Source organism: Fructobacillus sp. CRL 2054 (assembly GCF_028764065.1).
In the GTDB taxonomy this organism is placed as follows: domain Bacteria; phylum Bacillota; class Bacilli; order Lactobacillales; family Lactobacillaceae; genus Fructobacillus.
The window spans coordinates 57,672-101,455 of sequence record NZ_JACOFN010000005.1; the positions used below are offsets into that span (position 1 = coordinate 57,672).

The window sequence follows — 43,784 nt, forward strand, 5'->3', positions numbered from 1 at the left end:
GCTTGTGTAAATAAAATGGAAGTGATATGCTAGAAAAAATCGAATCACACCTTTAAAGTTGATCAGAGAATCACCAAGGTATGCGATTGCGGTTGTTTGCCCTCCCTGTAAAGGGACGAGTGCCACCTTCGGTGGAAACAAGTGAAGCTTTTTTAGCAAAACAAAAAAACTCGGTTCGGCGAAGAATCCAATACTATATCTGAAATGACAAAGCTCTGATCAATTGATCAGGGCTTTTTTTGTCGGGTATTTGGAGGAAATGATGAACCAGAATGTGCATAACTTAGTGGACTTGGAAGATTTATCCAAGGAAGAACTAAAGCAACTTTTAGATACCGCCATTGCTTATCAAGAGGGGGCGGCGGTTCCAAAGTTAAAGCGGGATGTTAAGGTAGCTAATCTTTTCTTTGAAAATTCAACACGAACGGTGACCTCCTTTCAGACGGCGGAGCACCGCTTGGGCTTGAGCCGATTTGATGTCAACATTAACGGCTCTTCGGTGAAGAAGGGCGAAAGCCTAGCCGACACGGTTAAAACGGTGCAGGCCATCGGCATGGACCTGACGGTCATCCGCCATAGCGAAACTGGTTGGTATAAGGCGCTGGAAGGTGATTCAAACATTCATCTGTCTTTGGTGAATGCGGGCGACGGCGCAGGCGTGCATCCCTCACAAACACTGTTGGATTTGATGACAATCCAAAAGGAGTTCGGCGACTTTTCCGGTTTGAAAATTGCCATTGTTGGTGACCTTTCCCACTCACGGGTGGCAAAGTCCGATGCCAAGATTTTTAAAGAGTTGGGGATGCAGGTCTACTTTGCTGGGCCAAAAGAATGGTGGAGTGAAGAGCTAGCAGAGTATGGCCAGTTCGAAGAAATCGACAATTTGCTTGATCAAGTTGACGTGCTGATGTGCTTGCGAGTCCAGCTAGAGCGACTAGAGGAAAGTGGTCGGGATAACTTCACGGCGGACGCTTACCACGAGGACTATGGACTGACAAAGGCCCGGGCGAAGCGGATGAAGGATACGGCCATTATCATGCATCCGGCTCCGGTGAACCGGGGTGTTGAAATTGACTCAGAATTGGTGGACGGTGCACAGTCGCGCATCTTTAATCAGATGGCAAACGGGGTCTACGCCCGAATGGCCATTCTGACGCGTGTATTACAAGAGCAAGGGTTGATGGAGGAAAAGTAATGGACAAAATCATTAAGAACGTAGTTATTGACGGTCAGAAGTCAGCCATTGTCATTTCCGATGGCAAGATTGCTGGTCTTGGTCGGGCTTTTGCAGCCAAGCCGGGTTCTGAAATTATCGATGGAAAGGGGATGACTGCCATCCCCGGCCTCGTCGACGTACACGTTCACTTCCGCGACCCTGGTTTAACCGAGAAGGAAACGATTCGAACGGGTTCTGAGGCAGCAGCGGCCGGCGGTTTCACAACGGTCTTGACTATGCCAAACGTATTGCCCGTCGTTGACCAGGTGGACACCTTGAAAAAGCAAATCGCTCTGAATAAAGAAAAGGGCCTGGTGAAAGTCGGACAGATTGCGGCCATTACGGACGAACTAACAACGAACCGGGTGACGGATATCGGGAACTTAAAGCAAGTCGGTGCCAAGGCTTTCTCAAACGATGGGCACGGTGTGCAAGAAGCTAAAACGATGTTGGAAGCGATGAAGGCCATGGCGAAAGCCGGCGGCATCATGACGGTTCACCTGGAAGACAACGGACTGGCTGATGGAGGAGTCGTTGACCCAGCGGCCAGCGAACGCCTTGGACTACCTGGCTTAACCGCACTGTCGGAAAACACGCAGCTAGCTCGAGACATCGAACTGGTTCGAGCAACGGGTTGCCGCTACCATGTGGCCCACGTTTCAAGTAAGCAGTCAGTGGAATTGATTCGCCAAGCCAAGAAAGAGGGCTTGCCCATCACGGCCGAAGTCAGTCCTCACCACTTGTTCTTAGATGAAAGCATGATTGAAGGTGACAATACGAATTTCAAGATGAACCCACCGTTGCGAACAAAGGAAGACCGTTACGCTTTGATTGCCGGTTTGCTTGACGGCACCATCGACATGATTGCTTCCGACCATGCACCGCATACGGAAAAAGATAAGGCCGGTTCGATTGCCGATTGCGCCTTCGGCATTGTCGGCTTGGAAACGACTTTGCCATTGGTTTACGAACACTTTGTGGCCTCGGGATTAGTCGATTTGAAGACGGCGGTTTCCTGGTTGAATAAGAAACCGATTGAAGGGTTTGAGTTGGACGAAGCCGGTCAGTTGCGAGCGGGGGATGCCGCTGACATCGTCTTGTTGGACGTTGACCAGGCATTTTGGATTAATCCGGCAAGCTTCCACTCCAAGGGTAAGAACACGCCCTTTGCAGGAGAAGAAGTACACGGATTAGTGATGAAAACCTTTGTGGACGGCCAACTGGTCTTTTCAAAAGAATAAGGAGAATGGGATGGAACGCTATTTAGTTTTAGAGAACGGTTCGATTTATCAGGGACAGGCCTTCGGGGCTGAAGGAGAGTTGTTGACGGAGGCGGTTTTCTCGACGGGGATGACCGGCTACCAGGAAACCATGACGGATCCATCTTATTACGGCCAGAGCATGGTCTTTACTTACCCATTGATTGGGAACTACGGCATTAACCTCGATGATAACGAAGCGGATGCACCAGCGGTGGATGCGATTATCGTGAAAGAGTTAGCGCGCCGACCCTCGAACTTTCGCTCAGTGATGTCAGTCGGTGACTACGCCAAGGAAAACGGCGTGGTTGGGATTCAGGGAGTCGACACCCGTAAGTTGGCAAAAGAAATTCGCCAGCAGGGTTCTATGAAAGCGGTTATCGTCAACTCCTTGGATCAAAGTCGCATCGATGCGCTCTTTGCTCAGGATTACGACCAATTGTTGCAAGAGAAGCGAGCACAACAGGTTGTAGCGTTACCACGGTTGAGCAAGGAAGAGGCGGAACTACATGTGGCCTTGATTGACTTTGGAATGAAGGATTCGATTTTAAAGGCGCTGGAAAAGCGGGGGATTGCGGTAACGGTCTTCCCGGCGAACAGCGACTTTGATACAGTAGCGGCCAGTCATCCGAACGGGGTGCTCTTGTCGAATGGACCGGGGAACCCAACGGATTGTGACTTCGCTTATCCGTTGATTCGCCAGTTGCAGGAACATTATCCATTGCTCGGTATCTGCCTGGGCCACCAGCTCTTCGCTTTGGCCAATGGTGCGGAAACCTACAAGATGAAGTTTGGCTACCGCGGCTTTAACCACGCGGTTTGGGATGTGAATCAGCAGGCCAAGCACTTTACCTCGCAGAACCATGGCTACGCGGTTGATGCCCAGTCGTTGGTCGATACGGACCTCGAGGTGACTCACGAGGAAATTAATTCCCGTTCGGTTGAGGGTGTGCGCCTGAAGAACCGGCCGGCCTTCTCCGTTCAGTTTCACCCGGATGCCTGCCCTGGCCCCCACGATTCAGAGTATATTTTCGACCAATTTGTCTCATTAATGACAACAAAGGAGCTCGTCAATGCCTAAACGAAATGATCTTCATAAAATTTTGGTAATCGGTTCTGGTCCAATTGTGATTGGACAGGCCGCGGAGTTTGATTATTCAGGTTCACAGGCCTGCTTAGCCCTGAAGGAAGAGGGCTATGAAGTGGTTTTGGTAAATTCTAACCCAGCCACCATCATGACCGATGAAGAGGTCGCGGACAAAGTTTACATGGAACCACTGACCAAGGAATTTTTAAAGAAGATTATTTTGGAGGAAGAACCCGATGCGATTCTACCAACTTTAGGTGGGCAGACCGGGCTGAACTTGGCCAAAGAACTGGCCGACTCTTCGCTCTTAAAGGAAAAAGGAATTGAGTTACTCGGAACCAAGTTAAAAGCCATTGAACAGGCCGAAGACCGACAGCTTTTTAAGGACCTCATGTACGAATTGGAAGAACCCGTTCCAGCATCGGCTATCGCAACAACGGTGGAAGAGGCTCAGGCTATCGCAGCAAAGATTGGTTTCCCATTAGTTGTTCGACCAGCCTATACGCTGGGTGGTTCCGGTGGGGGATTTGTCGACAACGAGGAAGAGTTACAGAGCATTGCAACCCATGGCTTGGATCTTTCTCCGGTGAACCAAGTGTTGATTGAACAGTCGATTGCCGGTTTTAAGGAAATCGAGTTCGAAGTGATGCGAGATTCTTCCGACAACGCCTTGATTGTTGCCAGCATGGAAAATGTGGATCCTGTCGGAATTCACACTGGGGACTCAATTGTTGTATCGCCAACCCAAACCCTAGCGGATCGAGAGTACCAGATGATGCGGGATGCGGCCTTGAAGATTATCCGTGCCCTAAAAATTGAGGGTGGCGTGAATATCCAAATGGCGCTGGACCCCAACTCCTTTAACTACTACATCATCGAAGTGAACCCCCGGGTTTCCCGGTCATCGGCTTTGGCTTCCAAGGCAACTGGGTATCCGATTGCCAAGATGGCGGCAAAGATTGCGACCGGTTTGACTTTGGATGAGATTAAAAATCCGATTACACAGACGACTTGGGCGGTTTTCGAACCAGCCTTGGATTACGTGGTAACTAAAATTCCGCGTTTCCCATTCGATAAATTTAAGGAAGCGAACCGAGACCTGGGTACTCAGATGAAGGCGACTGGAGAAGTCATGGCCATTGGTCGAACCTTTGAGGAATCCCTGCAAAAGGCCGTCCGTTCGCTGGAAGTTGACCAAAAGGATTTGACTGGGGAAGGCTATCATGACCGTTCGGTTGAAGAGATGTTAGCCGACTTGATGCCAGGAAAAGAAGACCGAATTTTTGTCCTAGCGGAGTTAATCCGACGGGGTGTCACGCTAGAAGAAATCCATGATATTACTAAAATCGATTTCTTCTATCTGGATAAGATTCAGCACATTGTTGAAATCGAGCAGGCCTTTCAAAAGAATCCAGCCGATGCCAAAGTCTTGAAGAAGGCGAAGGTGTACGGCTTCTCAGATGCAACGCTGGCAGCCTTATCCGGAACAAATGAAATGGCAGTCCGGTCCGAACGCTTGGCCGACGATATTCGTCCGGTTTATAAGATGGTGGATACAGCTGCCGGGGAGTTTGAGTCCAAGACGCCTTACTACTACGGAACCTATGAGGACGAAAACGAGTCAATCCGAACGAAGCGACCATCGGTTTTGGTTCTAGGATCAGGACCAATTCGAATCGGCCAGGGAGTCGAGTTCGACTACGCCACGGTGCACGCAGTGAAGGCTTTACAGGCCGCCGGCTACGAAGCGATTATCCAGAACTCTAATCCGGAAACGGTCTCAACCGACTTTGCCATCTCGGACAAGCTCTACTTTGAGCCATTGACGCTTGAAGACGTGTTAAACGTGGTGGACCTGGAACAACCTCTGGGTGTTTTGGTCCAGTTCGGTGGCCAAACCGCCATTAACTTGGCAGAAGGCTTGGTTAAGGCCGGGGTTCGATTGCTTGGTACCAATCTTGAAACCATTGATGAAGCCGAAGACCGGGACAAGTTTAATAAAGTTATGGACGAGTTAAATTTGATTCAGGCCGATGGGGCGTCGGCGACAACGGAAGAAGAGGCGGAAGAAACTGCCAAACAAATTGGTTATCCACTCTTAATTCGACCATCCTATGTGATCGGTGGGCGAGGGATGGAAGTCCTCGACAATTCGATGGAATTAAAACGTTATATGAAAGAGGCCGTGAAAGTCTCCCGGGACCATCCCGTTCTGCTTGATTCCTACCTGACAGGGCAAGAAGCAGAGCTGGACCTTATTTCGGATGGAAAAGACGTGGTGATCCCCGGCATCATGGAGCACGTCGAGCGGGCCGGCATTCACTCCGGTGATTCCATGTCGGTCTATCCACCACAGCGCCTCTCATTGGATGTTCAGGAGCAAATGATTCTAGCTGCTACAAAGTTGGCCCGTCGTTTGAAAGTCGTCGGTTTGATGAACGTACAGTTCGTCATTCACAACAAGAAGGCCTATGTGATTGAGGTGAACCCACGAGCTTCACGAACTGTGCCTTTCTTATCGAAGGTAACGAAGGTGCCGATGGCCCAGTTAGCAACTTTGGTTTCATTGGGGCACTCACTGAAGGACTTGGGCTATAGTTCTGGTTTGGCCGAGCAGTCCAAGCGGGTGCACGTCAAAGCACCAGTCTTCTCCTTCGAGAAGTTGCCAGACGTTAACCAAACGCTGGGCCCTGAAATGAAGTCGACAGGGGAGGCGATTGGTTCGGCCGCTACCTACCCAGAAGCCTTGAAGAAGGCCTTTCTATCAGCTAAGTTGCCTGACTTAGCGGTAGATGCCAAAGTCTACCTGAGCTTTTCTGCAAAGGAAGAGGACGAGGCGTTGCCACTAGTTGAGCAGTTGGTCGAATCCGGAAAACAGCTCTTGGCCTCTGGCCAGACGGCGGACTTCTTGGAAAAGTCGAACTTCACCATCCAGCGAATTGAGAGCGACCGGGAACTGGTGGAACATTTTGCTTCGGCGGATATTGACCTGGTGGTCGATACCATCGATTTGTTGGAAGAGGAAGCGCCACTGCAGGCCCGGATTCGTGAATTAGCGACGGATGACGGTCGACCAATCTTGACCGCCATTGATACCTTTGCCGCCTTCTGCCAGGCCATGGCAGTTGAAAGTGAGACTTTATCAGTACAAGCATTAGGAGATGAATAAAATGACAGAAAAGAATTTGAAAACTGAACTTGCCAACGTCGCCTTTGATAGTCCTTTGTTGAATGCCTCCGGTATTCACTGCCAAACGGCTGATGAGTTAGCGGACCTTGCCGCAACGGCCAACTTGGGCGGAATCGTGACCAAGTCAGCGACCCTTCTTCCTCGTCAGGGAAATGAGAATCCACGCTACTATGACTTGGCTTACGGTTCGATTAACTCAATGGGCTTACCAAACTTGGGCTATCCCTTCTACTTGGACTACGTGCAAAAGGAAGAGGCCAAGCCAACCATCCTTTCAGTAGCCGGTTTGTCAGCTGACGATGTGATTGAAGTACTCCGGGACGTCCAAAATTCCGATTACCAAGGACTAACGGAATTGAACCTCTCTTGCCCAAACGTGATTGGTAAGCCCCAAACAGCCTACGACTTTGTCGCCACTCGCAAGGTTTTGGAACGTGTCTTTGAATTCTTCACGAAGCCAATCGGTGTGAAGTTGCCACCTTACTTCGATTTGGTTCACTTTGATCAAATTGCGGCGGTTCTAAATGACTTTCCACTGACGCACGTTAACACGGTTAACTCGGTTGGAAATGGTTTAGTGGTCGATATCGAGAAGGAGCAGGTGGTGACCAAGGCCAAGGGTGGCTTTGGGGGCCTTGGCGGTGCCATGATTTTGCCAACGGCGCTTGCCAACGTTCGCGCTCTTCGTCAGCGCTTGAATGACAGTATTGCCATTATCGGAACCGGGGGTGTCACGACCGGTGCTGATGTCTTCGCTCACATTCTCTGTGGGGCCGATATGGTTTCAGTTGGAACGCAGGTGATTAAAGAAGGCTTGGAGGTCTATGACCGTTTGACCCAAGAATTGCAAGAGATTATGGATGAAAAGGGCTATACAAGTTTGGCGGACTTCCGTGGTAAGTTGCAGGAGCTATAAGGGGAGAAAAGATGAGCCAATCACTGATGGTGGCCTTTGATGTGCCAGATAAAAAAGCAGCCTTAAAACTGGCTGAAGAACTGGGTGGCGGCCAAGGTAAGACTGCCAAAGTCGGAATGGAACTCTACTATAAGGAAGGGGCTGCGGTTGTGCAGACTTTGCAGGAAGAGGGCTTTGCCATTTTCTTGGACTTGAAGCTCTTTGACATCCCCCACACCGTTGAAATGGCCATGCTGCAGTTAGCCCGACTCGGCGTTGACTTCGTGACTGTTCACGCCTTGGGTGGTAAAAAGATGTTGCAGGCGGCTAAGCGTGGGTTGGAAGATGGTGCTGCTGAAAGCGGTTTGCCCGCACCAAAGTTGCTTGCGGTAACGGAATTGACGTCCATTTCTGAAGCAATTTTGAGGGATGAGCAAAATTGCCGATTAGGGCTGACTAAACAGGTTGAACAGCTAGCCTTACTGGCCAAGGACGCTGGTTGTGACGGTGTGGTCTGCTCGGCTTTGGAGGTAGCGGATTTGCATCGAGTAGTCGGGGATGATTTCTTCTACTTGGTTCCTGGTATTCGGATGGCTGACGACCAGGCAGGCGACCAGGTACGTGTGGCAACGCCGTCTAAGGCAAGATCCTGGGGAGCTTCGGCCATCGTCGTTGGTCGGCCAATCAATCAGAGTCCGGACGCCAAGACAGCCTATCAGACATACTTAGCCGACTGGCAAGGTTTCGAGCAAGAAAAGTAAGAAGGGGAGCGGACGATGACTTTACAAACAGAAATTATAAAGCAGTTGATTGACGAGCAAATTGTGAAATTCAAGGAAGAGGGTCATTTTACCTTTGCTTCCGGTATTCACTCACCAATTTACACGGATTTGCGCCAGACAATTTCCTATCCGAAGACGCGTAAGGACATCACGAAAGCCTTAGTAGAATTGGTTAAGGCCTACTACCCTGAAACAACGGTGATTGCCGGGGTGGCAACGGCAGGGATTCCTCAAGCAGCCTTGGTAGCCGATGAGCTAAACATGCCAATGGTTTACGTTCGTTCCAAGCCCAAGGACCATGGTACGAAAAGTCAAATTGAAGGCGTGATTCGAGAAAAGGACCATGTTCTCTTGATTGATGATTTGATTTCAACGGGTGGTTCCGTTTTGAAGGCCGCCGAAGCGGTAAAGCGTGCTGGCTACCAGGTTAACGGTGTGCTCAGTATTTTCTCCTACGGCTTCCCGGATGCTAAGCAGAACTTTGAGGATGCTGGTCTGACTTTTCAACCAGTTATCACTTACTCAGATTTGTTAGCCCGTTATCAGGAACGGGTGGGGATGCCGGCTGATAAAGTTGCTTCCTACCAATCCTGGCATGAAGATCCATGGCATTGGGCCAAGTGAAATGTAGTAAACAAAGTACAAATTAATTGTATAGAAAAGGCTCTGCGTCGCTTGCAGAGCCTTTTTATTGAACATTTTTATGTTGACTTTTCTGTTATAATTTCGGCATAGAAACAAGTGAGATGGTGGCTATCCTTTCTACTGTAAAGGAGGTGATGTATATGGTTGTAAAAACCAATACTCAAATCCGAAGAAAGGAGATGCCTAGGTGCCGGTGACGGATGCCTTACAGCTGATGCTAGTTTTTGGAATTCTTATTCTGAATCTACTAGCACTCGTTGTTGAGCTTATTAAATTAAGCAATAAAAAATAACTATCTTTCGCTTTGGCGGCCTTAGATAGTTATTAATACACTACAGGGTAGTTACCGTTTGACGGGTTTCTAGGAGCAATCGAGTTGCTGCTCGGTTGCTCTTCTTTATGTCTTCATTATATTCTCACGATGATATTGCTGCAAGTATTTCAATCGTTCAGTTATGAATTGTTGTAATAGTTGATTTTACTTTGTAGTCTGATTCTGAATCTACTAGCACTCGTTGTTGAGCTTATTAAATTAGGCCAAAAAAAATAACTATCTTTCGCTTCGCCGCCTGAGATAGTTATTTATAACTAATAAAGGATAGCCGCCGTTTGACGGGTTTCTAGGAGCAATCGAGTTGCTGCTCGATTGCGCGCTTCTTTATGTCTATATTATATCTCCGTTGGAGGACATATTAATAGTTCAAGACATGAATGATTGTCATAATTCACTGAATTATAGATACAAATATGTGGTCCAGCTTAAATTTAAAAAAATCTTGACATCCCCCATGGCAATCAGTAATATATATTAGGGCTCACATTTAATGTGAATACGTTTAATAGCTCCCAAGCATTGGCTTGGGAGTTTTTCTATTTTATATATGCCTGGTTGACCGAAACCCATCGGAAAGACACCAGCAGTTTTGGCAAAGCTACAGGAGGCAGTATGGCTAAGAAACAAACCAAGTATATTTTCGTTACCGGTGGAGTTGTATCTTCACTTGGTAAGGGAATCGTGGCAGCATCATTGGGACGCTTGTTGAAGAACCGCGGACTCAAGTTGGCTATCCAAAAGTTGGATCCATATATCAACATCGATCCAGGTACCATGTCACCATACCAACACGGTGAAACATACGTGACGGGTGATGGTTTGGAAACTGATTTGGACATGGGACACTACGAGCGTTTCATTGATATCAACACGAACATGTACTCAAACGTGACGACTGGTCGAATCTACTCAGAAGTTTTGGCTAAGGAACGTCGTGGTGACTACAACGGTGCCACTGTTCAGGTTATTCCTCACATCACAAACGCCATCAAGGACAAGATTGTCAAGGCCGGTGAATCAAAGGATGCCGACGTTGTTATCGTCGAAGTTGGTGGAACTGTTGGTGATATCGAATCATTGCCATTTATCGAAGCTTTGCGTCAGATGAAGTCTGACTTTGGTAACGATAACGTCTTCTACATCCACACGTCATTGATTGTTTACTTGCGTGCGGCTGGTGAAGCCAAGACGAAGCCAACACAACACTCAGTGACACAGCTACGTTCAATGGGTATCCAACCTGATATGTTGGTTTTGCGTACTGAAAAGCCATTGACTGATTCATTGATTGAAAAGTTAGCAACCTTTACGGATGTTAACCCAGACGCCGTTGTGGAATCACGCGACGTTGAGACTTTGTACGAAATTCCTTTGAACTTGCAAGCACAACACATGGATGACGTTGTTTTGAACAAGTTGAAGTTGGATGCACCTGAAGCGGACATGACGGAATGGAAGCAAATGGTTGAAACCATCAAGCATCCTAAGAACACTGTCAAAGTCGCAGTGGTTGGAAAGTATACTGACCTTCCTGATGCTTACATCTCTGTTAACGAATCATTGAAGCACGGTGGTTACAGCGAACAAACGGATGTTCAAATCGACCACATCAAGTCTGAAACGGTAACGCCTGAAAACGTTGCTGAAAAGTTGAAGGACTACGATGGAATCATGGTTCCTGGTGGATTCGGTGCCCGTGGAACTGAAGGTAAGATTCAAGCTATCAAGTATGCTCGTGAAAACAACGTGCCATTCTTGGGTGTCTGCTTGGGTATGCAATTGGCTTCTGTTGAATTCGCCCGTGATGTATTGGGATATGCCGATGCCAACTCAATCGAGTTGAACCCAGAAACGATACACCCAATCATCTCACTGATGAACGAACAAAACGAAGTGACAAACCTTGGTGGAACACAGCGTTTGGGATTCTACCCAACGTCACTTTTGCCAGGAACGAAGACAGCCGCTGCTTACGGCAACGTTGCCGAAGTTGACGAACGTCACCGTCACCGTTATGAATTCAACACGGAATACCGTCAAGAATTCGAAGATGCTGGTATGATTTTCTCAGCCACATCACCTGACAACAAGTTGATGGAAGTTATCGAATACCCTAAGAACGACTTCTTCATCGCTGCTCAGTACCACCCAGAATTCATCTCACGTCCAAACAAGCCAGAAGGTTTGTACCACGCCTTTATCAAGGCTGCGATTGCTGAAAAGGCATCAAAGTAATCTGGGTAATTTAAATCAAAAAGTATCAAAAAAAGACCGCTGTCCAGGCGGTTTTTTTGATACGAAAAAGGATATAATGGACCTATGCTAGCTAATCCCTCAAAACATATTGAAGATAAACTATCCCTTTTACCAAGTGAGCCTGGTTCTTACCAAATGAAGGACTATACCGGCAAAATTATTTATGTCGGGAAGGCAAAAAATTTAAAGAACCGTGTTCGATCCTACTTTAAGCAGGATCACGACGGGAAGACGGCGGAACTGGTTGCCAACATTGTCGACTTTGACTTCATCGTGACCAACTCCGATAAAGAAGCCTTTTTGCTCGAAAACGAGCTGATTAAAAAGTATAAGCCTTACTACAATATTCGATTGAAGTACGGAACCGGTTATCCCTACATTAAGATTACCCAGGAACGTAATCCTCGACTGGCTTTGGTTTCCGAGGTGAAGAAGGATGGGGCCTTTTACTTTGGACCTTATCCAAACGTCTATGCGGCTCAGGAAACCTTACACTTCTTGGAAAAAAACTATCCGCTGCGCCGTTGTAAGGGCAGGCAGGGGCGCCCCTGTCTCTACTATTCGATGGGACAGTGTTTGGGTGCCTGCTTCAAGTCCGTGCCGATGGCTGAATACGATGCCCAAGTGGATCGAATCAAGCGTTTTTTGTCCGGCGATACCAAAGTCGTGAAGAAGCGTTTGGCAAAGGAGATGGAAGAGGCAGCCGAGAAGATGGAATTCGAACGGGCTGCCGACCTACGTGACCAGCTGAAGTACATCGATGAAACGGTCGAAAGTCAGCGTGTCCTTTCGAAGGATTCAACGCCACGAGACCTCTTTAACTATCACATGGATAAGGGTTGGATGACCGTTTCCGTCTTCTTCCTCCGTCAGGCCCGTTTGATTCGGCAGATGAAGCAGACTTTTGCCGTGGTGTCAGATGGTGTGGACGAGCTGACGACTTTTATTCAGCAATTCTATTTACAAAAGAACATTCAAAAGCCCAAAGAGGTCTTAGTACCCAAGGTGGTGGATGCCGATTTGATGTCACAAGCCTTGGATTTGCCAGTCCGCACACCGGTCCGTGGCGAAAAGAAGGACCTCTTGGACTTGGCTGAAAAGAACGCTCGCATCGCGTTAGAAGAAAAGTTCCGTTTGATGGAGCTAAACGAGCAGAAGACCACTCAGGCGATGAAGGAAGTGACCGATGCCCTCGGTATTTCGATGGGACACCGTATTGAAGCCTTCGATCACTCCCACACGCAGGGGGATGAAATCGTTTCGGCCATGGTCGTTTTTGAAGATGGACGTCCAAACAAGGATTTGTACCGAAAGTATAAGATTCACTCGACTAACCACGCTGATGAGTGGCTGGAAACGCAGGAAGTGATTCGTCGTCGATACTCCCGTTTGCTGAAAGAGCACGAGGATATGCCGGACTTAATCCTAATGGACGGTGGGATTGCCCAGTTGCATGCTGCTAAAGAAGTCTTGGAAGACGAGCTTGGCTTGGATATTCCGATTGCGGGGATGGTGAAGAACGACAAGCACAAGACGGCGGATTTAATTTCTGGTAAAACGGAAGAAATCGTGCCCCTTGATCACCACTCCCAGGGATTCTTCCTGGTGCAACGTGTTCAAGACGAAGTGCACCGCTTCGTTATCACATTTCACCGAAAGTCCCGCTCGAAAAAGTCCTTGGCTTCTCGTTTGGATGCCATTTCTGGTGTTGGACCAAAGACCCGTCAGAAGCTGTTGAGTAACTTTGGATCCCTGACTAAGATTGAAGAGGCTTCACCAGAAGAATTACAAGAATTGGGTCTGTCGAAGAAGACGGCTCAGTTGATTCACTGGACGCTGTCCCAATCGAAGGTCGAAAAGTAAATCATTCAAAAGTCAGTGGGTGAAAGCTTGCTGATTTTTTTATTTGAAAAAATGAAATCTCTCCCTTTTGTTCGGGGTAAAAAGTAAATTTGACAAAGATAAATAGGGTATAATTGGATTAATTTACCTGATGGTAAATGAAAAAACACGAGCGTTGCTTCCGACACGGCTCGTCTAAAAAAACAAGAGGAGGTGAACAGTGATGTTCACAAAAATTAACAAAGCACTGCATATGACCTTTTTTAAGGGAATGGTTGATTTATTTGACCTTCTCGGTGTCGCCATGGTGTTGGCGGTTGCCTGGTACATGCATTTTCTAACAACGCCATTGTCAGCTCTTCATTTCTTTCACGGTGCACAGGGCTATTGGATGACGACTTTTCCAGCAGTTGGAATTATCTCAACACTGTCGGCCGTTGCCTCCATTACGTCCACGCGTTTCATTGCCAAGCAATACAACCTTGGTAACTGGATTTCATGGATTAACGTAATTTTTGCCGGGCTACTTGATTTTGGTTTTGGTAACATGGGGGCTTGGTTAACCTACCCAATTTCGGTTGTAACGAATTACCTACCAACCCGTATGAAGGAATGGACCGAAAATAAAACGCCGAAGAAGGCCAAATGGTACGTGGTATTTCCTTTGATTATCGTGGCATTTGCGCTTTCATTTGGGTTGAATTACTTAGGTTATGAACTATGTCATTGGCCAGTTAATACGGTCTACTACCTGGCTTCCATCACCTTCGGCTTGGCGTTGACGGCTGATGTGTTGAACATTTTCAAGGTGCAAGATCAATGGTACTTCTGGAGTATCTATAATTTTGCTAACTTCGGCAAGGCCTTAACGCAAGGAAACTTTGCCAACGTTGGTAAGTACTCCTATTACATTGTGAATTCGCTCTGGGCAGTGGTTAGCTGGGCGAAGAAGCCAAAGCAGGAACTAGATACCGTCAAGGTAGATAGTAATAAATAAAGAATTGATAAAGTCAGTGGGCGGGAGCTTGCTGACTTTTTTAGTTGGATAAAATGCGTCGCATAGCTGATTTAATATTTAAAATTAGAATATCATTAGAAAAATATAGACTTTACTTGTGCTCCCCCGCTATAATGAAGTATCTTAAAAAGGGGAGACAAAAAATGAGCGATAGAGAGAAGACGCCCATTCTAATGGTTCACAACCTTCATAAAAAATATAAGGATACGCCGGTGTTGAAGGGCTTATCTTTCGATGTTTATCCAGGTGAGATTGTCTCTTTTATTGGTCCTAATGGTGCTGGTAAAACGACTTTATTAAAAATATTAGCTGGCTACTTGACGGCTGATGCTGGCCAGGTAATGGTAAGTGGACGGAATTTAACCAACCATCTGAGCGAACTAAACCAATTGGTTAGTGTTGTATTTGGTGGCAGTAACGGCTTTTACCGCAATGCCACGGTGGAAGAAAACCTTTTCTTTTTTGCCACGTTAATGGGAATCAAACGTCGTGAACGTGCCAATCGTGTGGCTAAAGTCTTGAAACAAGTTGGATTGAGTGAGAAGAAGAGACAGCGCGTTTCGAATTTATCGATGGGGCTCTTGCAACGTTTGCACATTGCACGTGGTTTATTGAAAGAAAGTCCAATTCTACTCTTAGACGAACCGACCAATGCTGTTGATGCAGCAACGGCACAACGGCTGCGGCAGTTAATTACTGAAATTGCAGGAGAAGGCCGTTCGATTATTTTAACTAGCCATATTTTGCACGAGGTGAGTGATTTAGCAGATGATATTCATTTGCTCTACGATGGTCAAATACGCTTTTTTGGTACGGTGGAGGAAATGGCCTCGGCCTCAGGCCTTCAACAAATTGATCGCCCGGCGACTTTGGAAGAATCTTACCTGGCTTTCATGAAGAAGTTGGGAGGCTAGGATGGATTTCTTTAGAATGTATGCTTTTCACTTAAAGCGTTATGGCAGTCAGTCTTATTTTGCTTGGCTTGTGTTGACTAGCACTGTCGGTCTACTGCTTTTAAGGTATTTAGTTGTCTATGCTAATGGCCAATCGTTAACGAGTCACGATGTTTTGATGGCAACGGTTTTAGGTCTGTGGAACAGTGCGATTACGGCAGCGGGCATTTTACATTTTCAACGCTCACAGGGGGTACTCGTTTATCTAGTCAATGCTGCTCAAAATACTTGGCAATCGCTGGCAGCTTTGGTATCGTCTTCAGCAACTTTTGGTTTGATTGCTTTTCCGATTGCAGAAATCACAGCCTTTTTGCTAAATGGTGGGAGTTGGCCAACGATAAGCGGGCATGAATTTCTAGCACTTATTCTCTTTTGGTTAGCGGCTTTACCAATGACCTATGTCTTAGCCGCCTTGTTTTTATTAACGCGTAACGCATTCGTCTATGAAAGCCTCTTTGCAACGCCAGTTTTGATCCTATCAGGCCTTTTCGGGGATGGCTTTTTAAAGGGAAAGGTCTTACAGGCATTATCCGAATTGGTTCCCATTCGTTTTCCAATTCAATTGTTATTTGATGGTAGCAACTGGGAAATGTCTCACTTTATCTACTGGGTATTGGTGATTTTTTGCTGGCTAGCAGTGGCCACAATTGCGGTCCGTAACATCCTTCAACGAGTTCGTGTGAGCGGTGAATTGGAGGTGCTGTAGATGGTGATTCGTACGTTAATCAAAAATCTCTCGATTTTTAGTAACTGGCAAACAATGCTTGTGACCTTCCTGTTGGAACCGGCGTTTACCGTCCTTTTTTATATCTTACTAACGGGACAACATATTAGCGGCCAAGCACTTTGGCCCTATCTGTCACTCATGATGGGAATTCAACTAATTGTAATCCTGGCACAGTTACTCGTTAAGGTTCGAGACAATGGTTTACTATCGGTAATGTTTGCTAACGCCCGTTGTTTGATCATTTACCTCGGATCAATTGCCCTGATTGCTTTTACTTTATCGGTTCTTCAAGGTTGTTTACTCTACATAACCTTTGCCTTGTTCAGTGGAAAAGTCACACTGACATTTCATGTTGTGATGTGGCTGTTCATTTCCGAGTGTTTTACATTACTCTTCGGTTTGTTAGTGACCCTGCCTTTCTTACAAAAGGAGAATCCGTATTTTGGTAGTAATCTTTTGGTCGCTGCTTTACCCATCCTTTCGGCAACCTTGGTACCCATCACATCCTATCCAGAATGGCTAGGTTCGATTAGTCGAATTCTGCCTTTTTGGCTGATGCAAAGTGCCTTAAGGAGAGAGAGCATAGGTGCTCAATGGTTGCGGGTATATGGATTACTAACTGTCTTATTACTCTTTCATTTTTTGAGAAAACGACTGAAAAGTGAATAGAGTGAACTTTATAAAATGTATACCGAATGGTGTACATTTTTTGTCGTTTTGAGACTTTTTATAGATGAAAAGAAAGGTATAATTAAATTTATATTGCACTTTTACCGCTATACAGTCCCGTTGTTCCATGATATACTTAAATGTCTGTTACACGATTGAATAAAAGGAGAGAGACCGGTTCATGGCATTTGTTGATCAAGCACAAGTTGAATTAAAAGCCGGCAAGGGTGGCGATGGAATCGTCTCCTTCCGACATGAAAAGTTCGTCGCCATGGGCGGTCCCTTTGGTGGGGACGGCGGCCATGGTGGTTCGATTATCCTAAAGGTAGACGAAGGTCTACGTACTTTGATGGATTTTCGTTATAACCGTCATTTTAAAGCCCAATCGGGTGGAAAAGGTGGAACCAAGGGGATGACAGGGGCTTCTGCGGAAGACCGTATCATTTCTGTTCCTCAAGGAACCATTGTCACGGACGCTGACACTGGTGAATTCTTGGGTGACATGGTCCACGAAGGGCAAACATTGGTTGTTGCTCGTGGTGGTCGTGGTGGCCGTGGAAACATCCACTTCGCCACACCTGCCAACCCAGCTCCTGAATTGTCTGAAAACGGAGAGCCTGGACAAGTTCGTCACATTAAGTTGGAACTCCGTGTTCTTGCGGATGTTGGATTGGTTGGCTTCCCATCAGCCGGTAAGTCAACTTTGCTTTCCGTTGTTTCAAACGCTAAGCCAAAGATTGCTGCTTACCACTTTACGACGATTAACCCAAACATTGGAATGGTTCGACTTTCAGACGACCGCGACTTTGTTATGGCCGATTTGCCAGGGTTGATTGAAGGTGCTTCTGAAGGTGTTGGACTTGGATTCCAATTCCTCCGTCACGTTGAACGTACCCGTGTTATCTTGCACCTTGTTGATATGTCAGGTATCGAAGGACAAGATCCATACACGCAATATCGTAAGATTTTAACTGAGTTGGAGCAGTACGATGCCACAATCTTAGAACGTCCACAAATCGTTGTGGGTACTAAGATGGACATGCCTGATTCAGAAGAAAACTACGAAAAGTTTGTTTCTGAAGTGAAGGCTGATTCTGGTTTGAAGTTTGAACCGGAAATTATGGCGATTTCAGCTGTTACTCATAAGGGTGTTGATGACTTGCTTCGCGCAACGGCCGACATGCTTGATAAGGCATCAGTTCCTGAATCATATAAGGTTGAGGAAGAAACGGACGCTGAAGCAAAGCTTTACAAGTTTGAAGAAGACCAGGCCGATGTATCTGTCGACTGGAATGATGAACTTGATTGCTGGATTATTTCTGGTCCTGAAGTTGAAAAGTTGGCCGCAATGACTAACTTGCAACGTGAAGCAACGATTATGCGATTTGCTCGTCAATTACGCCACATGGGTGTTGATGATAAGCTCCGCGAAGCGGGTGCTAAGGACGGCGATGACGTTCGTATCAATAACACAAACTTCATTTTTGAATATTCTGATTAAAAAAAGACCTGGGCGACCGGGTCTTTTTCATCAGGATGAGTAGCAATTTTTGCAAAGAAATTTTATGAGCCCAACTGCTATAATAAACATAGATATCTAGTCCGACTAGCGGAGAATTACATGATTTTACCTGAATTACAAGAAGAATTTGATAAGCATTTCCAAGAAAAGACAGCCATTCAAGAAGCGCTTTTTGACCGTTTAGCTGATGGTGAATCCGTTTTTGGTTTAGCGCCAACGGGTTCTGGAAAGACTTTGGCCTTTGCTTTGCCATTACTTTCCCGTCTTGATTTAACAAAGAAGGGCCACCAACTCTTAATCTTGGCTCCTTCTCAGGAACTGGGTGCGCAATTGGCACAGGTTATTCGTCCTTATGCGGCTTTGATTGGTGTCAAAGTCGCGGCCCTGATCGGTGGTGCCAACGGAAAGCGTCAGGCCGACAAGTTGAAGAAGGAGAAGCCAGCCGTTGTTGTTGGTACCTTGGGCCGTATTCAGACCATGATTGATGGGAAGGCCTTGAAGACGAACCACTTCACGATGTTGGTTGTCGATGAGGCGGATGCGACTTTGACAGACGAACACGCGGCGGAGCTGGAAAAGTTAGCTGATAACTTGCCCAACTTACAGCAGGTTTCCTTGTTCTCTGCTACTTCTGGGGTTGATTTGGCTTGGGTTGAACGACTCTTTGGTCAGTCAGTTAAGCCAGTTTCAGTTGGACAACGCTCACCTGAAACGATTGATCATACTTTCTTACACGTTGATGGCCGTGCCAACCATAAAGTTTTGATTGAGTTGGCTCGTCGTCACGTGCAAGCCTTGGTTTTCTTTAACTCCATTAACGCCTTGGTTGCCGCACAGGCTGCTTTGCGTCACGAACACGCCTCCGTGATGTCCGTTGGTAATAACGAGAAGTCCCATTTAAAGCGTGCCGATGCCTTGCAGGCCTTTAAGAAGGGGAAACTGGACTTGCTCTTGGCAACCGATGTTGCTGGCCGTGGTTTGGATATTACGGGCTTGCCATTGGTTGTGAACGCTCAAGTACCACGTAACCTGACGACCTATTTGCACCGTTCCGGTCGTACTGGCCGTGCCGGGCAACGTGGCCAGGTCTTGACACTTGGAAATGACCACGATATTCGAATGTTAAAGCAGTACTTGCCGGATGAATTGGAATTGAAGAAGTTTTCATGGGCATCGGTTGCCGATAAGAAGAAGCCATCAGCGCAGGTGGTTTCTGATGAGCCGGCTGCTGTATCCATCGCATCAACGAAGCGAACAAAGCCAACAGCAGTTAAGACTACTACCGATTCAAACTCTGTTAAGAAGCCCGGACAGGGGTATGCTGCTCGTAAGGCTGCTCAACGGAAGCAAGAAGACCCAAAGACTTTGAAAAAGGCGAAGCAGAAGCACCAAGCTCGTAAAAAGAAGAACAAGGGAAAGCCAAAGTGGGCTCAGAAACGAGATTAATTTGTTCTGATTGTTCATTTGGAGAGACTAATAATGAATAATAAATTACACGATCGTATTAAAAAAGATTATGAAGGCGGCCTCTATAGTCGTAACTATGACTATAAAACGGAATCAAACGTCTATGGTCAAAACACTCTAAAAGAGTTACGTGCCGACTATGCTTCTGGTGCACAGAAGTTTCGTGAAGATTTACGAAATGGACATGTTCGTCGCTGGCATACGTTCCCATTGCTGCGTTTAACGAACCGTTTGCTTGGCGGTCGTATGCAGGAAACCATTGATTTTATTCGTGGCTATAAGGATGAGGCTAAGAAGCCTCGTTAATAAAAAAGCAGCAACCGTTTGGTTGCTGCTTTTTATGTGTATTATTTTTGAGTTTGGCGCTTTGTTAAGAAGTAAAAGGGAACGGCTAGAATTAATGCACCTAATCCCCAAATGAGATTCTTCATTTCCACGTGGAATAACAACCAGAAGGAAGCGAGTAATGCCAAGATTGGAATGATTGGTCCAAATGGAATTCGAAAGACTTTATCAGATTGGGTCATCGTTTTACGAAAGACGAGTACGGCAATGATGGTTGGAATGAATTGGGCAAAACGTGAAACCGCAGAAATTTGTGCCAGTACCGCAAATGATCCGGAGTAAGCAATCAAGAGAGAAATCGACGATGAAACGAGAATGGCTGCAAAGGGAGCATTGCGTCGGTTACGCTTGGCTAAGATGGAAGGCATCATTTTGTTTTCGGCCAGTGCCAGTCCAGAACGTGGTGAAACAAAGGAGGAGGCGAGGCAGATACCACCAATTGAAACGATGGTACCAAAGGAAATAATGTTTGATCCAAAGTTTCCAGCGACGGCTTGGAAGGTGTCCTTTAGGGGAACTGTGGAGGTCGCTAGTTTATCACCAAGCACACCGATAGATGTCACCATGACCAGAATGTAAACAACGACCACAGTACCAAGAGAAATAAGTAGCGCTCGGGGTAGGTTCTTTTGAACGTCCTTCATATCGCCGGCTGTAATCACCACTCGTTCAAAGCCAGAAAAGATGTAGAAGAGGGTGATGGCTGCTGTGGCGAAGTTTGGAATTGTGGTGAGCTTTTCCACAAAGAAGGGATCAAAGTGGGTTGGCTTAATGAAGAATAGGCCGACAATAATGACTAAGAAGATGGGGACGAGCTTACCAACGGTGACCACGTTTGAAATGATGGTGGTCAAACGAACACCTGAGAGATTGAGACTGACCAGACAAAGGTAAAGAATGGTGATGATAATGTTTTTGCTGGTGCTATCTGCTAAAGCGGGGAAGATACCCCCAAGTGCTGTGGCAAAGGCTGTGTACATGGTGGCTTCGGCGATAATCCAGATGGCCCAAGTGACGAATCCGACCTCGTAACCAACAAAGCGGCCGAAGGCTTCAAGTGCATATACATAGGCACCACCAGTTTCTTTGAAGTAGGAGGCACATTCGGCAAAGCACATGGCGATGAAAAAGGCCAAGCAACCGTCAAATAATAGGACTAGGATACTGGCTGGGCCAAAGAGACGCATCCCCGTGGATGGTAGTAAAAAGATACCCGATCCAATAATGGCGTTAATTCCGAAGAGAATGAGGCTGATGAAGCCCATTTTTTGCGTGTTCTTGTTTAATTTAGGCATGGATTGACTGTCCGTTCGTTTTTTAAGGTGTTCACTGAATTAATATATTAGACTTTTCTAATGATACGAGTCGAAAGGCTTACTGTCAATTAAATTTTGGTAATATTTTTATTCTTTTTAAATATTTAAATAAAAAGTCCTGTAAGCGTTTTTACTTACAGGACGAAAATCTAAATTAAGCCTTGCGACTACTCTTTGTAAGGAAGTAGAAAGGTACGGCGATAACAAGTGCGCCAAGACCCCAAGTCAAGCTCTTCATGTCAACGTGCCAGAGAAGCCATCCTGAAACGGCCAGGGCCAAAACAGGAATCACTGGACCGAATGGTACGCGGAAGGAATGTTCAACATCCTTCTTCGTTTTACGGAAGACCAAAACGGCGATGATTGTTGGGATAAATTGGGCGAAACGTGAAACCGCAGAAATCTGTGCTAAAACAGAAAATGAACCGGAGAAAGCGATGATTAAGGAAATTGATGATGAAGCAATGATTGCAACGACCGGTGCATCGTGTTTGTTTTTCTTAGCCAAAATGGCAGGCATCATCTTACTTTCAGCTAAAGCAACACCAGAACGTGGTGTGATAAAGGAAGAGGCCACACAGATTCCACCAATGGAAAGTAGGGTACCGAAGGAAATGAGATTCGTGCCAAAGTTTCCAGCAATCACCTGAAAAGTATCCTTTAATGGGACTGTTGAGATAGCTAGTTTATCGCCTAATACACCGATGGAAACAACCATAACAAGGGCGTAAATGACAACGACGGTTCCAAGAGAAATTAGGAGCGCACGAGGCAGGTTTTTCTTAACATTTTCCATTTCGCCAGCTGTAATCACAATGGCTTCAAAACCAGTAAAAATATAGAAAAGAGTGATGGCAGCGGCAGCAAAGTGTGGCGTTGTTGTTAATTTTTCGACGAAGAATGGATCAAAGTGGGCCGGCTTAATGAAGAAGAGGCCACAAATAATAATTAGAAAAATCGGTACTAACTTTCCAACAGTTACAATGTTGGAAATCAACGTTGTGATACGAACTCCGGCAATGTTTAGGACGGCCAAACTGATAAAGAGAATGGTAATGACAGTGTTTTTAGCAACTGGCGTAGCTAAGGATGGGAAAGTCCCTGCCAAAGCCGTAGCGAATGCGACATACATTGTTGCTTCTGCAATGATACGAATGGCCCAGGTGACAAAGCCAACTTCGTATCCGACGAAGTTACCGAAGGCTTCTTTAGCATAGATATAAGCCCCACCCGTTTGCTTAAAGTAAGAAGCGCATTCAGCAAAACACATCGCAATTAGGAAGGCTAAGGCCCCGTCAAAAAGTAAGACGAGGATACTTGCTGGGCCAAATAGCTTCATACCAGATGAAGGGAGTAGGAAGATTCCAGATCCGATAATGGCGTTAATTCCAAAAAGGATGAGACTGAAGAAACCCATTTTTTGAGCAGTATTTGCTTTATTCTTCATTTATTTTCTCCTGGACAATCTCGAAGAAGTGGGCGAAAAGTTCCTTTTCTTCTGGCATTGATTCCCAGAGATTTTCGGGGTGCCATTGGACGGCGAAGACGCCTTCTTCTGGCTTCTCGATGGCTTCAGGAATGCCGTCCTTTGCCTTGGCAATGACTCGCAAACCTTTCCCAATCTTCTTTAATCCCTGGTGATGGCGGGAGTTGACTTTGGCTTCTTTACCAAAGACTGGACTGAGAAAAGAGTTTTCTTCAATTGCAACCGTGTGGACGGGTAAGAAGCCACGGGCAGCTTGGCTGTGTTGTAATGGTTCCTGCTCATACTGGCTAGCAAGATCTTGATAAACGTTTCCGCCGTAGTAGATATTAATTAACTGGGCACCGCGGCAAATTCCCAATACGGGCTTTCCAGCCTTACGCGCTTCATCGATGATGGCGTATTCGAAGTCGTCACGTGCTGGATAGGTTGTTCCAATCTTTGCGTGGGGTTCTTCTCCATAGAGCAAAGGGGAAACGTCGGGCCCACCAGGGATGATGACGGCATCAACCATCTCAACGTGATTCTTGGCCATTTCCTTTTTGGCAATTGGAAAGGCGACTGGCACGTGGTTAAAGGCCATGACGGCATCCACTAATGGCTTTGGGACAAAGCTGGCCAATTGTAAATTAATAATGTCTATTTCTAGTAGGTTAACGTCACAAGTAATACCGATTTTCATGGGGAATCCTCAACTTTTTTAATTAATTTCGATGGATAAGATGAATCATAAGTATTTTTAGTATAGAGCAAAGTTGATTAATTCTAAATATTTATTAGAAGAAAAAGCGGGATTTTGTTTAGATGCTTGTTGCAGTACAAAAAAATCGCTATTTGTCTTTTTCTAATATGAATTGCTTTTCCTTTCCTATGATAAAATGGAGAAGATGTAGTTACAGTGGTCAATCAAAAGTTTGAGGAGAGACACATGCCAGAGCTACCTGAAGTAGAAACGGTCCGTCGTGGACTGACAAATTTAGTGAAGGGGGCCATCATCCGTAAGGTTGAGGTTCCATATCCAAAGGTGGTTACATCGGATTTGACTGCATTCAAATCCGATTTAGTTGGGCGAACGATTGAAAAGATTGACCGGCGTGGAAAGTACTTACTCTTCCGTTTTTCAAATGACCTTACCATGGTTTCCCACCTTCGGATGGAAGGACAGTATTCGGTTGAACCTGAAGGTGACCCTTTGCGAAAGCATACCGAAGTGGTCTTTCATTTAGAGGATGAGCGGCAGCTCTTTTATAACGATACCCGCCGTTTTGGTCGCATGACGCTTGTTAAAACGGGGGATGAATTAGTCTCTGTTTCGGGCTTGAAGGACTTGGGCCCAGAGCCGACAGAAGAAGATTTAAAGCTTTCCTATATGAAAGAAATCTTCAACCGTAGCCATCGAATGGTGAAGACTTTCTTGTTAGACCAGTCTAATATTGCCGGCCTCGGAAATATTTACTGTGACGAAGTGCTTTGGATGTCAAAGATTCATCCAGAAACGACAACGGATAAACTATCGGATCGTAAGCTGTCCGAATTACGTAAAAACATTATTGCTGAAATTAACCGGGCAACTGCCCATCACGGAACAACCGTCCATTCTTTCTCCAACATTTTTGGTGAAACAGGACAGTTCCAAAATGAACTACAAGTATATGGCCGGGCAAAGTTACCATGTCTACGCTGTGGAACGACTTTGGAAAAAATTAAAGTTGGCCAGCGAGGGACCACTTTCTGCCCGAAGTGCCAGGTGAAAAAAGTATAGATTAAAGGTACTATGACAGAACTACCAGTGATTTCACGCCGTCGTGTTAAAATTACGGCTAAAAAACAATTGAATGAAAGCTTTAAAAAAGTCCTGAAGGGCACCTGGCCCTTGGTCATTCTACAGATTATTCAGACGCTGTTAATATTGGCTACCGCCTATTTGTTATACGCTGGTTATGTCATCACACCGTCAAGCAGCAAGGATGATCTCTATTTATCCCGAACTTTCTTTTCTGCCTTGGGGCTCTTACTGACATGGTCGGCCAAGTGGGCGATTATCGATGTTTTCCAAAAGCCAGAGGTAAAGCGGGGATGGTCATCAGCCCTTCAAGGTTTTGCACCAAAACGTTTTTTCCAAGCCTTTTTGCTAGCCTTTGTCGAAAAGATTTTACTATTTTTCTGGTCATTTATCTTTTTCCTGCCAGCAATTGTGAAGCGCTTTTCTTATTCTCAAACATACTACGCTTACAAGATGGATTTGCTTTTTGATCGTTCGCAAAAGTCTTTGACAGACTACATCACGATTTCACGTCGTGTGATGTCTGGGCGCAAAAGAGAACTATTTCTCTTGGAATTGTCCTTTATTGGCTGGCATTTATTAGGGTTCTTAACAGCAGGCTTAGCTTATATTTTTGTGACACCATACATCAACACTTGTCGAGTGGTATACTCAACACAAGTTTTTGCTCAAGCAATTGAAGGAGTTCAAAAATGAGAGTGATTGCGATTACGGGTGGAATTGCTTCCGGTAAATCCGCCGTGACGAATCAAATTCGTATGGCTGGTTATCCAGTAGTGGATGCTGATTTGGTATCTCGCCAGGTGGTTGAACCGGGCACACACACGCTTGAAGAAATTAAAGAGACTTTTGGCGAGGATATTATTAAAAACGGCGTTCTAGACCGAAAGCGATTGGGCCAAAAAGCCTTTGGTAGTCAAGCGCTATTAAAACGTTTAACAGAAATTACCGCGCCAGAAATTCGATCAGCGATTCAAGACCAGTTGTCCTTTTATAAGATAAAGGGAAAGTCACTGGTCTTTTGTGCTATTCCGCTTTTCTTTGAACAGCACTACGAAGATACCGGCTGGTTCGACCAGGTTGTCGTTATCGCGACGAATGAACGTACACAGCTGGACCGTTTGATGGCACGCGACCACTTAGATGAGTGGGAAGCACAGTCAAGGATTAAGTCCCAACTTCCTTTGAATGTTAAGGAAGATAAAGCGGATGTCGTTATTGAAAACAACGGAACGGCCGAAGAATTACAAGAAAAAGTGGCCGCCTATTTGAAAGAAGTAGAGGAGGGATAGATGGTTGATTCGGTAGAAAATTTCCAGGCTGCAAAGCCGCTTGTTATTGAACAGTCTTCAAGCATTCAGCCGGAAGATTTATCGGTTTTATTTAATCTATACCTACCTTTTTTGGGTCCAAAGGCCTATGCCCTTTATCAGTTTTTCTATGAAGAAAAAAAGGGAGTTGGTCAGGCACCGGCATCTTTTCAAAACCACTACTTGATTTTGGATTCACTGTCTTTGTCGGCTCCAGACTTTGTCCGTGCTCGAAAGGCCTTGGAAGGACTTGGTTTGCTAAAGTCCTATCAGGGACAGCAGATGGGCAAGGAGAAGATGCGTTATCTCTTGCAAAAGCCTTTGTCAGCGGCAGATTTCTTTAAGGAAGACTTGCTTTCGGGCTTGCTTTTTCACTATGTTGGTGAGGAGCGCTATTTGGCTTTAGCCAAGCGTTATCAGCAAACCGCCGGTCCAAGTTTGAACTCTGAACAGGATATCTCAGCATCTTTCCTATCGGTCTTTGATTTACCAGAGCGTTCACAAAAGCCGGGTGTTCAGGTGAATGACCAGGCCGCCAAAAATCCTCAGGCTGACTTTAGCCAGTTGACTTTTGACTTTGACGGAATGGCGGAATTGGTGCACGGGACAACGGTTGATAAAATTCAGAAGGCCCGCGAACTCATTTTGACTCAGCAGGTCCTTTACGGATTAAATGAGGTTGAGATGGCAACGGCTTTAACCCGTTCCATTAATTTGGATGACCACGAAGTAAATAAGGGAAGCTTCTTAGCTTACCTGGCACAGACCTGGGCATCGAAGAAACAAAATCAGCAGTTGGCTGACATTGAAAAGTCGCCTACGGTGGTATCCGAAACACAGTCGACAGCGCAGACTGTGAAGAGGACGGGAAATAAAAAACTCGATGTTCTTTACCGGGCGGCTAATGAACTATCACCAATTGATTTTATTGGACAAATTAAGCAGCAGAATTCTGGTTACGTGACGCAAAACGAGCGGCGAATGCTAAACGATTTGGTTACCAACCGTATCTTGCCGGTACCAGCCATTAACATGTTGACCTACTTGATTTTAGTGGACATGGATGAGGCGGATTTGAAGCGTAACCTGCTTGATACGATTGCTAATTCATGGGCGAAAGCCGGTGTTCGCACTGCAGAAGATGCGTTTGCGGCGATTAAGGCGCATAATAAAAAGAGCAAAGAGCGGACTAATCAACCGAAGAGTAACTGGAATCGGCAACCGGTCAAAAAAGAACCGGCCTTTACTTCAAATGAAGCGGCCAGTCAGCAACAGGTTGATTCAGACGCCGTCAAAGATGCGTTGAAGTTAATGAAGAACTATAAGACAAAGGATTAAGATTTATGCAGGATTTGGCAAGTGTTTTAAAAGAATTTTCGAAGCGCTACCCTGCGATCGGAAATGATAAGGCAGCCGCTGCCTTTGAGGTGGTCCAACAGGATCAAGATATTCGTGATTTCTGGTCGGAAAATCAGGCGAAACTGAAGCCTGATGCCTTGGTCGTTTCGATGACGGACTTGTTCGAATTTGTTCGTGAAAAGAAACGTTCAGCAGATGGCAAGCCAGCCCTTTACCCAGGGTATCGACCAACTTTGGTCGTTGAAAAGGGGTATCCTCACGTGGCCTACGAACCAACTGAGGAAACGAAGAAGAGTTTGCGTCAGGCGGCATTGCTTCGCTCGATTGCGGTACCAAAGTCCGTTGCGAAGGCTGATTTGAATCAAATTGTCGAAGAAGTTGGTCAAGATGAGGGCCGTGCACCCGCTGTGGCTGCGGTTGTTTCGACTTTTTCTGCCCTGGTTAATCAGCATGAAAACGGTGGCCAGGACTTCGTGCCTGGTGTTTACCTATCCGGTGACTTTGGTGTGGGAAAAACCTATCTGATGGGAGCCTTTGCTAACGCGTTGGCCTACAACGGAATTGGCGTCATGATGGTGCACTGGGCGACCTTGATTGAGCGCTTGAAGGGTTCATTTGGAAACAATGGAGACCAGTCGCTCCTAGAACTAATTGATGAAGCGAAGAAGGCGCCGGTTTTGATTTTGGATGACCTTGGTGCTGACACCTTATCATCATGGTCCCGTGACTCCGTTTTGGCTGTGATTCTGGAATACCGGATGCAGCACGAGTTAACGACTTGCTTTACTTCTAACTTTGATTTGACTTCCTTGGAAAAGTACCTGAGTCAGACCAAGGATGGTCAGGAGCCAGGTAAGGCGGCTCGTTTGATGCAACGTGTACTGTACCTCTCAAAACCGGTCGCCATGGCAGGTAAAAACCGCCGTTTGGACCGCTAACTTGAATTTTCTCTCATAAAGAAGGTTTTAAAATGAAACAACATTGGCGAAAAATACTCTTTATTTTTGTGATTACCTTGGCCTGCTTTTTTATTGGCCGATTGGATAGCGTTTGTTACAACCAACCGGTGGGGCAGGTGACATCCGTGAAGACGATTGCATCTGATGATTCAACGGATGAACATGAAAATCAGGATCGTTCTTATACTCAGAAACTGACGGTCAAGCTTTTGAATCGCTCTGGCCAAGTCGTTACGATAAATAACGATTACTACGCTTCCCAAGCGGAGTCTGATCAGTATCATGTTTTTGATCAAATTCTGCTCAAGAAGTCTTCATCGGGTTATCAGATTGATATGCCAAAGCGAGATTCGCTACTCTTTGCTCTCTTAGGGTTCTTATTCTCAGGACTCTATTTCTCAATGAGCCGCCGAAAGTTTTCCTTCTTAGGGCTATCAATTGTCGTTAATGCCGGGCTCTTTATCTTAACGATCATCTGGGACGCTTCGGCTCGTGCACTGCCGGTGTTACCAGTTTTTGCCGTTTTGGCCATGCTGCTTTCTGGCCTGGCACTATACTTTGTTCTAGGACATGGCTTGCAGGCCTGGATTACCTGGTTGGCAACAGTGATTGCCACACTATTGGCACTCTTGGCGATGGCAATTGTGATTGCATTAACCGGTGCGACTGGTGTGCACTTTGAAACCATGTCCTATGTCACCCAGGTGCCACAGCCGGTCTTTTACGCACAGGCTGTTATTGGGGTGCTGGGCGCTGTTATGGATGAGTCTGGTGATATCGTGGCTGGACTATTCGGTCTGCAACGCGAATCTGCGGATCGAATATTCTCAGACTACTGGCAGGCTGGCTTATCCGTTGGACGTGAAATTCTAGGAACATTGACCAACGTCTTGTTTATGATTTTCATTGCCGAAACGATTCCGATGGTGGTGTTGATGCTACGGAATGGTAATAACTGGTCCTATATTCTTGACCAGACAATGAACTTGGGTATTTTGCAGACCGTGGTTTCCGCACTTGGAATTGTTTGGGCGGTACCGGTCACGGCCTTCTTAACCGCTACACTCTTAACACGAAAGGAGACTGCAAAATGAACGCAATTTTTGTTTTGATTCTGCTGCTCTTGATTTCGCTACTTTTCGTGGGCGGTAAGCAGGGCGCATTGACTTTCTTAGGTTTATTCCTAAACTGTATTCTGATTTTCTTGTTGATTACTTTGGTTAACTGGGGCTTTACAGCAATGGTTGTGTTGCCAATTATGTCTGTCTTGATTTTATCGGTGGCTATTTATCTTTCAGCTGGTCGGCAAAAAGTCTTGGCTATCACATGGAAGACCTCGGTTCTGGTTTTGTTGCTCATCATGGTCTTAGCCTGTTTGGCCCAACACTTGGGACACCTACAGGGCTATACCTTGGAGAATTCCGATGAGCTAGAAGGATTGTCCTTAGCGGTCGGGATTGACTTTTCTAACCTGGCCATCATCGTGATGGTCATTTCGGCCCTCGGGGCGATTGCGGAAGCTGCGATGGCGGTGACCGCTGATCTCTTTGAGGTGGTTGAGCGAACTCCTGAAATTAGCCTGGATAATTTGAAAAAACAGGGCACAACAATTGGTTCACAAATTCTTGGAACGGCGATGAATACCCTGTTCTTTGGGATGCTGGGTGCTAATATTCCACTATTAGTGTGGTTCTTCCGCTTGCACTATTCGGCAGCAGAATTCATGAATGGTAAGCTCTTGATCTTTGAAGTAGTCACCATGCTCTTGGGGATGATTGGAATTATGTGTTCAATTAAAGTGGCAATTTTCTTTGTCGAACATGCATTTCATAAAGAAGGAAGAGGTATCTTAAATGAATCAGACCTTTAATCTTATTGAAGAAATTACTCGAAACGACGGTAGCATTTACTACGAGCTCGGTAATGTCACGGAAAACTCCCGTGCCGAGTACGCAGCTGACCACGGCTTTATCAAGATGGTGCGGATTTTGAAGATGAATGTGCCCCGTTCTTCTCACTTGTTGAAGGTGGAGGAATACTTGAACAAAACCTACGAGCAGTTGCCAATTGAAGCGGACCATTTTGACGAATGGGTGAAGCCCGAAGAGATTCAAAAGGAAATGCAGCAGGTATTGCTCGATAACAAGTTGGGATAAGTGAATTCTTTCATTTAATCACTTCTAATTGCTTGAAAAAGTTAGAATTTTTCTTTATAATCATAAGCGTTGTGAAACGCTTCATGGTGGTATAGCCAAGCGGTAAGGCATGGGTCTGCAACACCCTGATCACCGGTTCGATTCCGGTTACCACCTTTTCGGCCATTTTCTGGGATTCCTGGAAGATGGCCTTTTTCTTTACTATTGTTTAGTTGACAAGAAAGGAAGAACTGATGACAATACATGAAACTGATGTTGTTAGATTAAAAGATGGTCGAACACCTAATGTTGCTTCTATCCAAACTGACGGAACATATGTATTTGAATTTGTTTCTGAGGATAATATGTCAACTTTTGAAAAGGGAAACTTGGATGAAGTAGTAGCAGTTATTTTTAAAGCATAAAAGAAAAGCACTAACTATTGTTAGTGCTTTTTGTGTTTCAAGAGAGTGATTTGTCATAAATGGGTATAAGTAGTTTTTGAAGTGCGTTAGCCATGCTATAATTTCGGTAGAAAAAGCAGGAGGCAGTGTATGGCAAAGCAAATAATTAATTCAATTCAAAAAGTTGCAGTCCGTGGGTTTTATGTTGGAATAAGAAAATCAGTTGCTAGTACTCTGTTTCCTTTTCGGTCAATTTTTGCAATGAGGTCGGACAAGAATAATCAGTCGCAGTCCTACCTTGCGTTAAGCGATAATGATAAAAAATATAATGATTGGAATAAGGTTGAAAATGACTTGAGAAAGGTTATTCAGAATTATGGCCAATAAGGATTATATTGTTGCCCAAAAGCAGAAGGGCGATGAGTCACTTAGCGTTTCAAAAGGGCCTATACCTAATCCGGAGGTGTTAGAGAAAATTGAAAAGTTAGCACCTGGTTCAACAGAAAAGATTATTAAAGATACTATAGTTGAGTCAGAACACAGACGTCATTTGGAAATGTTAGAGCAGCAGAAGTACTGGAAGTTTAAAGCTTACGGTCATTTAACAGCTTTATTGATTGCTTTAGCCATGATTGCAGCGACTTTTGGGTTGGTGTATTTAGAGCATCCGGTAGCAGGTTCCATTTTTGGAACAGCAACATTCTTATCAGCTATTGGAATATTTATGGATGGCAGTAGTAAAGGAAAATAAAGTTAAGGAGAAAGTATGAAAGTAGAAGAAAATGATTGTGTTTTGTTGAAAGATGGACGAGTAGTGGCAATAACTATGGTTCTTGATGAAGAAAAAGGGATTTTTATGGCAGAGGACAGCGACGATCGTGGTCAAGCCCTTGATTATCCAACAATCACAATTGCTGATATTGTAAAGGTAACTTATCATCCGGTTTAAGAATGAGGTTTAATCCCAATGTTTTAGAAAAATAAAAAAGAGCGCCTAAGTGCTCTTCCAAAAATAATTATTTCTTTTTATCAATCTCATCCAATTTTTTATCAATTTTATTTAAACGGTTTCGTAGTTCATCGATGGTTTTATCTTCCTGCTGTTGGGTGAAGAAGGAGGTCACCGTAGAGGTGATGGTTCCAATTAATCCGATGCCTACAAACATTAGGATAATGGCAATACCACGTCCGAGGTCAGTTTTCGGTGCGATATCACCATATCCGACCGTGGTGACCGTGACAATTGCCCACCAAAGGGCGTTATCATAGCTGGTGTTTTCAGCGAGTGAATAGATACCAGCTGAAATGAGAATGAGTATCATGGCAAAGGTCATCAAGTAGATGAAGCCGTTTGTGTTGATGAACTTGTCAACGTTTTTCTTGAACTGCACACTGAACCCGATGATGCGGACAAAGCGCAGTAACTTCAAGACTTTGATGGCGCGCGAAATACGGAATAGCGTAAAGAAGGAATCAAATGGAATGATGGCTAAGAAATCAAAGATATTTGATTTGAAAAATTGCCACTTGTTTTTAGATTGTGTGAACCGAACAATGTAGTCTACCCAAAAGAAGAGCAGGATTAGTCGATCGATAAGGAAGAAAGGTTCTTTATTAATGGAGATTAGTCCCGCTATATCTAATCCCGCCAAAGAGACGGAGATTAGTGCAAGTAGTCCAACAATTGCATAATATAACTTTTTCATAACATAGGACCTGTGCGAGGTATTGATTGAGAAGGGGAGGCGATTCTAATGCCTGCCTTTTCTTAATTGTAACTCAATCTTGATGAAGTGAATGGAATAGAAAAAAGAAGACCGTAAGGCCTTCTTTTCATTCGTTATTTTTCTTTGGTAAGAATTAGTCGTTCAAGTGTTCCAAAGTTTGCTTGTAAGCATCGATGTAGGCAAACATTGCGCGTTCACCGTCGATGTTTGTGTCAGTGTTGTTCTTCTTAGCAACGTCGATACGTGCTTGGACGGCTAGCTTCGTAACCATCATGGCAAAGTCGTGTGCTCGTTCTTCATTAGTAATCATAAAAGTTTCTCCTTTTATCAGTTCATACTATCGCTTTCATTACATACAGGATAACAAAAGTAGAGTAATTTGTGATAAATATTTACTTTAAAAGTATCTTTTTCTATCGATATTGAGTGGAAATGGTGCACTTTTTAAGAAATTCAATAGCGTTTGTTTTTTAAATCGGAAATATTTGTATTATTTTAGAAAATCAAATGTTCAAATAAACACAAAGAAGTTAAATGTGTTATTATAATACTTGTTACAGCGACTTTTTAACAAAGTAAAATCTACACAAAAAAGTATTTAACAAAAGTGATTACTGTAATAAGTATGTTATAATATCTTTAAATTATTCAAGCGAATAATAGAATAGGAGAAATAATTCATGGGAATGCGTGTTGATAACTACGTTGATCCAAAAGATAAGAAACCAGTAGACGCTAAGCGAATCAAGATGTTGAAGCTCTTTTCAAAGGTTGCTACAGCAACTTGTATCTTGATGTACGTTTCTTACATTCCACAAATTATGTCAAACTTCTCTGGAAATCCTGTTAACCCTGTGCAGCCAGCTGTTGCCATGATTAACGCGACCCTTTGGACGGGTTATGGTTGGTTGAAGACTTATAAGGATTGGCCAATCATCATTTCAAATATTCCAGGTGTTTTCTTTGGATTAATCACGATTGTGACAATCTACATTCACTAAAATCGTCTTTTTATCAATCAGCAGTGCTTCTTTGCACTGCTTTTTTGTTTGCTTTTGAAATCGTTTCGCCTGGTGGTAAAATAATTCTTATTGAAAGGGAAGGAGAGCGGTATGCCATTAACTTTGACAGATAAAGTCAGCGCCTTGTCAGGTGTCGGGCCGAAGCGGGAACAGGCTTTACAGGAGCTTGGTATTTTCACAATTGACGACCTACTCTCTTATTATCCCTATCGTTATGATGACTTGGGTGAACGACTACCATCCGAAACGCTGGATGGGGAAAAGGTCACCTTTAAGGGTGTGATATCCACGCCGGCCGTTGTTCGTCGATATGGTAAGCGGTCACAGACCGTGATTGGATTGCTGGTCGACCGTGAAAACGTGCGAGTGACTTTTTTCAACCAACCATGGATTGCTAAGAACCTAGAGGTTGGACAAGAGGTGGCGGTGTACGGTACTTATAATGCGGCCAAGGCGGCTTTGACTGCCATCAAATTGGTGCCAGCTTCCATTGATGGCTTAGCACCCATTTACCCAGTGTCAAAGGCCATTAAGGCCAAGACCATTGCTGAGTTAGTGGAGCAGGCCTGGGGGCAGTTGCGTGGGACTTTGCCGAATTTGGTACCCGCCAGTCTGCGTGAAAAGTACCGCTTGCTGGATAAGAACCAGCAGATTGAGTATTCTCACTTTCCCAAGGATAAAGTCGAATCGAAAGCCGGGCGACGTTCCGCAGCTTTTGAAGAATTCTTTCTCTTTCAGATGCGCTTGCAGTTGATTAAGCAGGCGGACCAGCGTTTCCTAGGAGAAGCCTTGGACTATGATAAGGAAAAGGTGGCGGCCTTTATTAAGGCGCTGCCTTTCCAATTAACTGCTGCTCAGCAGCGAGTGGTTGACGAGATTTTGGCTGATCAGGCAGCACCACAGCACATGAACCGTTTGTTGCAAGGGGATGTTGGTTCTGGAAAGACGGTCGTTGCCGCCATCGCCATGTATGCAGCGGTGACTGCCGGAACTCAGGGAGCCATTATGGCGCCAACTGAAATTTTGGCTCAGCAACATGCTAAGGGTCTGGCTAAGTTATTCGAATCGGCTGGAATTCACTTGCGGGTGGAGCTACTAACATCCGGGTTAAAGGCGGCCCAGCGTCGACAAATTTTAGAAGACTTGGAGTCCGGTGATATTGATATTGTTGTTGGAACCCATGCGCTAGTTCAAGATGGGGTTTACTTCCACCATCTTGGCGTAGCAGTGATTGATGAGCAACATCGTTTTGGCGTAAAGCAACGGGCTAAGTTGCGTGAGGGCGGAGTTAACCCCGACATCTTGGCGATGACGGCGACACCAATTCCACGTACCTTAGCTATTACGGCTTATGGTGAAATGGAAGTTTCGATTATTGATGAATTACCAGCGGGTCGTAAACCGATTATTACTAGTCAGCTTTCGAACCGACAGTATGACCAAGCCATTGATCTGTTGAAAGCAGAACTGGCCAAGGGGGCTCAAGCCTACGTGGTCACACCCTTGATTGAAGAATCAGAAACCTTGGACGTTCAAAACGTGACGGCGGTTTATCAGGAATTGCAGGAAGCACTGCCGGACTATACGGTGGGACTTTTACACGGCCGTTTGCCAAAGGAAGACAAGGACGTCTTGATGGCGGGCTTTGCCAATAACGACGTGCAGGTTTTGGTGGCGACCACGGTGATTGAAGTCGGGGTCGATGTGCCAAATGCTTCGATTATGTTAATATTAGATGCTGACCGTTTTGGCCTGGCGCAGCTCCATCAGTTGCGTGGTCGAGTAGGTCGAGGAGACCGGCAGTCCTATACTGTTCTGCTGGCTGATCCGAAGACTGATTACGGGAAGGAACGACTAGCCGCTTTGGTCCAAACAACGGATGGATTCGAACTTGCCCAGCGTGATTTAGAACTTCGTGGCTCTGGTGACATTCTGGGGACCAAGCAGTCGGGGATGCCGGACTTTAAAGTCGGGGATCCGGTCAAAGATTTGACCATGTTGACGATTGCTCAGGAAGAAGCGCTGAAGCTTGTGCGTCAGCCCGACTGGGAGCAAGATGTCGACAACCAAGCGCTAGTTGAAAAGCTATCAACGACGATGGCAGCCTATCGTCATTTCGATTAAGGATTGTTATTTAATTGAAAAGTCCTAGTAAAGCGCTACGGATACAATAATTATTATTTATACAGATATTTTAAGGAGAATTACTGTGATTAAGATTGCGATTGATGCCATGGGTGGCGATTTTGCCCCTGATGAAATTGTGAAGGGTGTTGAAATGGCCCGCGACCGTTATCCTGAGTTGGAATTCCAACTTTACGGAACGGAATCAAAGGTAAAGCCTCTTATCCAAAAGATGGACCGCATTACACTTATTCCAACGACTGAAGAAATCGAAATGGGTGAAGAACCCGTGAAGGCGATGAAGAATAAGCAAGACTCTTCAATGGTTCGCGCAGCAACTGCTGTTAAGAACGGCGAAGCCGACGCATTTTTCTCTGCTGGAAACACTGGGGCTATCTTGGCATCAGCCATCTTTATCGTTGGTCGTATGCGTGGGGTGGAACGTCCTGCCTTGGCATCTGCTTTCCCAAGCTTTGGTGGCCAACACGAAGACTTTGTCTTCATGGACCTTGGTGCCAACGCTGAAAACAAGCCATCTCACTTGTACCAATACGGAATCTTGGGCTCTTTTTATGCGGAATCCGTTCTTGGTATTTCAAACCCACGCGTTCGTTTGTTGAACAACGGTGGTGAAGAAGACAAGGGTGACGAAGTGCATAAGGCCGCTCATCAATTGATGAAAGACACGGATGCCTTTAACTTCTTGGGTAACGTCGAAGCGCGTGAAATCATGGATGGCACGGCGGATGTTGTGGTTGCGGATGGTTTCTCTGGAAACGCAACCTTGAAGGCAATCGAAGGAACAGCATTGACGATGCTGGACCAGTTGAAGAAGTCAATCAAGGGCGCTGGCCTTCGCGGTATCTTGGGTGCCTTGTTGTTGAAGCCAGCCTTCAAGTCATTGAAGAGCAAGTTGGACTTCAATGAAAAGGGTGGTGCTGTTGTGCTTGGTGTTAAGGCACCAGTTGTGAAGACGCACGGTTCAGCTAAGGCTGACGCGGTTGCCAACTCAATGGGCCAGATTCAAACAATGGTTCAAGAAGACCTTGCTGGTAAGACGGCTGCCTTCATTAAGGAAAACGCTGATAAGTTGAAGGTTAAGAAATCTTCAAAATAAAATCCGCAAGCTAGTTTTTTTATGGTAGTATAGATTCGATTTGATTTAGCTTGAGGAGAGAACAATGGCCTTATCGAGGGAACAGATTTACGAGAAATTAGAGTGCGAAATTGCAAAGCGCTTCGAAGTTTCGAAGGACAAAATCGAGGGAGACCGCGACTTTGTTAAAGAAATCGGTGCCGATTCTATCGACGTCGTTGAACTAGTTGTCGAAGTTGAGGATGAATTTGACATTGAAATTCCAGACGAAGAACTGGATTCATTGACAACTCTAAATAAGGTGTCGGATTACGTTTATGAGCATCAGGGTAAGTAACTTTTTTAAAAAGTCTGCTCGGACTGCCAAGACCAATACGACCTGGCAAAAGAAAATAGGGACTCCTGAACAGGTTGCTTTGCAAAAGCGGGTTGAACAGGTGTCCCTTTCTGCCTTTGGCCGTCCTTTTGAACATCAGGCAGTTTTTAACCCTCGTTTACAGACGACGGGTGGTCGCTACCATTTAGCCGACCATCACTTGGACTTTAATCCAAAAATGGCGGATCGGGATGACTTTGATAGCATTATTAAACATGAGCTTTGCCATTACCACTTGCACCGAGCGGGGCGGGGCTATCAGCATGCCAACCAGGACTTCAAACGCTTGTTAGCCCAGGTAGGTGGTAGCCGTTATGCACCAGATATTGGTAACCGGCGGACGGTTGAAAAAAAGTACCACTACCTTTGTGATAACGGCCATGCCTTTGATCGGGTTCGTAGAGTAGATACGAGGCGCTACCGTTGTGGGCGTTGCCGAGGACGTTTGCATTTAGTGAACAATAATAATTAGAAGGATGAAAAGAACATGTCATACACTTGGCTAAAAATTCTCTGGGCCTTTTTAAACTTATTGGCCTTTCCAAGCTTGTTTTTATGGGCTTCACAGGCAGAACTGTCGATCCGAATAACCCTTGTCTTGGCAACGGCACTGTTTATTTTCTCAAATCTCTGCCTCGTTGCCATCCTATACTTGCAGTATAAGAAAAGAAATCAACCAGCTGTTGAAGAGGACTGAGCATCCTTGCAATTTAATAAAAGATTGATAAGACCTAGTCGTTTGCGACTGGGCCTTTTTTTGTGCTATGATAAATGGCAGTATTAAGCGCTTACAAAAGAGGTTTTAAGATGGTCGAAGAAAAGAAAAACGCCACAATTTATGATGTCGCAGCAGCAGTTGGCGTTTCTTTAGCGACTGTTTCACGAGTGGTGAACGGGTCTGAAAACGTTCGCCCAGCAACACGTGATAAAGTCTTAGCAGCTATTAAGGATTTGGGCTACCGCCCAAACGCCGTTGCTTGTGGACTAGCCTCAAAGAAAACAACGACGGTTGGTGTGGTGATGCCCGACATGACCAATCTTTTCTTCTCGGAATTAACCCGAGGAATCGACGATGTGGCTCACATGTACCAGTACGATGTTTTGTTAACGAATACGGATGATGACCCAGAACGTGCATTGACTGCCATCCGTAACTTGGCTGATAAGCAAATCGATGGATTGATTTTCATGGGGAGTCAATTGTCCGATAAGGTATTGGCTGCCATTCGTGCGACCGGCATTCCAGTGGTATTGGCTGGTTCTGTTGATAAGGATCGACAACTACCATCTGTTAACATCGATTACAAGATGGCTTTCTCAGAAGTGACCGAACGTTTTCTAAAGTCGGGTTATGACCGCGTAGCTTTAGTTACAGGGTCTGCCGACCGTGCCATTGATGTTGATTACCGTCGCGCAGGATATGAGGCAGCCCTTTTGGAGGCAGGAAAGAAATTAGACGAAGAGCTAGTCTTCTCTGGTGCTCGTTCCTACGAGGATGGCTTAACCCTTGCAAAAGTCATTCGTGACGCCGGTGCTAATGCGGCATTGGTTTACGATGACGAGGTGGCTCTGGGTGTCTTGAACGGCTTGCAGGATGAAGGATTAAAGGTGCCGGACGACTTTGAAATCGTATCGGCCAACAACACGACCTTTACGCTCGTTGCTCGTCCAGAACTCTCATCCATCGATCAACCAAAGTATGACATCGGGGCTGTTGCCATGCGAATGTTAACGAAGCTGATGGATAAGCAGGACCTTGGGGAAGAGCAGATTTTGCTGCCTTACACAATGGTGAACCGTTCATCAACAAAATAAATCGTAATTAAAGGGCTGAATCCAATTCAGTCCTTTTTGTTTAGAATGATAACAATTTAATTGCCTTTTGGCACTTTGTCGCTTAAAATATTTAAAGGATTAATTTGGAGGGAAGTATTTTGAAAAATATTCGTTCACTATCACCATTCTCCTTGATGCTTTTGTTGACGTCATTTACGATGTCGATTTCACAATCGACAATGACGACGGCTTACCCAATTTTGATGAAGCAGTTTGGTATTGATGCCGCTGCCGTTCAGTGGGTGACATCAGGATTTATGGTGGCTATGACTCTGGTCATGCCAGTTTCACCATGGTTGTTAGACAATCTTCATATGAAGACCTTGTTGAATTTGATTATTGCTGTTTTCCTAGTTGGAACTGCGATTGCCATGGTGACGCCAAACTTTTTGGGTGTTGTCGTTGGTCGTTTGTTAGAGGGGGTAGCTGTTGGGGCACTCTTCCCAACTTATCAGGCAGTCATCATGGAAAACACGCCTGAGGAACGACGTGGTATTGCCATGGGGGCTGTTGGTTTGGTCATGTCTTCTGCTTTGGCAGTGGGACCAATCGTTTCTGGAATTGTTTTGCAATTTGGAACTTGGCGTGTGCTTTTTGCCTTCTTCTTTATCGTGCTCCTTGTCTTGAGTATCTTCATGCAAGGACAAATTGAAAACACCCACCCAATGAACAAGCGTGACTTTGACTTCCTGTCATCATTCTTGTTGATTGGTTTCGCTGGTATCTTGTACACGGTTTCAATTTTGCCAGCAAAGGGTTGGTCGGTTGGTTTGGCCGTGACTTTGGCGGTATCTGTGATTTTACTGGTCATCTTTGTGATTCGACAGTTGAAGCAGGATAACCCATTCTTGGATTTGCGTGTCTTTGAGCACCAAGGTTATTTACCAGCCATGCTGTTGACTGGAATGTCATACTCAGGTTTGATCACTGCCACGGTTATCATGCCTTTGTACTTCCAAAAGGTCTTCGGATTGGCACCATTGTGGTCAGGACTTTTGATGATTCCTGCCGCTGCCTTCCTATCATATTTGAACCCTAAGTCAGGCCGTTTGCTTGGTCAAATCGGTTTGCGTCCATTGGTTTTGATTGGTTCCACCATGATGTTGGCCGGTTACTTGACCTTAGCCATCTTTGGAACGAAGTTCTTAATTTTGGCCATCGCAGGGGCGATGTTGCTTGAAGGTGGAAACGCCTTCATCATGATGCCTGCCGTAACGGCCGCCTCAAATGCCTTACCAAAGCAACTGATTTCGCACGGTACTGCCATTATCACGACCATGCGTCAGTTGATTGGGGCCTTGTCAATTCTTGTTGCTGGTATCTTAATTGGATTCTTCCATGCTGATCATAGTTATGGTCATTCATTGAACTTAACAGCAGCTTGGTTCGTCTTGGTACCATTGACTGGTTACCTCCTGGCAAGCCGAATTAAGACAACAAAAGAATAAATACAAAAGTCGGTTATTGACCGACTTTTTTACTAGCTTTTGTATAATAACTCTCGTAAAATAGTTGGGATAAGAAAAAACAGGCAGGATGCATATATTTAGTTCATTGTGGAGGCTATTTTGGCAAAGAAACCTTTTTTAATTGGAATTACAGGTGGTTCTGGTTCGGGAAAAACCACTGTTTCCAAGGCTTTGATTACTCGTTTGGCGGATAATAACCCAATTTTGCTTCAGCAGGATGTGTATTATAAGGATCAATCCGAAAAACCAATGGAAGAACGGATGAAGACGAATTATGACCATCCAGATTCAATCGAAACAGATCTTTTTGTTTCGGACTTGAAGAAGTTGATTCGTCACCAATCTATTGATACGCCGGTTTATGACTATGCAGAACACACACGTTCAAAGGAAACCACACACGTGGAGCCAGGTGATGTGATTATTGTTGATGGTGTTTTGCTTTTCAACGATGAGCGTGTCCGCGATTTGATGGACTTAAAAGTCTACGTTGACACTGACGATGACATTCGTTTTATTCGTCGTTTGCAACGTGATACACACGAACGTGGTCGTACCGTTGAAGGCGTCATTGAGCAATATACGGCGACGGTTAAGCCAATGCATAACCAATTCGTTGAACCAACAAAGCGTTATGCTGATATCATCGTGCCAGAAGGTGGCGGTAACTACGTGGCTATCGACATGTTGATGAACCAGGCGATTGCCATGGTTAAAAAAGAAGATTAATGGGAAATGACTTTCCCAGAAAAAGCAGCCGATTCGGGTTGCTTTTTTATTTAGAATGACTCTTGAATTATGTATGGCAAGTGTTAGTATGTAGTTGAAAAGAAGGGGGTTTATCAATGACAAGCAAACGCGATGGACTAAAAGAAGATCGTCAATCATTTGAAAATGCCCAGCAGAAAGCTGCGTTGAATCATGTGGCTGAAGAGCATGAAAGACACAGTGAAACGCTTGAGCATGCCAAGCACAAGGATGCCCGTTATGATAACGAGGCCTTCGAATCAGAAAAGAAAGAATACGAGGGGTAAGAATTATGGCAAAGAAGGATGAATTTGAAGCAGTTGATGCCAACCAAGTAGAAGGTGAGAAGCGTCAAGAAGAACGTTTGGAAAAGCAGTCTGAATTTAATCTTTCTTCACACGAATCACGTGAAAAGAAGGCAGAAGATAAGATTTAATTATCTGTTAGTTTAAATAAAAAAGCACACTCGCTTGAGCGTGCTTTTTTATTTTGAAATTAAGACTGGCGTCTTGTTCCTTCGATGACGTTACGCATTGTATCCACGACAGACTGGGTGGCTTTTGGTAACTTTGAACCGGCTAAGGTGAAAAGCGTATCGACAATGGTTAATTGAGCAATTAATGAAGACATTGATTCGGAGCGATAATTCACTTCTTCGGCTAGTGAGAAGAGGGCGATGTCGGCCATTTTAGCAAGTGGCGAATCGGGGAAAGAGGTGATAGCAATGAAGGGGACGTTGTTTTCCTTTAACTTTTGCGCCAGGAAAAGCGTGTCATCGTTTCGTCCGGAGTGGGAGATAACAACGGCGGTATCCTGTGGTGTTAGTTTGACTGCCTGCATCAACTGAATGTCATAGTCTTGATGGGAAATAACATCAATTGGCGTACGTAAAAACTTGTGATAGGCGTTAAAGGCGACGATGGACGAACCACCAATTCCGAAAAATCCAACGCGTTTGGCAGAAATTAACCAATCGAGTGCTTGATCGAGTTTGTCAACGGACAGTGAATCGAGTGTCATGGTCAAAGCGTTTTGGGCACCTGAAAAGACTTTACGGGTGATTTCTTTTGTATTGTCATCGTCGGTAATTTCACCAAACAGGTCGACTGGGGGTTTGCTTCGCTGGTAAGAGGCTAGGTTAACAGAAAAGTCACGGTAAGAGTTGAAACCGATTTTTTTTACGAAACGGGAAATGGAGGCGGTTGAGACAGAGGACTTTTCAGCCATCGACTGAATGGTATCCTGTGCTGCCGCAGACATGTTGTTAATAATGTAGGAAACGAGCTTTTGCTCGGTTTGGTTATAACTGTTTGGCTCTTGCCCCAAACGGGCGAAGATCGCCTGTGCTTTGCTTTCTTTCATAATATACGGTCCTTTGTTAAACTAACTATACCGAATATGAAAGTTATTTTCAATTATTGCTTGTATTCTGAAAAATATTTTCATATAATATACTTGTAGTATAAAAGATGAAATTATAAAAGAGGTAATACACATGAAGTTTGCCATGATTGGTCTTGGAAAGATGGGTCTTAACTTGGTTAAGAACGCTGTCGACAACGGCCACGAAGTTGTTGCATTTGACTTGAACAAGGACTTTGTTGCAGAAGCTGATGCTTACTCTGACAAGGTTGAAGGTGTTAACTCACTTGACGACATGCTTTCAAAGTTGCCATCACCTAAGGTTGTTTGGGTTATGGTTCCTGCTGGAAAGCCAACGAACTCAACCATCGATACTTTGATTGAAAAGATGGACAAGAACGACATCATCATCGATGGTGGAAACTCAAACTACAAGGACAACCTTGAACAAAACAAGCGTACCACTGCTGCTGGTATCAACTTGTTCGATGCTGGTACGTCTGGTGGTATGGCCGGTGCACGTAACGGTGGAAACTTCATGATCGGTGGAGACAGCGAAGCCGCATGGAAGGAAATCGAACCATTGTTCAAGTCAATCGCCCAAGAAGACGGTTACTTGTACACAGGTCGTTTGGGATCAGGTCACTACTTGAAGATGGTCCACAACGGTATCGAATACGGTATGATGCAAGCCATCGCCGAAGGTTTCGAAGTTTTGGAAGCCTCACAATTCGATTACGATTACGAAGCTGTTGCTAAGCTTTGGAACCACGGTTCAGTTGTTCGTTCATGGTTGATGGAATTGATCGAAGAACAATTTGCTAAGGATCCTAAGTTGTCAGCAATTTCTGGTCGTATGCACTCATCTGGTGAAGGTAAGTGGACTGTTGAAGAATCACTTGATTTGGAAGTTCCAGCACCAGTTATTTACTTGTCACTTGCTATGCGTTACCGTTCATTGCAAGAAGATACTTTCTCAGGAAAGGTTGTTTCTGCTTTGCGTAACGGCTTCGGTGGTCACGCAATGGACTCTGCTAAGTAAGCATTCGAAGAAACCTGCACTAAGCTC

47 protein-coding genes and 1 tRNA gene are annotated in these 43,784 nt (G+C 45.1%); 42 read left to right on the plus strand and 6 right to left on the minus strand.

Features of this window, described 5'->3' with window-relative positions; all coding sequences use genetic code 11:
• Nucleotides 1-262: 262 nt before the first annotated feature.
• From H7198_RS03360 to H7198_RS03440, 17 genes are all read left to right on the plus strand, one after another.
• Nucleotides 263-1,195 (plus strand): aspartate carbamoyltransferase catalytic subunit, encoded by a 933-nt coding sequence (locus tag H7198_RS03360; protein WP_274458373.1) that lies wholly within the window; start codon nt 263-265, stop codon nt 1,193-1,195.
• Complete coding sequence (locus tag H7198_RS03365; RefSeq protein ID WP_274458374.1) at nt 1,195-2,457, plus strand: dihydroorotase; 1,263 nt, start codon at nt 1,195-1,197, stop codon at nt 2,455-2,457. Before H7198_RS03360 ends, H7198_RS03365 begins: the two co-directional genes overlap by 1 nt.
• Before the next feature lie 10 nt (nt 2,458-2,467).
• A complete protein-coding gene (locus H7198_RS03370; protein ID WP_274458375.1) occupies nt 2,468-3,556 on the plus strand; it encodes a carbamoyl phosphate synthase small subunit in 1,089 nt (362 codons plus the stop codon).
• Nucleotides 3,549-6,731 carry a carbamoyl-phosphate synthase large subunit gene (gene carB, locus H7198_RS03375; protein WP_274458376.1) on the plus strand — a complete coding sequence of 1,061 codons (3,183 nt, stop codon included), beginning with the start codon at nt 3,549-3,551 and terminating at the stop codon, nt 6,729-6,731. The genes H7198_RS03370 and carB overlap by 8 nt, the downstream gene beginning before the upstream one ends.
• A gap of 1 nt (nt 6,732) precedes the next feature.
• Nucleotides 6,733-7,668, plus strand: coding sequence for a dihydroorotate oxidase (locus tag H7198_RS03380; RefSeq protein ID WP_274458377.1), 936 nt, complete (start codon nt 6,733-6,735; stop codon nt 7,666-7,668).
• An 11-nt stretch (nt 7,669-7,679) separates the two neighbouring features.
• Entirely contained in the window at nt 7,680-8,408 is a 729-nt protein-coding gene (gene pyrF, locus H7198_RS03385) for an orotidine-5'-phosphate decarboxylase (protein ID WP_274458378.1), read from the plus strand.
• Nucleotides 8,409-8,423: 15 nt separating this feature from the next.
• Nucleotides 8,424-9,053 (plus strand): orotate phosphoribosyltransferase, encoded by a 630-nt coding sequence (gene pyrE, locus H7198_RS03390; RefSeq protein ID WP_274458379.1) that lies wholly within the window; start codon nt 8,424-8,426, stop codon nt 9,051-9,053.
• Nucleotides 9,054-9,267: 214 nt separating this feature from the next.
• The gene (locus tag H7198_RS03395; RefSeq protein ID WP_274458418.1) at nt 9,268-9,366 is read left to right on the plus strand and encodes a putative holin-like toxin; all 99 of its coding nucleotides are present in this window, start codon (nt 9,268-9,270) and stop codon (nt 9,364-9,366) included.
• Nucleotides 9,367-10,020: 654 nt separating this feature from the next.
• The gene (locus H7198_RS03400; protein ID WP_274458380.1) at nt 10,021-11,643 is read left to right on the plus strand and encodes a CTP synthase; all 1,623 of its coding nucleotides are present in this window, start codon (nt 10,021-10,023) and stop codon (nt 11,641-11,643) included.
• 84 nt (nt 11,644-11,727) lie between these two features.
• Nucleotides 11,728-13,527 carry an excinuclease ABC subunit UvrC gene (gene uvrC, locus H7198_RS03405; protein ID WP_274458382.1) on the plus strand — a complete coding sequence of 600 codons (1,800 nt, stop codon included), beginning with the start codon at nt 11,728-11,730 and terminating at the stop codon, nt 13,525-13,527.
• A 202-nt stretch (nt 13,528-13,729) separates the two neighbouring features.
• Nucleotides 13,730-14,503, plus strand: a complete 774-nt coding sequence (locus H7198_RS03410) for a nicotinamide mononucleotide transporter (protein WP_274458383.1) — start codon at nt 13,730-13,732, stop codon at nt 14,501-14,503.
• A 164-nt stretch (nt 14,504-14,667) separates the two neighbouring features.
• Nucleotides 14,668-15,438 carry an ABC transporter ATP-binding protein gene (locus H7198_RS03415; protein WP_274458384.1) on the plus strand — a complete coding sequence of 257 codons (771 nt, stop codon included), beginning with the start codon at nt 14,668-14,670 and terminating at the stop codon, nt 15,436-15,438.
• A 1-nt stretch (nt 15,439) separates the two neighbouring features.
• Nucleotides 15,440-16,183, plus strand: a complete 744-nt coding sequence (locus tag H7198_RS03420; RefSeq protein ID WP_274458385.1) for a hypothetical protein — start codon at nt 15,440-15,442, stop codon at nt 16,181-16,183.
• Complete coding sequence (locus H7198_RS03425; RefSeq protein WP_274458386.1) at nt 16,184-16,873, plus strand: hypothetical protein; 690 nt, start codon at nt 16,184-16,186, stop codon at nt 16,871-16,873.
• 181 nt (nt 16,874-17,054) lie between these two features.
• A complete protein-coding gene (gene obgE, locus H7198_RS03430) occupies nt 17,055-18,374 on the plus strand; it encodes a GTPase ObgE (protein ID WP_274458387.1) in 1,320 nt (439 codons plus the stop codon).
• Between the two features lie 120 nt (nt 18,375-18,494).
• Entirely contained in the window at nt 18,495-19,841 is a 1,347-nt protein-coding gene (locus H7198_RS03435; RefSeq protein WP_274458388.1) for a DEAD/DEAH box helicase, read from the plus strand.
• A gap of 33 nt (nt 19,842-19,874) precedes the next feature.
• Nucleotides 19,875-20,168 carry a hypothetical protein gene (locus H7198_RS03440; RefSeq protein WP_274458389.1) on the plus strand — a complete coding sequence of 98 codons (294 nt, stop codon included), beginning with the start codon at nt 19,875-19,877 and terminating at the stop codon, nt 20,166-20,168.
• 41 nt (nt 20,169-20,209) lie between these two features.
• Here H7198_RS03440 and H7198_RS03445 read toward each other — a convergent pair whose 3' ends face one another.
• The 3 genes from H7198_RS03445 to H7198_RS03455 all read right to left on the minus strand — a co-directional run bounded on the left by H7198_RS03445 (nt 20,210) and on the right by H7198_RS03455 (nt 23,688).
• The gene (locus H7198_RS03445; protein ID WP_274458390.1) at nt 20,210-21,502 is read right to left on the minus strand and encodes an APC family permease; all 1,293 of its coding nucleotides are present in this window, start codon (nt 21,500-21,502) and stop codon (nt 20,210-20,212) included.
• A 175-nt stretch (nt 21,503-21,677) separates the two neighbouring features.
• Entirely contained in the window at nt 21,678-22,970 is a 1,293-nt protein-coding gene (locus H7198_RS03450) for an APC family permease (RefSeq protein ID WP_274458391.1), read from the minus strand.
• The gene (locus H7198_RS03455; RefSeq protein ID WP_274458392.1) at nt 22,960-23,688 is read right to left on the minus strand and encodes a gamma-glutamyl-gamma-aminobutyrate hydrolase family protein; all 729 of its coding nucleotides are present in this window, start codon (nt 23,686-23,688) and stop codon (nt 22,960-22,962) included. The genes H7198_RS03450 and H7198_RS03455 overlap by 11 nt, the downstream gene beginning before the upstream one ends.
• 246 nt (nt 23,689-23,934) lie before the next feature.
• Here H7198_RS03455 and mutM point away from each other — a divergent pair, with 246 nt between their 5' ends.
• The 13 genes from mutM to H7198_RS03520 all read left to right on the plus strand — a co-directional run bounded on the left by mutM (nt 23,935) and on the right by H7198_RS03520 (nt 31,905).
• Nucleotides 23,935-24,768 carry a bifunctional DNA-formamidopyrimidine glycosylase/DNA-(apurinic or apyrimidinic site) lyase gene (gene mutM / locus H7198_RS03460; protein WP_274458393.1) on the plus strand — a complete coding sequence of 278 codons (834 nt, stop codon included), beginning with the start codon at nt 23,935-23,937 and terminating at the stop codon, nt 24,766-24,768.
• A gap of 12 nt (nt 24,769-24,780) precedes the next feature.
• The gene (locus H7198_RS03465) at nt 24,781-25,485 is read left to right on the plus strand and encodes a DUF975 family protein (protein ID WP_274458394.1); all 705 of its coding nucleotides are present in this window, start codon (nt 24,781-24,783) and stop codon (nt 25,483-25,485) included.
• Nucleotides 25,482-26,081 carry a dephospho-CoA kinase gene (coaE, locus tag H7198_RS03470; RefSeq protein ID WP_274458395.1) on the plus strand — a complete coding sequence of 200 codons (600 nt, stop codon included), beginning with the start codon at nt 25,482-25,484 and terminating at the stop codon, nt 26,079-26,081. Before H7198_RS03465 ends, coaE begins: the two co-directional genes overlap by 4 nt.
• Nucleotides 26,082-27,437: a DnaD domain protein gene (locus tag H7198_RS03475; protein WP_274458396.1), complete on the plus strand. Its 1,356-nt coding sequence runs from the start codon at nt 26,082-26,084 to the stop codon at nt 27,435-27,437.
• A 5-nt stretch (nt 27,438-27,442) separates the two neighbouring features.
• Nucleotides 27,443-28,396 (plus strand): primosomal protein DnaI, encoded by a 954-nt coding sequence (gene dnaI / locus H7198_RS03480; RefSeq protein ID WP_274458397.1) that lies wholly within the window; start codon nt 27,443-27,445, stop codon nt 28,394-28,396.
• 32 nt (nt 28,397-28,428) lie between these two features.
• Entirely contained in the window at nt 28,429-29,511 is a 1,083-nt protein-coding gene (locus H7198_RS03485; protein WP_274458398.1) for a YibE/F family protein, read from the plus strand.
• Nucleotides 29,508-30,287, plus strand: coding sequence for a YibE/F family protein (locus H7198_RS03490; protein ID WP_274458399.1), 780 nt, complete (start codon nt 29,508-29,510; stop codon nt 30,285-30,287). The genes H7198_RS03485 and H7198_RS03490 overlap by 4 nt, the downstream gene beginning before the upstream one ends.
• Nucleotides 30,271-30,573 carry a hypothetical protein gene (locus tag H7198_RS03495; protein WP_274458400.1) on the plus strand — a complete coding sequence of 101 codons (303 nt, stop codon included), beginning with the start codon at nt 30,271-30,273 and terminating at the stop codon, nt 30,571-30,573. The genes H7198_RS03490 and H7198_RS03495 overlap by 17 nt, the downstream gene beginning before the upstream one ends.
• A gap of 85 nt (nt 30,574-30,658) precedes the next feature.
• Nucleotides 30,659-30,729 (plus strand) — tRNA-Cys (locus H7198_RS03500).
• A 77-nt stretch (nt 30,730-30,806) separates the two neighbouring features.
• Nucleotides 30,807-30,977 (plus strand): hypothetical protein, encoded by a 171-nt coding sequence (locus H7198_RS03505; RefSeq protein WP_274458401.1) that lies wholly within the window; start codon nt 30,807-30,809, stop codon nt 30,975-30,977.
• Nucleotides 30,978-31,106: 129 nt separating this feature from the next.
• Nucleotides 31,107-31,343: a hypothetical protein gene (locus tag H7198_RS03510; protein WP_274458402.1), complete on the plus strand. Its 237-nt coding sequence runs from the start codon at nt 31,107-31,109 to the stop codon at nt 31,341-31,343.
• On the plus strand, nt 31,333-31,707 hold the full coding sequence (locus H7198_RS03515) for a DUF2335 domain-containing protein (RefSeq protein WP_274458403.1): 375 nt from the start codon (nt 31,333-31,335) through the stop codon (nt 31,705-31,707). The genes H7198_RS03510 and H7198_RS03515 overlap by 11 nt, the downstream gene beginning before the upstream one ends.
• A 15-nt stretch (nt 31,708-31,722) precedes the next feature.
• Nucleotides 31,723-31,905, plus strand: a complete 183-nt coding sequence (locus H7198_RS03520) for a hypothetical protein (protein WP_274458404.1) — start codon at nt 31,723-31,725, stop codon at nt 31,903-31,905.
• A 67-nt stretch (nt 31,906-31,972) separates the two neighbouring features.
• On the opposite strand, the gene H7198_RS03525 is transcribed toward H7198_RS03520, so the two are convergent.
• Together H7198_RS03525 and H7198_RS03530 are read right to left on the minus strand one after the other, a co-directional pair.
• A complete protein-coding gene (locus H7198_RS03525; RefSeq protein WP_274458405.1) occupies nt 31,973-32,662 on the minus strand; it encodes a potassium channel family protein in 690 nt (229 codons plus the stop codon).
• 154 nt (nt 32,663-32,816) lie between these two features.
• Nucleotides 32,817-32,993, minus strand: coding sequence for a hypothetical protein (locus tag H7198_RS03530; RefSeq protein ID WP_274458406.1), 177 nt, complete (start codon nt 32,991-32,993; stop codon nt 32,817-32,819).
• Between the two features lie 376 nt (nt 32,994-33,369).
• On the opposite strand from H7198_RS03530, the gene H7198_RS03535 reads away from it, so the two are divergent.
• From H7198_RS03535 to H7198_RS03585, 11 genes are all read left to right on the plus strand, one after another.
• Entirely contained in the window at nt 33,370-33,684 is a 315-nt protein-coding gene (locus tag H7198_RS03535) for a SemiSWEET family transporter (RefSeq protein WP_274458419.1), read from the plus strand.
• A 111-nt stretch (nt 33,685-33,795) separates the two neighbouring features.
• Nucleotides 33,796-35,829, plus strand: a complete 2,034-nt coding sequence (recG, locus tag H7198_RS03540) for an ATP-dependent DNA helicase RecG (RefSeq protein WP_274458407.1) — start codon at nt 33,796-33,798, stop codon at nt 35,827-35,829.
• Between the two features lie 88 nt (nt 35,830-35,917).
• On the plus strand, nt 35,918-36,946 hold the full coding sequence (gene plsX, locus H7198_RS03545; protein ID WP_274458420.1) for a phosphate acyltransferase PlsX: 1,029 nt from the start codon (nt 35,918-35,920) through the stop codon (nt 36,944-36,946).
• A 64-nt stretch (nt 36,947-37,010) separates the two neighbouring features.
• Nucleotides 37,011-37,262 (plus strand): acyl carrier protein, encoded by a 252-nt coding sequence (gene acpP / locus H7198_RS03550; RefSeq protein WP_274458408.1) that lies wholly within the window; start codon nt 37,011-37,013, stop codon nt 37,260-37,262.
• Entirely contained in the window at nt 37,243-37,773 is a 531-nt protein-coding gene (locus tag H7198_RS03555) for a SprT family protein (RefSeq protein ID WP_274458409.1), read from the plus strand. The genes acpP and H7198_RS03555 overlap by 20 nt, the downstream gene beginning before the upstream one ends.
• 15 nt (nt 37,774-37,788) lie before the next feature.
• Nucleotides 37,789-37,998: a hypothetical protein gene (locus H7198_RS03560; protein WP_274458410.1), complete on the plus strand. Its 210-nt coding sequence runs from the start codon at nt 37,789-37,791 to the stop codon at nt 37,996-37,998.
• Between the two features lie 110 nt (nt 37,999-38,108).
• Nucleotides 38,109-39,116: a substrate-binding domain-containing protein gene (locus H7198_RS03565; protein WP_274458411.1), complete on the plus strand. Its 1,008-nt coding sequence runs from the start codon at nt 38,109-38,111 to the stop codon at nt 39,114-39,116.
• Between the two features lie 116 nt (nt 39,117-39,232).
• Nucleotides 39,233-40,585, plus strand: a complete 1,353-nt coding sequence (locus H7198_RS03570; RefSeq protein WP_274458421.1) for an MFS transporter — start codon at nt 39,233-39,235, stop codon at nt 40,583-40,585.
• Nucleotides 40,586-40,705: 120 nt separating this feature from the next.
• Nucleotides 40,706-41,335: a uridine kinase gene (gene udk, locus H7198_RS03575; RefSeq protein WP_091501122.1), complete on the plus strand. Its 630-nt coding sequence runs from the start codon at nt 40,706-40,708 to the stop codon at nt 41,333-41,335.
• A gap of 116 nt (nt 41,336-41,451) precedes the next feature.
• A complete protein-coding gene (locus H7198_RS03580) occupies nt 41,452-41,640 on the plus strand; it encodes a hypothetical protein (RefSeq protein WP_274458412.1) in 189 nt (62 codons plus the stop codon).
• 5 nt (nt 41,641-41,645) lie between these two features.
• Complete coding sequence (locus H7198_RS03585) at nt 41,646-41,789, plus strand: hypothetical protein (protein ID WP_274458413.1); 144 nt, start codon at nt 41,646-41,648, stop codon at nt 41,787-41,789.
• A 59-nt stretch (nt 41,790-41,848) separates the two neighbouring features.
• Here H7198_RS03585 and H7198_RS03590 read toward each other — a convergent pair whose 3' ends face one another.
• Nucleotides 41,849-42,715: a MurR/RpiR family transcriptional regulator gene (locus H7198_RS03590; protein WP_274458414.1), complete on the minus strand. Its 867-nt coding sequence runs from the start codon at nt 42,713-42,715 to the stop codon at nt 41,849-41,851.
• Nucleotides 42,716-42,848: 133 nt separating this feature from the next.
• Here H7198_RS03590 and gnd point away from each other — a divergent pair, with 133 nt between their 5' ends.
• Nucleotides 42,849-43,757 carry a phosphogluconate dehydrogenase (NAD(+)-dependent, decarboxylating) gene (gene gnd, locus H7198_RS03595; RefSeq protein WP_274458415.1) on the plus strand — a complete coding sequence of 303 codons (909 nt, stop codon included), beginning with the start codon at nt 42,849-42,851 and terminating at the stop codon, nt 43,755-43,757.
• Nucleotides 43,758-43,784: the final 27 nt, after the last annotated feature.

Coding starts and splice junctions, on each gene's coding strand:
- H7198_RS03360 (WP_274458373.1), top strand. CDS start 263: ATGAACCAGAATGTGCATAACTTAGTGGACTTGGAAGATTTATCCAAG.
- H7198_RS03365 (WP_274458374.1), top strand. CDS start 1,195: ATGGACAAAATCATTAAGAACGTAGTTATTGACGGTCAGAAGTCAGCC.
- H7198_RS03370 (WP_274458375.1), top strand. CDS start 2,468: ATGGAACGCTATTTAGTTTTAGAGAACGGTTCGATTTATCAGGGACAG.
- carB (WP_274458376.1), top strand. CDS start 3,549: ATGCCTAAACGAAATGATCTTCATAAAATTTTGGTAATCGGTTCTGGT.
- H7198_RS03380 (WP_274458377.1), top strand. CDS start 6,733: ATGACAGAAAAGAATTTGAAAACTGAACTTGCCAACGTCGCCTTTGAT.
- pyrF (WP_274458378.1), top strand. CDS start 7,680: ATGAGCCAATCACTGATGGTGGCCTTTGATGTGCCAGATAAAAAAGCA.
- pyrE (WP_274458379.1), top strand. CDS start 8,424: ATGACTTTACAAACAGAAATTATAAAGCAGTTGATTGACGAGCAAATT.
- H7198_RS03400 (WP_274458380.1), top strand. CDS start 10,021: ATGGCTAAGAAACAAACCAAGTATATTTTCGTTACCGGTGGAGTTGTA.
- uvrC (WP_274458382.1), top strand. CDS start 11,728: ATGCTAGCTAATCCCTCAAAACATATTGAAGATAAACTATCCCTTTTA.
- H7198_RS03410 (WP_274458383.1), top strand. CDS start 13,730: ATGTTCACAAAAATTAACAAAGCACTGCATATGACCTTTTTTAAGGGA.
- H7198_RS03415 (WP_274458384.1), top strand. CDS start 14,668: ATGAGCGATAGAGAGAAGACGCCCATTCTAATGGTTCACAACCTTCAT.
- H7198_RS03420 (WP_274458385.1), top strand. CDS start 15,440: ATGGATTTCTTTAGAATGTATGCTTTTCACTTAAAGCGTTATGGCAGT.
- H7198_RS03425 (WP_274458386.1), top strand. CDS start 16,184: ATGGTGATTCGTACGTTAATCAAAAATCTCTCGATTTTTAGTAACTGG.
- obgE (WP_274458387.1), top strand. CDS start 17,055: ATGGCATTTGTTGATCAAGCACAAGTTGAATTAAAAGCCGGCAAGGGT.
- H7198_RS03435 (WP_274458388.1), top strand. CDS start 18,495: ATGATTTTACCTGAATTACAAGAAGAATTTGATAAGCATTTCCAAGAA.
- H7198_RS03440 (WP_274458389.1), top strand. CDS start 19,875: ATGAATAATAAATTACACGATCGTATTAAAAAAGATTATGAAGGCGGC.
- H7198_RS03445 (WP_274458390.1), bottom strand. CDS start 21,502: ATGCCTAAATTAAACAAGAACACGCAAAAAATGGGCTTCATCAGCCTC.
- H7198_RS03450 (WP_274458391.1), bottom strand. CDS start 22,970: ATGAAGAATAAAGCAAATACTGCTCAAAAAATGGGTTTCTTCAGTCTC.
- H7198_RS03455 (WP_274458392.1), bottom strand. CDS start 23,688: ATGAAAATCGGTATTACTTGTGACGTTAACCTACTAGAAATAGACATT.
- mutM (WP_274458393.1), top strand. CDS start 23,935: ATGCCAGAGCTACCTGAAGTAGAAACGGTCCGTCGTGGACTGACAAAT.
- H7198_RS03465 (WP_274458394.1), top strand. CDS start 24,781: ATGACAGAACTACCAGTGATTTCACGCCGTCGTGTTAAAATTACGGCT.
- coaE (WP_274458395.1), top strand. CDS start 25,482: ATGAGAGTGATTGCGATTACGGGTGGAATTGCTTCCGGTAAATCCGCC.
- H7198_RS03475 (WP_274458396.1), top strand. CDS start 26,082: ATGGTTGATTCGGTAGAAAATTTCCAGGCTGCAAAGCCGCTTGTTATT.
- dnaI (WP_274458397.1), top strand. CDS start 27,443: ATGCAGGATTTGGCAAGTGTTTTAAAAGAATTTTCGAAGCGCTACCCT.
- H7198_RS03485 (WP_274458398.1), top strand. CDS start 28,429: ATGAAACAACATTGGCGAAAAATACTCTTTATTTTTGTGATTACCTTG.
- H7198_RS03490 (WP_274458399.1), top strand. CDS start 29,508: ATGAACGCAATTTTTGTTTTGATTCTGCTGCTCTTGATTTCGCTACTT.
- H7198_RS03495 (WP_274458400.1), top strand. CDS start 30,271: ATGAATCAGACCTTTAATCTTATTGAAGAAATTACTCGAAACGACGGT.
- H7198_RS03505 (WP_274458401.1), top strand. CDS start 30,807: ATGACAATACATGAAACTGATGTTGTTAGATTAAAAGATGGTCGAACA.
- H7198_RS03510 (WP_274458402.1), top strand. CDS start 31,107: ATGGCAAAGCAAATAATTAATTCAATTCAAAAAGTTGCAGTCCGTGGG.
- H7198_RS03515 (WP_274458403.1), top strand. CDS start 31,333: ATGGCCAATAAGGATTATATTGTTGCCCAAAAGCAGAAGGGCGATGAG.
- H7198_RS03520 (WP_274458404.1), top strand. CDS start 31,723: ATGAAAGTAGAAGAAAATGATTGTGTTTTGTTGAAAGATGGACGAGTA.
- H7198_RS03525 (WP_274458405.1), bottom strand. CDS start 32,662: ATGAAAAAGTTATATTATGCAATTGTTGGACTACTTGCACTAATCTCC.
- H7198_RS03530 (WP_274458406.1), bottom strand. CDS start 32,993: ATGATTACTAATGAAGAACGAGCACACGACTTTGCCATGATGGTTACG.
- H7198_RS03535 (WP_274458419.1), top strand. CDS start 33,370: ATGCGTGTTGATAACTACGTTGATCCAAAAGATAAGAAACCAGTAGAC.
- recG (WP_274458407.1), top strand. CDS start 33,796: ATGCCATTAACTTTGACAGATAAAGTCAGCGCCTTGTCAGGTGTCGGG.
- acpP (WP_274458408.1), top strand. CDS start 37,011: ATGGCCTTATCGAGGGAACAGATTTACGAGAAATTAGAGTGCGAAATT.
- H7198_RS03555 (WP_274458409.1), top strand. CDS start 37,243: ATGAGCATCAGGGTAAGTAACTTTTTTAAAAAGTCTGCTCGGACTGCC.
- H7198_RS03560 (WP_274458410.1), top strand. CDS start 37,789: ATGTCATACACTTGGCTAAAAATTCTCTGGGCCTTTTTAAACTTATTG.
- H7198_RS03565 (WP_274458411.1), top strand. CDS start 38,109: ATGGTCGAAGAAAAGAAAAACGCCACAATTTATGATGTCGCAGCAGCA.
- H7198_RS03580 (WP_274458412.1), top strand. CDS start 41,452: ATGACAAGCAAACGCGATGGACTAAAAGAAGATCGTCAATCATTTGAA.
- H7198_RS03585 (WP_274458413.1), top strand. CDS start 41,646: ATGGCAAAGAAGGATGAATTTGAAGCAGTTGATGCCAACCAAGTAGAA.
- H7198_RS03590 (WP_274458414.1), bottom strand. CDS start 42,715: ATGAAAGAAAGCAAAGCACAGGCGATCTTCGCCCGTTTGGGGCAAGAG.
- gnd (WP_274458415.1), top strand. CDS start 42,849: ATGAAGTTTGCCATGATTGGTCTTGGAAAGATGGGTCTTAACTTGGTT.